The organism is Megasphaera sp. UBA4233, assembly GCF_002395615.1.
GTDB classification, from domain to species: Bacteria; Bacillota; Negativicutes; order Veillonellales; family Megasphaeraceae; genus Megasphaera; species Megasphaera hexanoica.
In genome coordinates, this window is sequence record NZ_DGXL01000023.1 from 1 (window position 1) to 57,671 (window position 57,671).

Below are 57,671 nucleotides of genomic sequence, written 5' to 3' on the forward strand. Positions count from 1 at the left end.
TTTCCTGGCGATGCGCCGCCAGCATGCCGAACATCCCATTGAAGAAGTAGGGGCCAAACTGCGCAAGATGATGTCCTGGCTCCACAACAACGACCAGAATGACTAATTAAAATCCGTTTATCGCAGGCCGTTCGTCGTTCATCGAAAGGCGGTGGATGGCTGCTTCGCTGAACGATACTAAGAGGTGATGATGATGAAAATGACAGGCGCACAGGCTGTGTTAGCCTGCTTGAAGAAAGAGGGTGTCCCCGTCGTATTCGGCTATCCCGGCGGAGCTATCCTTCCCCTGTATGATGCCATGTACCAGGACGGGTTCCGCCATATCCTGACCAGTCACGAACAAGGAGCTGTCCATGCTGCCGACGGCTATGCCCGGGTGACAGGCCGGCCCGGTGTCTGCATCGCTACGTCCGGGCCGGGTATCTGCAACATGGTCACGGGTATTGCGACGGCCAATATGGATTCCATTCCGATGGTCATCATCAGCGGACAGGTATCGGCCAGTCTCATTGGCCGCGATGCCTTTCAGGAGGCCGATATATCGGGCATTACGTCACCCATTACCAAACACAATTACCTCGTCAAGGACGGCCGGCAGATTCCCCGCGTCCTGAAAGAAGCTTTTTATATAGCTTCTACAGGCCGGCCGGGTCCGGTTCTGGTCGACATTACTAAAGATGCCCTGGAGGAAGAAATCGATTTCATCTATCCTGAACGGGTGTCGCTGCCAGGGTACCGGCTGGAACCGGCCGGACAGGCTTATGACATCGACCGGGCTGTCAGCGCTATCCAGCAGAGTAAACGGCCCCTGCTGCTCATCGGCGGCGGTGTCATTTTGTCGGGGACGACCGATGCGCTGCGGCAGTTCATCGGGGAAACGCAGATACCGGTCGTGACAACCCTCATGGGAAAGGGCGCTGTGCCGGACAGCTATGACCTTCATCTCGGCATGGGCGGCATGCATGGATCGTATGCATCCAACATGGCCATCACCGGATGCGACCTGCTTATCGCCATGGGTGTGCGCTTTGACGAACGGTTGACCAGCCGGGCTGATACCTTTGCTCCGGGAGCACAAATCATCCAGTTCGACATCGACGACGTGGAAATCGGCAAAATCATCGACGTCGATCTGGCCGTAAAAGGGGACCTGCGCTGGTCTTTGCCTCTTGTGGCAGAAAAGATCAGGGAGTCGTCCTTTGATTATCAGGCCGCCTATGCTCCCTGGCGGGATCACGTCCGGTCGATGAAACAGGCTCATCCCTTTGCCGTGGCGCCGAGACCGGACTATATTTCTCCCCAGGCTATCTTTGAAACCGTCCGGGCACTGACACGGCCGGAGGATACGATTGCCGTTACCGACGTGGGGCAGCATCAGATGTGGGCAGCCCAGTTTTTTGATACGGAGCAGCCCCGCCATTTCCTTTCGTCAGGCGGACTGGGTACGATGGGATACGGACTGCCGGCGGCCATGGGAGCCAAAGTCGCCTGTCCGGACAAGACGGTCCTCGTCTTTTCCGGCGATGGGAGCATCCTCATGAACTGCCAGGAACTGGCTACCTTGTCCCAGTATGGCATTGCCGTCAAAGTCATCGTGCTCCACAATGATACCCTGGGCATGATCGTCCAGCTCCAGGATTTCTTTTACGACAAGCATTATACACAGTGCACGCTGAACAGCCGCAAGAATCTGTCCATGCTGGCCGAATCGATGGGCGTCCGGGGCTATCACATCGAACGGGAAGATGACCTCTTTCCCGTGCTCCGGGAGGCCCTTGCCTATGAAGGGACGGCTCTCATCGACATTGCGATATCCAAAGAGGAACGGGTCTATCCGACCGTTCCCGGCGGCAAAGCGCTCTGTGACATGATACTGGGAGGTGAAGCAGGGTGAGGACACAGCATCTTGCTATACTATGCGATAATAAACCGGGCGTCCTGACCCATATTGCCGGACTGATCAGCCGCAAGGCCATCAATATCGAATCCCTGACGGCGGGGTACACGGAAGAACGGGATGTGACCCGCTTCAATATCGTCATCAGCATCGAAGACGATAAAGAATTGAAGCAGACCATGAGCCAGCTGGCAAAACTCATCGACATCATCAAAATCGTCAACCTCGATGAGGAACCCTTTATCAGCTATGAACTGGCGATGATCAAAGTGCGCTACGATTCTCCCAAGACGAGGGAAGAACTGTCGGGACTGGCCGATTTGTTTCACGCCAAAGTCGTCGATGTCAACCTGAATTCCCTCATTCTCCGCGTGACCGGCCGGGAAGATCACGTCGATGCCCTCATCAAGGTGCTTTCGCCGTACAATGTACTGGAAATTGTGCGCACCGGGACGATTTCCCTGTCCCGGGGGCTCGTGCCGGTCAAGGAGATGTAGGGCGCAGGATATCTTCATCGCGCAGACCGGTTGCATCGTATAGAGACAGACGGAGCTGCCACCTATGAGAGACTATTCATGGGTGGCAGCTCCGTTTATTTTTATCCTGTTTTTCCGTATCAGCGGTACATGTCGGGACGGCGCAGCTTGAGGAAGGGCCGTTCTTCCTTGGCCTTACGGGCCAGACTCAGGTCGAGATCGCAGGCGATGAGCCGTTCCTGGTCGTCCCCTTTTGCCAGCAGATTGCCCCAGGGATCGATGATGAGGGACTGGCCGGCAAAGTCCATGTCCCCTTCTTTGCCGACGCGGTTGCACATGGCGACGAAGGTCTGGTTCTGATAGGCCTGGACGCGCATTTCCCATTCAAACATTTCCAGCGGTTCGGCTTTCGTATTGGCTGTCGGCACGATGACCAGATCGGCGCCCTGGGCGGCACAGGAGCGGATGCTTTCCGGCAGATGGCGGTCAAAGCAGATGACGATGCCGATTTTGCCGAAATCCGTCGTAAAGACTTGGAACCCTTCTTCTGACGGCGTGTAATAATCACATTCATAGAACTGGGGCGCCTGGAAAATGTGGACCATCTTGGAAATGCCGGCGATGCGGCCCTGACGGTCGAGGAACAGGTTGGCATCATAGGGCTTTCCCTGTTGTTTCAAGTAGAAATTGGGCGAAATATACATGTCGTGTTCCCGGCATTTTTCCTGGATAGCCTGCACTTTCTGATCCGTATCTTCCATTAGATACCCGGTGGCATCCTGGTTTTCATACTGGGCAAAAAATGGAGAGAACTGTACTTCCGGAAAAAACAGCAGATTGCAGCCCGCCGCCTTATCGCAGAAATCCAGTGTTTTTGTGAAATTTTCTTCCATATCCTTCGACATGGACATCTGAGCCATTCCTAATCGCATGACCTTCATCCCCCTCTGATATACAATAACTGAATCTAATTCTAGTATACCATAGAACAGAAGGGAAACATATACTTTTTAAAGGGCAGGATGGTTTGCAGTTTGCAGAATATATAGTATATAATAGAAGAAAAAATAAAAGAAACATTTCAGGAGGATCAGTATTATGGCAGATAAAAAAATGTATGCATTGTTTAAGACCAACCGCGGGGAATTCACCGTAGAATTATTTCCCGACAAGGCCCCGATTACAGTCGCCAATTTCAAGAAGCTGGCCGACAGCAAGTTCTATGACGGCACCATATTCCATCGCATCATCGCCGATTTCATGATCCAGGGCGGCGATCCCCAGGGAACGGGATTTGGCGGTTCCGATGAAATGATTCCCGATGAATTCGGCCCGGGCCTCGACTTCAGCGAACCGGGTGTCCTGGCCATGGCCAATGCCGGCCCCAATACGGGCAGTTCCCAGTTCTTTGTGACCGTCGTTCCGACGCCGTGGCTCCAGAATCATCACTCCATTTTTGGCAAAGTAGTAGAAAACTACGATGTCGTAGAAGCCATCAGCAAGACGGCGACCGATTTCCGGGATAAACCCTTGGAAGACGTCGTCCTCGACACCATTGAAATCGTTGAAAAATAATCAGACAGACCGGGCCTATTATACCTATGTCGTACGCTGTGCTGACGGGTCGTACTATACAGGATGGACCTGTGACATCCAGCGCCGGGTCGCCGCCCACAACAGCCGGGGCGGGGCAAAATACACCCGCAGCCGCCGGCCGGTGACCCTCGTCTGGAGCCAGGCCTTTGCATCGCAGCATGCGGCCATGCACTGGGAATGGGAAATCAAACAATGGCCACGCGCGAAGAAAATAGACCTGATTCAGACGCAGCAGAGACTGCCGGAAGAAGAATAGGGGATGGATTCGTGTGAAACGATGGAAAAAATGGATAACCACACTGGTACTGGGGACGTCACTGGTGACGCTGCCCGTTGGGATGGCGGCAGCTGCGTCTGCCGTGGAAACGGTACTCTATGGCGCCGCCGCAGCGGCCCTCATCAAGCAGCAGCTCGTCAAGATGGATACGCAGATGCAGCCGCAGATGCTGGCCCAGACCCAGGCCAAGACCGGTGTGGCAGATAATTATGAATATGAGCAGCGGCTGGACCGGATTGCCGACAACCTCGTCCGGACGGGGATGATCAAACGCAATTACGATGTCTATGCCAATCCCAGCAAGGATCTGAACGCCTTTGAAACGGTGGGCGGCGTCATTTCTGTCAATCAGGGCATGATGGATACGCTCAACGATGATGAACTGGCTTTCACCTTGTGCCATGAAATGCAGCACGGCGAACGCCATCACGCCATCAACGGCGTCATGAAGAGCATCGGCGTTTCCGTTGCCGTAGACCTTGCCTTTGGCGGCCATGCGGAAATGCTCGACGTACTCCTCGGCGGCATTGTGATCAATTACATCGACAATGAAATGGTAACCATGAATCAGGAAAAAGAAGCCGATGCCTATGGCTTTGAGGTCATGAAGAATACGCCCTACAACGTCGGCGGTGCCCCGTCGTCGATGCAGTTTGTCTATGAAAAATACGGCGACCTCTATCAGGAAGGGTTCAAACGGGTCATCAGCCCCAATAACCACCCACAGATGACGAAGCGCATTGAAAAGCTGGGCCGCCGCATGACGCGCTGGTCGGGCAATCACGTCCAGGTAGGGGGAGACATGGTCTACGTCAATGCCCAGCCCGTGGTCAGTCCCGCTCCGTACGGTGACTATTCGCGGCGCCGCCGTGCTTTCCTCGTTGCCGGGAACCTGTCACGCGTGACCCACACCATCTATGGGGAAGCGCAGGATGACAAGAAAATCCGGACGACTCCCGTTGCCTCTGGCAAGGTCAAAGGCATGGACCTGACAGGCAACGACTGGCAGATCCTCCAGAATGGCAACGAAATTTCCGTCCAGGGACAGCACATCATGGATTGTGCTCCCGGCGATGACGGCGCGGCCATTGTCCATAACCTGAATCAGGCGCTGCGGGCCAAACCGGCCATGCTTTCCGACAAAGAAATCCAGAAACTGGACAAGAAATGGAAGAGCCAGTACGGTTACAAAGCGCCGGCTAAAAAGGATAAGGCCAGGACAGAGAAAACAGAAGGACATAGCTGATTTATCCGATAGGGGTGAATTTTTTCAGGGACGCCGTATCATTGCGGCGCCTCTTTTTCTCCCTGTCCGGCCGTATGTTGTAAGATAGATAGAAATGGTATATAATAAGTAATGATTAGCGATATCATTAAAAGGAGGCGGGATGATGCGCCATAAAAGTATGCTGATTTTACTATTACTCTTGTCGTTTACCCTGGGCTATGGCGTCCTGGCTACGACAGCCCGGCAGAATGCGCATCACGGGCTCATCGTGTCGCCGCCTCTGGAAAAAGCACAGAAAATATACGGTTCGTCCGGAGACCGGACCGATAGGGAAAAACCGGTTCTCCTGCGCCATTATTCGGAAGGAGCGCCGGCTCCGGTCCACCCCATCCTGCGCTGGACCCGTGTAGATGGAGCTGTCATGTACGATGTGCAGGTCCTTCGGCAGATGGAACCGGATGAAAAAACGGGAGACATCGCCTACGAACCGGTCATGCCGGAACAGCGGGCCTATACCAACGGCATCGAACTGGCCCTGCCGGATGATTTCCAGGACGACTGTTTCTACTATCGCGTCTATGGGCTGGATATGGAGGGACGCCGGGTCAGTGACTATTCATCAATTGAAAAAGTTCCCCTGGACCGGATGGCTCCCTTTGTAGAAAAGCCGGAGCTGTTGTCTGCGTATAATACGGGAAAGGGGTCAGTCCTGCTTTATCCCGTCTACGACTGGTTCCCCGTACCCGGAGCCAGCCAGTATGAAGTGGAAGTACTGGATTCAGCGCCGGAAAATCCCGGAGGCGTAGAACCGTCACAGCACCGCATCGACGTGTACCGGACCGATTCGGCTCAGAAATACGATCCCCGGCCGCACTATGGGAATCATCCCTTTTACTGGCGGGTCCGGGCCCTCGATGAGCAGGGGGGCCCCATCGGCGTCTGGTCCGATGCCCAGCCGTTTTTGACCGATCCGGATACGCCCTATACGGTGGCCGTCCTGGGCGACAGCATCAGCCACGGTGGTGGCAGCGTCTCCTATTCGCCGGCTGACTGGGATTTCAGCTATCTGTCGTACCTCGATTTTCCTGCAGTCAACCTGGCCCAGAGCGGCGATACGAGTACCATGACCAAAGACCGGTTCGACGCCGATGTCCTGCCATTCAGGCCGAAATATCTCCTGATCCTCATGGGATCGAACAGCCTGCGCAACGGCCTGGGGGCGGACGTCGTCATTTCCGATATGGAAGAGGTGCGAAAAAAATCCCTGGAACACGGTATCCGTCCGGTATTCCTGACCGTGCCGCCTGTCAATCCCGACAATATCAAACGGACTTTTGACGATGAAACGGCGCCGGACTGGCAGTGGCAGATCGGCCGCGTCAACCGTTATATCCGTTCCCAGGTCCATATCGACATTACGCCGGGCATGTACGATAGCCAGGGGATGCTCCGGACGGAACTGGCCTTCGACGGCCTCCACCTGGATCCGGCAGGAAAGAAGCTCATGGCACAGGCAATCAACGCGGCCTGGCCGGACATCGAAAATCTGCCGGACAGTGCCTGGGATGAATGACGGGAACGATTTGTGATGCTTCCCGTGCTTATGGTATAATACGGAATGTGAGCTGAAAGAGTGATTCTGACAGCAAACATGATATCTATATGTCGTTCTTCACTGTAAAGGTGTCTGCACAGCAAAGGCGGAGTACATGTATGACAAGGGACCTCTGTGCTTTCGGCATGGAGGTTTTTTTCAGGTAATGCCATGAAACGAATACTAACGAAGATATTGACAATCTGCGCTCTGCCCCTGCTTCTGATAGCCTGCTGGCAGCTGGGAAGCATGGGGCACTGGTGGGGCTCATATATCGTCCCGCCGCCGGAACGGGTCTGGTCCAGCTGGCTGCAGCTGGCCGCGTCGGGGCAGCTGGCCCGCCATATCGGGGCGAGCCTGATGCGGGTCATGACGGGCTTTGCCATCGCAGCGGCCCTGGCCCTTCCCAGCGGAATCTGGCTGGGCCTGCATCCGGCGGCCCGCCGTGTCTGCCATTCCCTCCTGGAATTTCTGCGGAACGTGCCGCCCCTGGCCCTGCTGCCCATGCTCATCCTCTGGTTCGGCATTGGCGAGGCCAGTAAAATCATCATCGTCGTCCTGGCGACCTTTTTCCCAATATTCCTCAATACCCTCGACGGCATGTCCCACCCCGATGAACAGCTGCTGGAAATGGGCCGCGTCTATGGCCTGTCTTCCCGGGCTGTTTTCTGGCATATCCGCCTGCCTCAGGCCTTGCCTGCCATGTACACGGGACTGCGCATCGGCCTGGGCTACAGCTGGCGCTCCCTCATCGGGGCGGAAATGATTGCCGCCACGGCAGGCCTGGGATATCTCATCCTCGACGGGGAAGAAATGGCCCGGCCTGATATCGTCGTGGCCGGCATCCTGACCCTGGGCGTCCTGGGAATCGCCGCTGATGCCCTCATGAGAGCCATAGGCCAGCGCTATCTCTGGACAGAAAGGAAGGAGCATCATGAGTGATATCCGCATGGAAGACCTGTCCCGCTTCTATACCCTGCCTGACGGCAAACGGGTAGCTGCCCTGAAAGGGTGCAGTCTGTCCATCCGGGACGGCTCGTTTACGGTCATCGTCGGAAAGAGCGGCTGCGGCAAGACGACACTCCTGCGCCTTCTGGCCGGACTGGAACGGCCGGACGAAGGGACCCTCGATTTTGGCGGCTCCCGCCCGCGGACCGGTGTCATGTTCCAGACGCCGCGCCTGCTCCCCTGGCTGACCGTAGAAGACAATGTGTGCATCTGGCGGCATGGCATGGGCGGATCGGCCGAGCTGGCCGGCCAGTATCTGAAGGCCTTCGGCCTCGATTCCTTCCGCAAAGCCTACCCGGATCAACTGTCCGGCGGCATGGCCCAGCGGGCTGCCCTGGTGCGTACCCTGTCGTGTCAGCCCCGGTTGCTCCTCATGGATGAACCCTTCGCGGCCCTGGACTATTTTACCCGGGAAAAACTGCAGGACGAGCTCATGGCCCAGTATGTGCGGCAGCCCATGACCATCGTATTCATCACTCATGACCTCGATGAAGCGGTGCGGCTGGGGCAGGACATCCTGGTCATGCACAAAGGCTGCTGTGGCGGACGCGTCACCAACGAAGAACCCTATCCCCGGCCATCTGTTGCCGGACGGATGGCACTGAAAACCGATATATTGCATATTCTTGAAGAAGAAAAGGAGACTCCCCTATGAAACGAAGCGTACAACTCGTACTGGCAGGCCTGGCTATTGTCGTAGCCATGGCAGGCCTTGCCGGCTGCGGCCAGGAAAAATCGGCCAATGCGGCAAAGAAACCGGAAACAATCAACATGACCTATGTCAAATCGCCCCTCAATATCCCGTCCATCATAGAAAAGAAAGATCAGGTATTTGAAAAAGCATTCAAGGACGACGGCATTACCATTACCTATTCCGACCTCGATGCCGGCCCGAAACAGACGGAAGCCCTGGCTGCCGGTAAAATCGACGTCTGCCATGCTCTGGGCGGAACCAGTGCCATCCTGGCCAGGGCCAACGGCATCGACCTGACGGTCGTCGGCGTCTACAGCCGGGCACCGGAAGCCTTTATGATCATGACCAAAGACCCGTCCATCCAGTCGGTCAAAGACCTGAAAGGCAAAAAAATTGCCGGCCCGAAGGGGACTATCCTGCACCAGCTCCTCCTGGCGGCCCTGGCTAAAGAAGGAATGAGCGCCGATGACGTCCAGTTCGTATCCATGGGCATCCCCCAGGCAGCGGCAGCCCTCAGCGGCGGCAGTGCCGATGCAGCCCTGCTGGCAGGTCCGGCGACACTGAAAATGAAAAACGACGGCGCCCGCATCCTGACGACGGGCAAAGGCCTCCTCGATGCCACCATCGTCATTGCCATGCGCAGCGACTTTATCAAACAGTACCCCGAAGTGGCAAAGAAATTCATGCGGACCCATGAAAAAGTCGTCAAAGACTACCTGGCAGATCCGCAGAAATACTACGGCACAGCTGCCGCGGAAACGGGCCTCACGGAAGACCAGGTACAGGCTATGGCTGGCTGGTACGATTTCAACCCGGCCATCACCGATGCTGACATAGAAGACCTTACGAAGACCCAGGACTTCCTCGTCGAAACAGGCATGCTGGAAAAAGACCGCAAGATAGACATCAAAGCTCTCTGCCAGTCTGTTCAGTAAAGAAATACATACTAAAAAGGGCTGTAATAAAATGTGATATGCTCCCCCTATGAGAGATAGTAAAAAAATAAAACTGTCATCATAGGGGGAGCATATCATTATGTAGCTTTTATACCAAGGTCCTTTTTCTTATCTCCAAAAATTCCCACAACATCTTGATACTATCCCCTCCCTTTCTTCATCGTGCAGTCATTTCATTTCTATGGTATAATGCATACATAGCATGCACGTTATGAACATAATTCAGAGGGATGCGCTGAGGTGGTGCATCTGTGATGGGAGTGTATCCATGGAAAAGAAAAAGATGGCGAAATTGGCTGGCGGCGTTGTCGTAGGGGCCGCAAAGGGCAGTGTGGGTATGGTACGGAATGTCCGCGGGCTGACCTACCGGCAGCGGGATTTTGATATGCTCATCGCCAGGCTGCGCGAACAATCTCTGGAGTATCAGGATATCCAGCATCTCATGGCGAAAAGCCAGTTGAAAGGGGAAACGAAGCGGGATATGATCCTCGATTCCATTGGACTGAGTCTGCCGAATTTCTGGCAGCGCCTGCTGGGCTGGAAGATTCCCGATGACCTGCAGCAGGCCTATGAGCTGGCCTATCCCGATAAGGCTGCCGATATGGATTTCCGCAGTGCCATAGAGAGCATGGATGAAAATCAGCTTGAAGGATTTGTAAACGGTCTGAAGGGAAAATTATTTGAAATACGCTATACGGACTATTTGAACGATGGCCACCTGCCGGCAGGATGCCATGCCGAAATGGCCCAGTCGGCGACACAGCCCGGCTGGGATATAGCGATTTATAATAGTGATGGCAGCATCAATGACGTACTGCAGCTCAAAGCGACGGAATCGGCCCAGTATATAGAGAATGCTTTTGAACGTTATCCTCACATCGATATTGTCTCTACGGATGAAGTCTACAGTCAGGTAACGATGGGAGATATGTCGGCCCACCTGATCGACAGCGGTATTTCCAATGAAGAGCTGTCCCAGTATGTGCTGGAACACGTCGATGCGGCAGAGGCCGTGCAGAGCGACAATCTGTTCCCGTCGGTCATCCCGTATATCCTCATTGCCTATTCCGTATCCCGGAAAGTGGAATTATCCGACTACCGGAAAGGAAATGAATTTGGCCGTCGGTCCGTTCTTTCCTACGTGTGCCATGCCCTTGGCGTAACGGCAGCGGTCTTTACCCATACGTGGTGGCTGGCTCCCGTCACGTCGGTATCATTGCGCCTGGCCAATCATTACGGAGAAAAGCGGTCCCTGGCGTACCAGTCGCTGAAACGGGCGGTCAACACGAATGAGACAGTACTCAAAAGGTACAGGGATTACAAAAAGCGGATATTGATAGAGTGGTAATTAGGACCCACGGCCGGGGACTTGTTTCCTGACGTGCCGCGGCGTCTGGCTTATTTACTATGCATCGCCGGCGGGACCATCATCTGCGTCGTCGTCGTCAGTCAGCGTAGCCCCGCTACGCCTCCCTCCATCCTCCTTGCATCTGACGGCCCCGCCGACGATGCCTGACGTAAAACGCCAGCCGTCGTGGCACTAGAGCTGATAATTTTAGTATAAAAAGCTGGTTTGACGAACTGGTTTCTTCATCAAACATCAAACTCCAAACTCCAAACTATCCCTTTCCGTCCCCGGTCATGGGTCCTTTGTTGCTAAGTTTATATAGAAAAGCCGGTTCGACGAACTGTGTAATATGGCGTCCCTGTGAGGGGAAGCTGTCAGCTTTGCTGACTGAAGGGTCCTTTTATCATCTGAGTTCCAGTATCTGAGTCCGAAAACTATTCCTTTCCCACTAACCACTAACCACCAGCTCTTCCCCCACATATGGAAAATGGGCTGTCCTTTGAAGTTTCTTTCCTGGGGCAGCCCATTTTCTGGGAGTAGAGTATATGAGGTGGTTTTTACTTTTGTTTGATGAAGTCCGGTGTGGTCAGGTAGCGGTCGCCGTTATCGGGCAGGAAGGCTACGACAGTCTTGCCGGCGTTTTCCGGGCGGTTGGCAATCTGAGTAGCTGCATAGAGGGCGGCACCGCCGGAGATACCGATAAGCAGGCCTTCTTCCTGGGAGAAGGCTTGTGCTGTATCATAAGCCTGGTCGGTCGTGACGGTAAAGACTTCGTTGTAAATCTTGGTGTCCAGTGTTTCCGGTACGAAGTTGGCGCCGATGCCCTGGAGTTTGTGCGGGCCGGCATGGCCTTCAGACAGGAGCGGGGAATCAGCCGGTTCGACGGCTACAATCTGGACGGATGGTTTCTTTTCTTTGAGGTACTGGCCTACGCCGGTAAGGGTACCGCCTGTGCCGACGCCGGCGATGAAGATATCGACCTGGCCGTCTGTGTCTTCATAGATTTCCGGGCCCGTCGTTTCTTTGTGGGCTTTCGGGTTTACCGGATTGGTAAACTGGCCGGGGATAAAGGAGTTGGGGATTTCTTTTGCCAGTTCGTTGGCTTTGTCGACCGTGCCCTGCATCCCTTTTTTGCCTTCCGTGAGGACAATTTCACCACCGTAGGCTGCAATGAGGTTGCGCCGTTCGACGGACATGGTTTCCGGCATGGTGAAGATGGCGCGGTAGCCTTTGGCGGCGGCGACGGCTGCCAGGCCGATGCCCGTGTTGCCACTGGTCGGTTCGATGATGACCGAACCTTCTTTGAGGATGCCTTTCTGTTCGGCATCTTCAATCATAGCTTTGGCGATACGGTCTTTGGCAGATCCGGCAGGGTTGAACATGTCCAGTTTGACCAGGACTTTTCCTTTGACGCCGGCTTTTTTATTGAAACGCTGTGGTTCTAAGAGCGGTGTATGACCTACTAATTCCAAAGAGCTTTTATAAATTTTTCCCATAATGACATCCCTCCATAAATTGGATAAAAATAGTATACATTGAGCGCGCGGCTGTATATGCGGATACCGTTTCCCCCGATGATGCAAAAATCCGCCGTCTCGTTCAGAGGCGGCGGACCGTGGTTCCACTCTGGTTGCAGTATAACTGCCACTCGGTACCGGTAACGGCGGCTGCCGGAACGGGATACTCATGGTTCCCCCGTTCTGCTCGCAAAGGCATTCGCTGCAATACGTGCCGGGCAGGCTTTCAGCCTATGGCCTGCGTTCTCTGACGACCGTTGTTACAGGTACTTGTTTTGCTCATCGCTATCTCAATGTTTACGATTATAGTACACTTTCCATTTTGATTTGTCAATAGGAAAAACAGAAAAAATACTAAAAAGGTAACTTTTTCTTTATGAACAGGTTTTTTGTGTATCCGTTCAACTGTATATATAAGTTACTATAGATGTGTGGTATAATAGGACTAATACCAAGGGAGGAAATATTATATGCTTGTCCAATTTTCCGTACGGGGCTGCCTGTCTTTTTCAGACACGGTGACACTGCGCCTCGTGCCTTCCGACCATGCGCGTATCAAAGGCACCCGGTATGAACCTTGTTTTCGTGCCCTGCCCGATTATAAAATCATGCGCTCTCTGCTGGTGTTCGGTCCCAGCGGCTCCGGCAAGACGAATCTGCTCATTGCCCTGCAGTTTTTGCTCGACAGCATCCTGACGGGGTGGACGCCAGCACTTTTGCCTTCGGGAAGCGGTCCCGTGTCCTTTTCCATCGTCCTGTACGATGAAGTCCATGACCATTCTTATGAATACAGTCTGTCCTATACGGCAGATGGCATCGGGGAGGAACGCCTTTCCATCGGCGGCACCTTGCAGTATGCCTACAACAGGGGAGTCCTCGAGTGGCACGGGCCGGGAAATGCGCCCCGTGTGAGCGGCGGTGAAGATATCCTGTCCCAGACGGCGCCTTTTTTGCCGGAAAGTGAAGGCCTGCGGCAGGCCACGGCGGCAATCCACATTGTGCGGGAGCGGGATATGACGGTCTGGCAGCAGATGCCCATGCGCCTGTCCGAAGTAGAACAGACGTACTGGCAGGCAGAAGAAGGAGCCATCCTGTCCCTGCTGCAGCTCATCGACTCGTCTATCTGCCGCATTTCCTATACGGACAGCGGAGGTCTGTGCGAAGTCATGCTGTGGCGCCGGGGTGAATCCCGTCCCTGCCGGCTTTCCGACGAAGCGGCGGGCGTGCGCAAGATGGCGGCTCTGGCAGCCGGCCTGGCACAGATGCGGCAGGGCAGTACGGTCATCATCGACGACCTGGATTCCTACTGGATGACGCCGGTCGTACAGCACCTCATCCGTGATTTCGTCCATCAGGAAGACAACCGGGGCCAGCTGCTGGGCGTGACCCATGACCTGCTGCTCCTGGATAATGACCTGTTCCATCCGGAACAGCTGTGGATAGCCCGGCGCGGCCTTCAGGGCAGAACGCAGATCTGGCCCATCAGCGCCTATCACCTGCGCTGTGAACGGCGCAGGCTGTATGATGCATACATTAAAGGAGAATTCAATACATACCCGTTTGAGGAGGCGGTACGATGAGTATACAGATGACCTATCTGGCTCACAGCGGGTTCGCTGTAGAGACAGCGACGAAAGTACTCGTATTTGATTATTATCAGGATGAACAGCGCGTCGTGCGCCGCTATGCCGACGGTGACAAGCCGTTGTGGTTTTTTGTCAGTCACTGGCACGGCGACCATTTCAACCGCCATATCATCGACTTTTCCCATAAAGCCCAGGCCTATATCGTCAACAAGGACGTGCCGTTCCGGCAGGCCCCGCAGGACAAACTGTATTCCATGGAAGTCTATGATACGCGCCGCATCGACGATGCCATCGTGACCCAGTTCGGCTCGACCGATGAAGGCGGTTCCTTCCTGGTCCGGACAGACGGGCTGAGCCTGTTTCATGCCGGTGACCTGAACTGGTGGCACTGGAATGGTGACACCGATGAGAATAATGAAAACGCCAGACGCCTGTTTGACGCTGAAATGAAGAAATTGGACGGCCTTACGGTCGATGTGGCCTTTTTCCCCGTCGATGCCCGCCTCGAAGGAGCCCGGGAATGGGGTGTACGGGAATTTTTAAAGCATGTGACAGTCAAGCTCTGTCTGGTCCCCATGCACTATTTCGGTACACCGTGGCAGCCGTCGGAGGCATTCCGCAAGGCTTATCCGGATCAGTCCCTGTGGATTCCTGTCCATAGCGGAGATACGAAACTGCTTTGGTGACACGGCATAACTATACGACCGGCACGAGCCGGAGGAGGAACGATAATGACCCAATTTGAGACAACGACAGGGCAGACGCGGAGTCATATAGCCAATTATATACTGATTATCGCGGCACTGCTCCTGCTTTTTTCCTATCCTTTCCGGGACCTGTTCTGGGGAGGACTCATCATGCACCTGTCCGGCGCGGCCCTCATCGGGGGACTGGCCGACTGGTATGCTGTGACGGCATTGTTCCGTCGGCCCCTGGGAATTTCCTTTAAAACGGCACTGATCCCCAGCAGCAAGGAACGGATTGCCGAAACGGCCCGGCACATGATCGAAAGTGAAATCCTGACCGTCCCCAACATGTATCATGTACTGAAGCATCATCCCGTCCTGGAAGCGGGCCTTTCGTACCTTCATACGGAAAAGGGATTCCAGTCGGCAGAACGCGTCCTGGGGCACGTCCTCAATACCTTTTTGTATACCCTGGACATGAAAAAAATCGTCGATGCCTTTTCCGATATGGGGGCCGACGCCATCGAAAAAATCCGCATAGCGCCTATCATGGGCAAAGCCCTCAAGACCAGCCTGGTCGGGGAAGCGGGAAATGATTTCCTCGATTTTCTCATCTGTACACTGGAATCGATGACCAGGAGTGAAACGGCCAAACGGTACATGGCCGATATTTACCGTGAATCCCTGCGCCAGTACGAACACCGCAATTTCGTCTATGCCCTCATCGTCAAGGCTGCCCTGGCCAGCGATATGTTCAGCCCCGAACGGGTAGCGGCCAATCTGCAGGAAAAATTCCTGGCCGTACTGCAGGAAGCAAAGAAACCCGATTCGGAAGAACGGAAGAAAGCCCTGCAGTTCATCTGGCAGCAGGCGGAACAGCTGGAAGTCAATCCGGTCTGGCAGGAACGGTTGGAAAGCTATAAAATGCGTCTGTTCCATCACGTCGTTTCCCGTCCGGACATGAAAGAAGCGTGGCAGCGCTACGTACAGGACCCGGACCGGCAGAACCGGATCTGCCGCGCCGCCGCGACCTACGCCATCGAACGTCTCGAAGGCTGGAAGAGCAGCGACCTGCAGGTAGAACAGATGAACCGTATGGTCCTGGCCCTGGCGGCAAAGGAACTGAAACGGCTCCAGAACTGGTTCGGCGCGACGGCAGAAAAAGAAATACTGGCCTACGACAGCCAGGAATTAGCCGACGCGCTGGAAAGCCGCGTATGGTACGATCTGCAGATGATCCGCGTCAACGGCTCACTGGTCGGCGCCGTCCTGGGCGCTTGTATCTTCCTTGCCATGTACGCATTGAAAGGAGGCTGGTAATATGACATACCGTCAGCGGGCAAATGCCATCCTGGCCTTATCTTTCCTCTGCTTTGTCCTCGTATTCTGGTGGTGGTACAGCCACGAAGTGGGCCTGTTGGGAGAGCTGCTGTTTTTCGTCATCCAGTCGGCCCTCATCGGCAGCATTGCCGACTGGTTCGCCGTGACGGCCCTCTTTGAACGGCCTCTGGGATTTCCCTATCATACGGAACTGGTCTACAGCCACCGCACGCAGATCATAGACGGCATGACCCATGTCGTGTCGGAAAAACTGCTGCAGCCGGGCATGTGGAAAGACAAATTATATACCGTCTCCTTTGTAGACAAATTTACGAACTGGCTGACCAGCAGCGGCGGCCGGGAAAAATTCCGGACCCTGTTGTTTGAAGTCGCCCAGCAGGCCTATGAATATGGCCGGCAGAGCAAGAATCAGCAGTATATCGCGGCCCATATCCGGACCTACCTCAAGCGGCAGCCCCTGCTGAGCTTTTTGCAGGACCGCATGATCACCATGCTGGAAGACCCGGACAGCCAGATGCTCACCGATATTATCGGCCTCATCAAGGACTGCGTGCGCAGCAAGGAATTTGAAACCGTCCTCATCCGGGCCCTCGACGAATGGATGGCCGAATCCCGGACGGCTCCGCACCTCATCATGACCCTGAATAAATTTACGGGCATGGTCGACACCAAAAAAGTAGCCAAAGACGTGCAGAATGGCATCATCGTCTGGCTGGAACGGTGGGAACACGCCGGCGGCAAAGAACGGCAGTGGCTGTGTCAGAAACTGGAACTGCAGATGTATGCTATGAATGGCCAGCTGACCTACACGGTACAGCGCTGGCAGGATCAGTTCGTCGATTCCCTGCCTGTAGAAATGTGGCTCACCTCGACGCAGCGCGCCAGCCAGGCCTATTTCACCACCGGCGTAGAAGGCAAGGACAAATTGCAGAATCTCCTGGAAGGGGAATTCATGCATTACCTCGACTACTGCAGCCAGTACCCGGAAATCAAGGACTGGATTGACGACCAGATCCGCCGGGGATGTGAAATCATCCTGGAACACGAACACTCCCTCATCGGCGTCGCCGTGCGGGAAGTGTTGTCCGGCTTTGACAAGAAGAAATTCAATGCCTTCCTGGAAAGCAAAGTCGGTGAAGACCTGGCCTGGATCCGTATCAACGGCGCCATCGTAGGCGGCACCCTGGGTCTCTTCGTCTTCGTCATCCTGAAAGTCATATACGAACCCTTCTTTGTACCCTTCATACGCAACTTGTTTATGTAATCGTAGGACCCACGGCTGGAATCTTGTTTCCTGACGTGCCGCGGCGTCTGGCTTATTTACTATGCCTCGCCGGCTGGACCATCATCTGCGGCGTCGTCGTCAGTCAGCGTAGCCCCGCTACGCCTCCCTCCATCCTCCTTGCATCTAACGGCCCCGCCGACGATGCCTGACGTAAAACGCCAGCCGTCGTGGCACTAGGGGTGGGAATTTTAGTATAAAAAGCCGGTTTGACGAACCGGCTTTTTTTGCTACCTGCTGCTTGCGGTCTGCTGCCTGCGGCCCTTCCTGTCATAAAAAACCAGAATATTTGTATAAAAGGCTGTTCAATTTTACAAAGAGTGGTATAATATGTAATGTAGCTTCATAAAAATTCGGATTTAAAGAAGGGCAGTCTTATGAATATTCAACAGCAGGTGTTTAAAAAGTTATTTGGGCGGTTGATGCCGCTTATTATGTTTTTATATTTTATTTCCTTTGTAGACCGGGCCAATATTGGCATTGCCTCTCTGACGATGAATCAGGATCTGGGCATCGGTACGGCGGCTTATGGCTTTGGTGCCGGGCTCTTTTTTATCGGTTATTTCCTCTTTGGCCTGCCGAGTAATGTTATCCTGGCACGGCTGGGGGCACGGCGCTGGATTGCCGCTATCCTCTTTGTGTGGGGCCTCATTTCGACGAGTACCATGTTCGTCCACAACGCCGTCGAATTATATATCGTACGCTTTGTCCTGGGCGCGGCAGAAGCGGGATTTTATCCCGGCATCATTTATTACCTCGATCACTGGTTCCCCCTCCAGGCAAAGACGCGGGCCTTCAGTTATTTTCACATGTCCCTGGCCATTTCCATGTGCATCGGCAATGTCCTGAGCGGCGTCATTCTCGGAATGGACGGTCTGGCAGGACTGGCCGGCTGGCAGTGGGTCTTCCTTTGTGAAGGGCTGCCGGCTGTTCTCTGTTCCTTTGTGGCCTACCGGGTCCTCCTCGATTCTCCGCGGGACGTATCGTGGCTGACGGATGAAGAAAAAGACTGGCTCGTTCAGAAACTGGCGGGCGAACGGGCGACGAAGCCCATGGGCAGTTCCACCTCCATGTGGAGCGTCTGCACGAAACCCCAGGTCTGGCATTTTGCTCTCATTTATACGACGCTCAATATCGGCTTTTACGGGATTTTATTCTGGCTGCCCCAGATCGTCAAGGGCATGGCTGGCACGAATAATATGATCACCAGCATCCTCAGCGCCATCCCCTGGATCACGGCCATCGTGGTCATGGGCTTTGTGGCAGGCTATGCCGACCGGTCCCACAAGAAAAAGAAATTCGTGGCCGTCCCCATTTTCCTCGGCGCCCTGGGCCTTCTGGCAGGGACGTATTTCCACAATTATCCCGTCCTGGCCCTGGCCTGCCTGTCCTTGTCAACGGCCTGCTGCGAATGCCCCGTAGGCCCATTCTGGACCTTCCCGTCGCGCATGTTCGATGGCGTCACCGGAGCGGCTGCCATTGCCATCATCAATGCCATCGGCAATCTGGGAGGATTTTTCGGGCCCTACCTGTTCGGCCTCGTATCGACGGGCAGCAACTTTACGACGGGCTTTGTCGTCCTGGCTTCGATGATGATTATTTCTTCCATCCTGGCCATACTTGTCAAGGAAAAGTAAATCAGCTATGATATAAAAGTCCGGACAGAACGGATAGCCTGTCCGGACTTTGTGTATACAGAAAGGGAGCATATAAGATGAAACCATATCAGAAAATTACCAAAGATATCATACAGAAATTAGTGGATATACTGGGAGAAAAAGGCGTTTCCACCGATCCGGACCGCCTCGTCCAGTATGAACGGGATGAAGGAGTGGAACGGGAATTTTTCCGTACGCCCGATGCCGTAGTCTACCCGACGACGGCTGAAGATGTAGCGGCGGTCTTGCAGCTGGCCAATACGGAAAATATCCCTGTCATTCCCCGGGGCGCCGGCACGGGGCTGGAATTCGGCGCCGTCGCCAATACCTATGGCGGCATCATACTCAGCACGGAAAAGATGAACCGTATCCTCGAAGTGAACGGGGAAAAAATGTACATGGTCGTCGAACCGGGCGTCCGCACGGCTGACGTACAGGCTGCTGCCAAGGCCCAGGGCCTTCTCTATGCAGGCGATCCATGCAGCGGTGATTCCTGCTTCATCGGCGGCAATGCCTCGACCAATGCCGGCGGCAACCGGGCCGTCCGCTACGGTACGACGCGGGACCAGATTTATAGCATTGAAGTCGTGACGCCCCTGGGGCAGATTACCCGTCTGGGCAGCCGCTTAAAAAAAGTATCGACAGGCTATCCTCTGGAAAAAATCGTCATCGGCTCCGAAGGTACGTTAGGCATTATCACAAAACTGGTCTTGAAACTGGTGCCCCTGCCCAAATACAGCGTCAACGTCCTGGCCATTTTCAAAACTATCGACGACGCCATGTCCATCGTCAACGCCCTGCCCAAAGCCGGCATCGAACCGACCTGCCTGGAATTTATGGACAATGATTCTGTACGGGTCACAGAAAAATTCCTCGGGGAAAAACAGCCTCATTCTGATATAGGAAATTACATGATTATCCAGGTAGACAGCAACGATGAAGACCGCATCGACGACCTGTGCGTCGCCCTCGATGAACTCTGTCACGACCACAGGGCCATCGATGTCTTCGTCGCCGACGCCGAACGGATCTGGAAAGTGCGCAAGAACTTCTCTGAAGCCTCGACGACAGACAGTCCCATCATGGTCATGGAAGATTTCGTTGTCCCGGCCGATGAACTGGCCAATCTCTTGAAAGAACTGGAAAAAATCAGTGCCGACCAAAAGACTCCGGTCCGTTCCGTAGCTCATGCCGGAGATGGCAACCTGCACCTGGACATCCTGAAAAAAGACATTCCCGACGACCAGTGGCCGGCCAAAGTAGAAGCCTTTGAAAAAGCAGCCTATGACGCCGTATACCGCCTCGGCGGCCGTATCTCCGGAGAACACGGCATCGGCGAAAAGAGAAAGAACCTCATGGCCCATTACACGGACCCGGTAGAGCTGGCCCTCATGAAAGCTGTAAAAAAAGCCTTCGATCCCAACGACATCCTCAACCCGGGAAAAATCTTTGATGTGGAGTGAGAAGATCCGTTGGTCGTTCATCGAAAGAGAAAAAGCTGGTGGTTAGTGGCCGGTGGTCAGTGATTAGTGGGAAGGGATAGTTTGAAGTTTGGAGTTTGACGAAGAAACCAGTTCGTCGAACCGACTTTTCTATATAAACTCAGCACTAAAGGACCCACGACCGGGGACGGTTTCCATCCTGAATCGCCTGGGATGGTGTCAGATGCAAGGCGGAAGAAGGAGTCATAGCGGCGCTATGGCGACTGATGACAACGAAGCAGATGACGCCATACCGGGTGAGACAGGGGAAATAAGTCTCCGGCCGTGGATCCTCGTCATACGCCGGTCCCGTCAAACGCCGGGATGAATCCTTCGCTGGCACTGGATTTTTCTTGTACGAATCCATCTTCGATGCCGCTGTCAAAGAGATATTGTTCGGCCTCGTCGTATTCTTCATCCGTGAGGGGTCTGTTGATTTCCGGGTATTCACTGGCCCTGCCGCAGGGGACGTACTGGCGCATGAGGCTGAACAGGACTTGTTCTGGTCCGAAGTGGTCCCGTACCCAATCGATGACGTGCTTTGTATTGTCTACGTGGCCGGGCAGGATGAGATGGCGGATGACGACGCCTTTCTGGAGCATGCCGTCGTCGTCCAGAACATAGGGGCCCGTCTGGTCGTACATGGCGAGGATGGCCCGGGCCGCTACGTCCGGATAGTTCCGGGCTCCGCTGTAGCACTCGGCCATGGCCGGGTCCATGTACTTCAGGTCGGGCAGGTAAATCTGGACTTTTCCCTCGAAGGCCCGGATCGTTTCTACCCGTTCATAGCCGCCGCAGTTGTAGACCACTGGTACGGGCAGCGGCTCTGACAGGCTTTCCAGGATGGCCCGCGTATAGGGCGTGGGGGTTACGAGATTGATATTGTGTGCCCCTTGGGCGATAAGTTCGTGGTAGATGGCCCGGAGCCGGGACACCGTGATGGGGATGCCTTTGCCATCCATGCTGATTTGGGAATTCTGGCAGAAACAGCAGCGCAGGTTGCAGCTGGAAAAAAAGACCGTGCCCGATCCGCGGCTGCCGCTGATGCACGGCTCTTCCCAAAAATGCAGGGCCGCCCGTGCCAGCACCGGCTGGAGTGGACTGTGGCAATAGCCGGGAAGGTCCGGGCAGATGCCGTCACTGGTAAGGGGCCGGACGACATGGCATTGACGGGGACAGTCCGTGCAGGGCTGTGTTGTATTCATGAAAATCACCTCGATCCTACTATATACCAAAAAAAGGACGACCGCAAATGCGATCGTCCTTTTCTATTACCAGACTAGATTAGGCCTGTTTGAAGTCTTTCGGGCAGGTCAGTTCGGCGAAGCGTTTTGCTTTCGGATCCGTAGCGACCAGTTCCTGGAGTTTCTTCAGTCCTTCTTCTTCTACCGACTTGGTAGTCGTGTAGCTGGCCGGAACCGTCTTGGACAGTTCGAAGCACTTTCTGAGAGAACTGATACTTACAATGATGACCAGAATCAGCATGATGGCAGATACGGCGAACAGGAGCATTTCGCCCTTCGGCAGATACAGACCAAACATGTTGAGGAAGTCAGCCCAGAAGATAACGACAGTCAGGAATGCCCACGGAAGACCCGTGACCCATACATAGCGGGCTTTACCCATGCTGCAGATAACAACAGAGGAAATAGCCAGGGTGATGATGGCGAGCAGCTGGTTGGATACGCCGAATATCGGCCAAATCGTGGACAAGTTGCCTTGTACGAGGATATAGCCCCATGCGCCGGAGATAGCAGCCGATGCGATGATGGCGCCCGGAGTCCAATGGGGATCGCCGAATTTGGTCCATACGCGGCCAACGAGTTCCTGCAGCATGTAACGGCCAACACGTGTGCCGGCATCGATGATTGTCATGATGAACAAGGCTTCGAACATGATGCAGAAATGATACCAGTAGCTCATGAGAGAATCAAGACCAGGGATGTTGGAGAAGATGAATGCCATGCCGACAGCCAGCGATACAGCACCGCCAGGACGATGGGCAACGTTTTCACCAACCATTGCGTTCAACTGCGGCAGATCGACGACCTGCATGCCGAGAGCATTGAAATGTTCAGCTGTGGAGTTGATAGCAAAGTAATCATTCGGAACGAGGGATGTAGCTGCGATGAGGGCCATCATAGCTACGAAGGATTCGGTCAGCATAGCGCCATAACCGACAGGAACGATGGAACGTTCATTCATCAGCATCTTCGGAGTTGTACCAGTAGAAATCATGCAATGGAAACCGGAAACAGCACCGCAGGCGATGGTGATGAAGATGTACGGAAGAACAGGGCCAGTGATGACCGGGCCGCCGCCAGCGCAGAACTGGGTGAGGGCCGGCATCTGGATGGTCGGGCCGACGACGATAACGCCGATAGCCAGGGCACCGATAGTACCAATCTTCATGTACGTGGAGAGGTAATCACGCGGAGCCAGGAGCAGCCAAACCGGAAGAGCTGCGGCAACGAAACCGTAGATGATCAGGGCGATATCAATTCCGTGGCGGCTGATGGTGAAAATCGGAGCCAGTGTCGGGGAAGCCTGTACAGCAGGACCAGCGACAACAGCCAGCAATGTCAGGACGACACCGATGACCGTACCTTCCTTGATTTTGCCAGGACGAAGGAACTGCATGTAAATACCAATGAACAGAGCGATAGGAATCGTCATGCCGATGGTGAACGTGCCCCAGGGGCTGTCATGAAGGGCGTTGGAAATAACAACGGCCATACCAGCCATAGCGAGGATATTCAGGAACAATACGGCAAAGGACGTAGCCAGACCTGTCTTATCACCAATCTGGGCTTTTGCGATTTCAGCGATGGATTTGCCATCGTAACGCATGGAGCAGAAGAGGATAACACAGTCATGGACAGCACCGGCGAGAACACCACCGATGAGGATCCACAAGGCACCGGGCAGATAGCCGAACTGGGCAGCAATGACCGGGCCTACGAGCGGGCCAGCACCAGCGATAGCAGCGAAGTGATGACCAAATACGACGTACTTATTCGTCGGTACATAGTCATGACCATCTTCGAAACGGAAGGCCGGTGTGACATTGTACTGGTTGACCGTCAGGACCTTGGCACCGATGAAAGCACCGTAGAAACGGTAAGCCAGTATGAACACTAATGCAGAAATAATAACAACAAACAAACCGTTCATACAAAAAAACCTCCTTCTTAAATTTTAGTAGCACCATCCTCTGCGGAAAGATAATGAATGAGAGGACCCGCAAAGGACATACCCTGTATCACGCCTTAACTATAAGTCTTTACGACAAAAAATTCAAGAGCCTTTCTTCCTTCAGTGGACAAAAGGACGAATAGGCAATCTTTAAATGATAAAGATTTATGCTATAACGGCACGACATGATTTACTTTTGCCGTGTTTTTACAACAATCTTTACATGTAATATGATATTCGGTACTGTTATTTATTACAAATCTGTATAGAAAAAGTGCCGTATGACGTTACACCTATACGTTGGAAATACAGAAAATAGCAAAATTATATAATGAAATATTTTATATATATTATAAAAAATAAAAGTATAACGTTTTATCTTATTAAAACATTTTGATAATGAGAACTTAGGATACACTGCCTCTGAAAAATTTAAAACAACGAATAGTCGTGAAAAAGGCTTTCTTTTTACGACCGCCATTCCTGTGATATACTATAGATACTACGCAAAGGAGGAAACGACATGGATGCGGAATTTCAGCAATTTATTTCAATGATAGAACCAGTGGACGGGGATTTTGCCCGTTCCTATGAAGAAAAACTGGCTGCCTCCGGTCAGGCTGATACGGTTTTGTGTCACCTGGCTGGACGGCTGGCGGCCATACGGGGCAGTGAACGCCATGACCTGTTGAAAAAGGCCGTCATCATTTTTGCGGCCGATCACGCCGTCGATGGCGGTAAAAACGAATCGCAGGGCAAAAACAGCAAGGCCGACGCCCTGGAAATCGCCAGCGGCCGCGGCCCCATCAACAAAGTCGCCCATAAAGTAGGGGCCGGCGTCCTGCTCCTCGACATGGGGCTTCAGGAAGACATACCCGAATCGCCAGGCGTCCAGGTCCTGAAAGTCATGGCCGGGAGCCACTACTATGGAAATGGCCCGGCCATGGCGGAAGACGAAATGCTCGATGCCCTGTACAGCGGCACCCAGATTGGCCAGAACCTGGCCGATGAAGGCTATACGGCCATCGGCATAGGCAGCCTGGGAGAACGGTCCATCCTGACGGCCTTTATCCTGACGGCGGCCTTTTACCGCTCCCAGATGCCGGACCTTGCCGGTTCACTGAAAGAAAAGAATCAAATGAAAATGCTCGGCGCGGTGCTGCGTACTCATGGACTGGACTGTACCCGGCCGCTCGAATTGCTGCAGAAAGCCGGCGCGCCCGATGTCGCCGCCATGGTGGGATGCATCTTGTCGGCCGCACACCGCCACGTCGCGCTGGTCTTTGACAACGCCGTCACCGGGGCGGCCGTCTTGATAGCACAGGCTCTGCAGCCAGCCGTCATGGGATACGTATTTCCTTCGGCGGCCTATGCCGAACCGGTACACCGGATGCAGATGGAATACCTGCACCTGAACCCCGTCGTCAGCGATCCCGGAAAAGACGACCAGGCCATGGGATCGGTTCTGGGCCTCTCCGTCCTCGACGCGGCCGTGGAATCGATGAAAGAAGACTAAAAAAGCCCGATGTCCCCTATGGGGATAGGCATGGAAAACATTCGTGAGTATACTACTATATATAGATATATAAAAAAAGAGGTGCTATACGTATATGAAAACATTGTATCTTGACTGCTTTTCCGGTATCAGTGGCAATATGTTCATCGGCATGCTGATTCAGGCAGGCGTTCCCTTTGAAGAATTTCAAAAAGCCATGGCCCAGCTGGGACTGGACGGCTATTCCCTGATCTGCCAGCCGGTCAACAAACTGGGGATCCAGTCTGTGTATTATAATGTCCTCCTCGACTCGGAACAGGACCATCACCACCATCATGACCATGAAGAAGGTCATCATCACGACCACGGCCACGAAGAAGGCCACGGCCACGGTCACCACGACCATCACAATCACGGCCAGACCGTGAAGACGGCAGCTTCCCTCATCGATGCCACGGGCCATCATCACCATCATCAGCACCGGGGACTGGCCGATATCACGGCCATCATCGAAGCCTCGCCGTTTACGGAAGAAATCAAACAAAAGAGCCTGGCCGTATTCCAGGCCTTGGCCGAAGCGGAAGCCAAAGTACACGGCGTACCCGTCAGCGATATCCATTTCCATGAAGTCGGCGCCATCGACTGCATCCTCGATATCGTAGGGACCATCTGGGCCCTCGACTACCTGCATATCGAACAAATCGGCACATCGGCCCTCCACGTGGGGAGCGGATTCGTCCGCTGTGCCCATGGCATCATGCCCGTACCGGCACCGGCAACGGCAGAACTCCTGGCAGGACTGCCCTATTACTCGACCGATATCGATGGCGAACTCGTCACCCCGACGGGAGCTGCCCTGGTCAAGACACTGGCCTCCTATGCCGGCCCGCGGCCGGAAGAACTGATCCATGAAACCACGGCTTACGGGGCAGGAACCAAAGACCTGGCCATCCCCAACGTCCTGCGCGGCTTCATCGGCGAATGCAAGGCCTTCTGAGAATGGCAGGAATCAAAAGCCAGAGCCAGACAGCATGGTCTCACCTATTCCTGTGATAGGAAGGCGATTGAACGGAATACCAAACGGAAAAACCTGTTGCACCCAGAGTGCGGCAGGTTTTTTTGCATCCTGCAGGGAACTTTGAGGTAGTGGTTTTACAAATAACATAACTTGCAGATTAAAATTTTCTCACTATTTTCTAATCTGCATTTTTTTGACATATGCTGGATTTTATGCTAGGCTCAAATCAGTTCGTTTGCAGGAAGTGCAAATGCATCATGCAAAAAATTTACATCTTGAAAGGAGAATCTCTGACATGGAACTGAATGACGTATTATCTTTTGACGAAGCTATTGAAATTATGGACGAGCCGGAATATCTGGAACTGGCACCGGGTGAATACGATTTCACCGTACGGGATGTGGCCTTTTCGACCTATGAAGGCAGCAGCAAGATTCCTTCGTGCCCCATGGTAGAGGCGAGACTATCCGTCGTGACCGATGAGGGAGAAACGGAAATCATCGACCGCTTCTACTATTGCCGGAAAATGCGGTACAAACTCTCCAGCTTCGCCCGGACACTGGGACTGGCCCGGGTCGGTGACAAAATCACCATCGAATGGAAGAAACTCATAGCAAAACAAGGGCGCGCCCGCATCTCCCTCCGGGAATACAACGGGAAAAAATACAATCAGATAGACCGCTACATCGTCCCGACAGACGAACCGGCCCCGTTCTGACAGGGAAGGGTCGTAGTTAGTAGTTCGTTCATCGTTCGTCGTAGGCCGTAGGTCAGTGGTTAGTGATCAGTGGTTAGTGATCAGTGGTTAGTGATCAGTGGTTAGTGGTCAGAAAAGGCAGGATCTCCCTGCATGGGTATAGCCTGTTGCTTAACGATTTGATATAAAAATCGCAGGCAGCAGTTAGCAGTCAGCGGTTATCAACTAGCAGCTGGTTTGACGGACTGGGGATCTTTGCCGTCCCCGTGAGGGGAAGGAGGGCCACGGAGTGGCGGAAGGGGCCTCATTTTCATCAAATCAGCATACAGGACCCACGACCTCCGGCCGTGGGTCCAAAAAGGAGGCGATCATATTTCTTATATATCAACTCATATACACGAATTACTGGATGCCATCGATCCGGCCAGTTGTACGTACAGTGAATGGTGCGAGGTCGGCATGGCCCTCAAGTATGAGCAGTTCCCCCTGTCTCTCTGGGAGAGCTGGAGCCGCCGCGATATGGCGCGCTTCCATGACGGGGAGTGTGCCTGCAAATGGGCCTCGTTCCGCAAGTCTTCCGGGGCCTGCGTGACCGGGGCGACGCTGGTCAAGATGGCCCGCGACCGGGGATATAGTGACCCCGATGAAGTCTGGACGCTGGATACGCCCATTTCCATCGTATCAGCCGACGAGGAACTTCCCCAGCGCATGGACACGGTTCCTGCCCTGTCTCGTGACGGCAGGGACAATCCCCTTACAGAGCCGCCGGATCCCTGGGACGGCCTCAAGGAGACGAAGACCTTTCTCTCCCGCCTGTTCCGGCCCGGTGAATTCGTCGGGTTTTCTATGCGTTCCTATCAGCATAAACACCGCTATATTCCCCGTGGCCGGGGCATTGATTTCCGCACGCAGGACGATATCCTGAAGGCCATCGATACCTATGGCGATGTGGAAAAAGCCCTCGGGTCTTATGACCCTCTTGCCGGTGCCTGGGTACGCATCAACCCTCTGGACGGCAAGGGTATCCGCAACGAGAACGTCAGCGAGTACCGCTATACACTGGTAGAATCGGATGAACTTTCCTTACAGCAGCAGCTCTCATGGATACGCAGCCTCAGATTGCCCACAGTTGCGCTTGTAAACAGCGCTGGAAAAAGCATCCATGCCGTTGTACGCATCGACGCCGGCAGCGACCCGGACCTCTACAGCCGGCGCGTAGACTACCTCTATCAGTATTGCCGCCGTCAGGGATTTATTGTAGACATGCAAAATAAAAACCCGTCGCGCCTCATGCGCCTGCCCGGCATCTGGCGAAGCGGACACAAGCAGTACCTCATCCCCTTTACGCCGGGCACCCGGACCTTCGACGAATGGTACGAATACGCCGAGAACAGCCGCGACAACCTGCCGCCGCTGCAGCGTCTCTCTGCTGTCTGGGACGACATGCCGCCCCTGCGGCCGGTCCTCATCGAAGGGCTCCTGCGGCGCGGACACAAGATGATGGTCGCCGGACCCAGCAAGGCGGGGAAATCCTTTGCCCTCATCGAACTGTGCATTTCCATTGCCGAAGGACGGCGCTGGATGGATACGTACCAGTGCGCCCAGGGGCAGGTCCTGTACATCAATTTCGAACTGGACGAACACTCCTGTTATCACCGCTTTGCCGACATCTACAAGGCCATGGCCATCACAAATCCCCGGACGGATCAGGTCGTCCTGTGGAACCTGCGCGGCTACTCGGAATCGCTGGAGACACTGCTCCCCAAACTCCTGCGCCGTATCCACCACGAAGACTTTGCGGCCATCGTCCTCGACCCGATTTACAAAATCACCGACGGCGACGAAAACAGCGCCCACGACATGGGCATCTTCTGCAACCAGCTGGACCGGCTATCGACGCAGAAACAGTGCGCCGTCATCTACTGCCATCACTACAGCAAAGGCAGCCAGACTGTCAAAAAAGCACAGGACCGGGCATCGGGCTCAGGAGTCTTTTCCCGTGACGCCGACGCCATCCTCGACATGCTCGACGTCAAAAGCCCCATCGGGGCCCCGCCGGCCTTTAGGATTGAAGCCATCCTGCGCGAATTCGCCTCGCCACCGCCCTTTTACATCACCTTCGACTATCCCATCCACCATATAGACACGACAGGAGAAATCGCCGCCTGGAACGAAGACCTCGACGATTTGGGCCGGGGACGGATGATGATCAATTCGGATAAAAAAACAAACAAAGAATTGCGACAAGACCTCATGAGAGAAATCTTTGATGAAATCCAGAAAGAAAAACAAGTAGTAAAAATAATAGACTTAGTAAACGCCATGCATCTGAGCCGTAACACAATCCGAAGATATATAGATGCCAGCGAACATATGGAGCGTGATGAAAATGGATTCGTTTATATAAATTATAAGAAAAAACGATGAAACCGGATAGAAAATGTTGCTGAAAAGGGGTCCAAAATAATGGGGCCTCACAGGCTTATATAGAGTTTGGACACCTGAACCCCTCAAAACAGGCAGCCAGTCCCGGACGGGAAGAGCGGGGAGTTTGAAGACTCCCCCGCTCAAACCCGGTCACGGGAACTGGCCCGCGCGGGAAGAGCTGCCGTTAGCGGCTGGTGGTTAGTGGGGAGAGATAGTTTGATGTTTAATGTTTGATGTTTGATGAAGCCGGTTTACGATGTAGGAAGCCGTCCCCGTGAGGGGAAGGAGGGCCACGGAGTGGCGGAAGGGTTCTTGCTTCAATCCAGAGTCCTATTATGAGTCCGATTGTCCGTTCGATGATAACGCCGGTTCGACGTAAAAAAGCCTCGGACTCAGAAATTGGGACTCAGATTTTAAAAGGCCCCTTCAGACGCCGTTGGCGCCAGCTTCCCTTACCGAAACCACGAAATTCCTATATTTCTGACAAGGTACTTCGATAGGGCACTGCGTTTCGGCATAAGCGAGGGCTCACGACTGGGGACGCTTTGCATCGGAATCATCGGCTATGGTGTCAGATACAAGGCGGAGGAAAGAGGCGTAGCGGGGCTACGTTGATAGACGACAACGCCGTAGATGATGCTATAGCCGGTGAGGCAGACAGAAGAAGTCCCCCGGCCGTGAGCCCCTACACACATTTGCGCGTCGCTACGCTCCTTCAAATGCGGTTCTCTGCCTAAGTCGGCCATTGGCCCCAGCTCCCGCTTCCCAGGGGAGCCATGCTACACGGTACTTCGAACCGACTTGTTTTTTACCCAAAATCAGCATACAGGCCACACGACAGGAAACGCTTTCCATCCGGCGTCGTCGGCGGGGCCGTCAGATACAAGGAGAAAAAACGATGATACAGTTTTTGGATGAACTTATATAGTCCTGATGGAGCCATATCTCGAACTATATGTAGTATTAGAAGAAAAAGATGCCTGAACGGCCGTCTTTTCTGGTAAAAACTCAATTTTTCTGGAAAAAACAACAAAAATCTTTTTTAAGGAAAAGAAAGAAAAATCTAAAAATATAACACCATAAGAGCACTGTCTTTACTAGGCAGTGCTCTTATGTATATACGACTGCATATAGTATCCGTTGATATAAATCCATCAAAAACAGCAATGGGAAAACCTAGATTAGACGAAAATTAAAATTTAGACCATTTTCATAAAAAAGCTTGACAAACGAAGAAAAAGAACTCGATACATGCGTCAGTAAAATCTGTGATTACTGTGAAAAATAAGGCAGAATGAAAGCTGTCGCATCCTTGCAGGTACATTGATTGGAATGCGTATTATGATAAAATGTTAGTTTTAGACATAAACCTCTCCCGTGTATGAAAGCGGAAGAGGTTCAATTCTCAAAAACTATATCAACTTATTTTCCCTGGCAATATCAGCAACGGCCTCGACGGAAAGTTTCATATACCGGGAAATCTGTTCAAAGGATAACCCGTCTTTGAGCATTTCGAGTGCGGCTTCCCGTTCTTTTCTTTCAGAATTCCGCTTTTCTTGTTCAACACCTTTTTCTATGCCCTTTTCTATGCCCTTTTCCATGGCTCTTTCATAGATTCCTTCGCCTAAGTTGAACATCGTGGTTAAATCCTCCTTCCCCCTGGCAGTAAGATCAATATCGTATTCGTCATTGTTTTAAAAGTATTGTAGCAAATATGCCCGGTTTGTACAATGTATGTTCTTTTTGTCCTTTCTCCTGATGAAATGCGAGTATGTGGAAAAAGTGTTTTGATTTGCCTCAGCGTTTGTATTATAATAAAAGGCGGAATAGTGTAAGACCATCTAGTACCTATTTAAGGAGTTGTTACGAATGAGATTTACAGAAGATTTAAAAGCCCGTGTTTCCAAGGCACAGAAGAAAATCGTCCTTCCGGAAACCAATAGCCGTCGTGTACTCAAAGCTGCTGAACGTGTACTGGCTGAAGGCTATGCCCGCATCGTCCTCGTCGGCAATCTGGATCAGATCAAAAAAGATGCTGCTAAATTCCAGATCGACCTCACCGGTGTCGAAGTCATCAACCCGGCTACGTACTACCGCATGGATGAATTGTGCCAGTATTTCGCAAAACGCCGCGAAAAGAAAGGCATGACTGTAGAAAAAGCTCATGAAATCATGATGAACAACAACACTTTCTTCGCTGCCGGCCTCGTTGCTCTTGGTGAAGCTGACGGTGTTGTTTCTGGTGCTGCTACGACGTCGGCTGACGTTATCCGTGCCGGCCTGCAGGTCATCGGACCCCGTAAAGGCAATAAGACTGTATCCAGTGCCTTCATCCTCCTGACCAACACTCCGCAGTATGGTGATAATGGTATCCTCGTACTCGGCGACTGCGGCGTTATTCCGTATCCGACGGCCGAACAGCTCGCTGATATCGCATGCATCTGCGTAGAACGTGCCCGCCGCACGGTACAGATGCTCAACCCGAAAGTGGCTCTCCTGTCCTATTCGACAAAGGGTTCCGGCTCCGGCGAAACGGTTGATACGGTCCGCCAGGCTGTAGAAATCCTGAAAGAACGCAACGTAGATTTCGACTTCGATGGCGAACTCCAGGCCGATGCTGCCCTCGTTCCGGAAGTCGGCGAACACAAAGCTCCTGGTTCCAAAGTTGCAGGCCATGCCAATGTCCTCATTTTCCCGAACCTCGATGCTGCTAACATCGGTTACAAGATGGTACAGCGTTTTGCTAATGCAACGGCTCTTGGACCTTTGGTACAGGGCCTGGCAAAACCGATCCTCGACTTGTCCCGTGGCTGCTCTACCGAAGATATTGCTGACGTCGTAGCTGTATGCTGCTCCGATGCTATTTCGGCAGATATCCTGGCAAAAGAATCGGCTAACGCCTAATCTGTGAAAATATAGTAAAAAAAGAGGTTGTCTTTAAGACAACCTCTTTTTTTGATGCGTCCGGCGTGGACGCTCTGGTTTTCTAACCGCTGTAAACTACAGACTGAAAACTATCCCCTTCCTATCCCTTATCCCAGGGGGGAAGACTGGCCGATGATCGTTTTGCCTTCCAGGAAGAGGACCGTCGGGCTGGGGACTTTCTTTTCGATGAGATCGACGGTCATGCGCAGGCATTCCTGGCCGATTTCGCCCATGGGGATGTCGATGCGCGACAGGGATGGTACGGTGTAGTCGTTGATTTCCGGCATGTTGATGCCGATGGTAAATACTTCTACGTCCTGGGGGATGGCAATCCCCGTTTCATAGCAGGCAAAGAGCATGCCATGGGCCAGTACGTCCGATTCGCAGAACATAGCTTTGGGCATGGTGCCTTCCGCTGCCAGGCGCTTGCAGATTTCAAAGGCGCTGGCCGACGACGTTTCACACAGGTAAATCCGGTCTTCGCCGATGGGGTGTCCTTCTTCTTTGTACGTGTCGAGGAAGCCCTGCATCCACTGGCGCATGATGGGGAACGTCGTGTCATGGGTCAGGACGCCTGCGTCGAACAGACCCTTTGCCAGGAAATGGCGGGCCACGTTCTGGCCGACTTTATAGTTGTCCATAGTGACGCTGCTGAATTTCGGCGATTCCCTGTTGAACAAGACGACCGGACAGGGCGGAACATAGGTCGTATTGAGAAATTCCATATCCGTATTGGACATGTTGGCGATGATGATGCCGTTGAAGAAATCGTTTTGTGTCGATTTCATCTGTTCTTCCAGGTGATCTACTTTATAGGGAATAACGGTCAGGCGGATGTTCTTTTTGAGATTCATGATTTCCTGCTGGATGCCCAGGGTGATGCGGGCCAGGTAGTTGATACGGAAGTCCGTGGCCCAGTAAAAAGCGACGGCGTAGCTGTCTTTCTGGGCGGCCCGTAACTTTTTGGCAGACTGGTTGGGCACGTAATTGAGTTGCTGTGCAATGGTGTAAATGCGGGATTGTGTTTCTTTGGAAATCTTTCGTTCTTTTCCCTTGCCGTTCAGTACGATCGAAACGGTAGCGATAGAAACGCCGGCTTCCTTAGCAATATCTTTGATAGTTGACAATACAAGCCCCTCCCTTTTAATCTACCTTCTATTTTGACATAAAAGAAGGGAATTTTCAAGATGTTTTACAGGCCTCGTCTGGGACGGGTGCGTTTTTTATATCGTTCTCCCGTATGGTATAATGAAATGAAAAGAAGGGAGGAATAGTATGACTGGTATTGATGCACATATTTCATCGGCCCACATGGTCCTTTCCCGGGATCTCAATCCCCACGATACGCTCTTCGCCGGGCAGGGCACGTCCTATATGATCGAGTGCGCCTTCCTGGCGGTACAGAGTTTTCTCCGTACGCCCCATATTGTCTGTCTGGGGCTGGACGGCCTGCGCTTCCTTCATCCCGTCCATAAGGGGGATACAATCCGCGTAGATAGTTCCATCGTCTATGCCGGGACGAGCGGCATCGGCGTGTATATTACTCTTTCGCTCCTGCCGGACGGACCGGTGGCGGCGTCGTGTTTCGTGTCGTTCGTCCACATCGACGAAGCGACGGGGCGGGCTGTACCCCACGGTGTGACGCTGGCGGAACTTCCACCGGAGATGGCCCGCCGGCAGAAGCAGTATCTGGCATATAAGGAGATGACGAGACGATGACATTCGGGGATGAAGTAGAGGAACGGCTGCGCAACCTGGCCAAGCCGCCGGGCAGTCTGGGCCTTCTGGAAGAGCAGGCGAAGAAGGCCTTCCTGGCCTGGGGCTGTTTCCCCGGCAGGTTTGCGCCAAAGCATATCGTTTTTGCTGCAGATAACGGCATCTGCCGTTCCGGGGCGGTAGCACAGCTGTCGGAAATCACCTATATGCAGAGCTGCCATATGGTGGAAGGTACGTCGGCCGTCACCTGTTTCTGCCGCTGCAACCAGATTCCCTGGGAAGTCGTCGATGTCGGCATCGACAGTCCCGACGCGGTCGGGCTGGATTATAAGATCGCCCGGGGGACGAAGGATTTTTCCAGGGAACCGGCCATGACGGAAGAAGAGCTGCGACAGGCGTTTGCGGCCGGCCGGGAACGGGTGCTGGCGGCGAAGCGCGACGGGTATAATTTCCTGTCTTTCGGGGAAATGGGCATCGGCAATACGACGACATCGGCAGCCGTCCTCATGGCCATCGCGCCCCGCGACGCGGCCAGTCTGGTCGGCTACGGGTCATCCCGGGGCAATTTCCGCCTCCTCCTGCACAAGCGGGACCTGATCCGCGATGCCCTCGCCCGCTACGGACCGCACATTTCCGGTGCCGCCGATGCCTTGCGCTATGTGGGGGGATTTGATCTGGCCGCTCTGGCGTCGGCCATGTGTACCTGCGCCCGGGAGCGGATCCCCTTTTATATCGACGGGTTCATTACGGCGGCGGCTCTGGCAGCGGCGGTGCAGCTCATGCCCCAGGTCTCCCGGTTTGCCCTGCCGTCGCACATGAGCCGGGAAGCGGGTATGTCCGTAGCTCTGCACGCCGCCGGCATCGACGATTACGACGTGCCGCTGTGGGCCAATCTCTCCCTGGGGGAAGGAACGGGGGCCGTCCTGGCCGTGACCCTCCTGCGGTCTATGCTCTATGCGGTGGACCACATGGCGACCCTCGACGGCATCAATGCCGATGCCGAAGAACGCCATGCCGAAAGGGCAGGGAAAGGAGAATCATATCATGGAACTTCACATTGACGAAGAGGTGCGGCAGGACGCCCGGGCCGTTTTTTCCCGGCTGGGGATTTCCGAAGAAGAGGCCGTTACCTTGTTTTATAAACGGACCATCGCCGAAGGGCGCCTGCCCTTTGGACGGGCGCAGAATGGAGCGGCCCGGGTAAAGAAGAAGCGCATGAACGAACGCTTTGCCGAGTGGGATGCCCGCTGAGACGTTGCAGGGTCCCCGTCTCTGTGCTACAATATTTTGTGCTGCCGGAAGAGACGACCGGCCTCTTCTGGGAGTGTTGTGTGCAGAAAAATGCAGTGCAAACAAAGGAAGTAGATAGTGTGTTCAATCGTGTAAAGCTTGGGGCCTTTGCTCTCGTCCTGGGAGCGGCCTGTATGATATCTTCTGTCGCGTCGGCCCAGATTTCCAACGACCGCATCGCCATCGGCGGCGTCGGCCCGGGGTGTACACCGGACTATGTCGAAAGCGTATATGGCGCGCCGACGAGCCAGGAATCGGGCAGTAACGGCGATCAGACGTATCTGGAGTACAATTACAATAACGGCTATATCATCGGCTTTGATGGCGCTGGCAGCCAGGCCGTGGCCGTCACCTGCACGACGGATAATCTGGCGACGCCTGATGGGGTCACGGTCGGGATGGAAGCCAGTGTCCTTTCCGACAAGTATGGGACAGCTGACCATATTTACAATTTCAATGATAAATCCCTCTACGTGTATGACGGCACCGATGGGGAACAGCTGGCCTTTGACGTGCAGGATTTCTTCATCGTCAGCATCAGCGCCCGGATTAATTAAAAAAGACGAAACTGCGTGTATACAGCTACCGGGCAGGGCTTTGCGTATGGTATAATAAAACAAAAGACTAATATGGGCAGGGGCAGCCCGTCAGGCTGTCCGGGCTGCCAGGAAAAGAGGAATGGAGATTGCGTAAGACCATAATGACAGCACTTTGTGCGCTGGCCCTGTCGGCAGGGAGCGCATGGGCGGCCGGCACAGACACGGCCCCGGCAGGAGAAACGGCATTGCGGACCGTCCCGACTCATTTTTCGCAGCGTACCGAAGAGAGCCTGAACGAACAGGCGCCATCCGGCGGGCGCGCTGACGGCAAGGCCGCTCCGGCGGCAGTGGTGACCGTGACACCTACGACGGGGGCAGCAGCGTCTCCGGCTTCGCCATCCCCCACGACTGCCGTATCGGTTACATCGACGGTGCCGGCAGAGGGACTGCAGGTGTCCCGGGAAAAGAAGATCATGCTCAATCTGGCCAGCCGTATCCTGACGCTCTATGAAGGGAAGACGCCTATCTGTATGTATCCCGTAGGGGTAGGCAAAGTCAGTACGCCGACGCCGACGGGGTATTATTCGGTCAGTGAAAAAATCCTGAATCCGACCTGGACCGACCCCGACTCGGGCGTGAGCATCGGCTCCGGCCCGGACTGCCCCCTGGGCTACCGCTGGCTCGGGCTTTTTGGCAATTATGGCATTCATGGGACGAACCGGCCCGATTCCATCGGCGGCTATGTCTCCAACGGCTGTGTGCGCATGCATGAAGAAGATGTAGAAGATCTCTATGACCGGGTCAGTGTCGGCACGGCTGTCGATATTTATTACGACCGCATCGTCATCGACCGCGACGCCGACCATACGATTTCCTATTATATTTATCCTGACGGATACGGCTGGCAGACTGTGTCTGTACAGGATGTCAAGAAGGCCCTGGCCGGCTATGGCGTCCAGGATTTTGCCGAACCGGCGGCTATTGCCAGCAAAATCGCCGCTTCCGACGGCAATCCGACCTACGTGGCCAAGGCCTATGATTTGTACGTCAATGGGAAGAAACAGCCCAAACGGGCCCTGGGAAAAGACGGAGTCATCTGGCTGCCGGCCTTCGCCCTCTCGACGGCGACCCATACGGAAGCCGAATGGAGCGGCGCGTCCCAGACACTGCGGACGAACCACGGCACGGGTACGGGTATTGTCCGCAGCGACGTGGTCTATCTCGATGCCGCGACGGCCCAGAACCTCTACGGCCTTACGGGCGGACTGGGAGCCGACCTCGTATACCGGATGCAGTCCCGGCCGGTGGTGACACGCTACGGCGATAGCAGCCAGAAGGGTGCGGCAAAGATGAAATAGGCCGTTTCCGGGCGGTTCTGGCGGCCTGCCATGAATGGTGACGCCGAATATTGACAACGAATCTATATCTGTGATATACTTTGAAAAGTTAGGTGTGCAGTTTCACCTAGCTTTTTTAAGTTACCACATTTTTTCTTGACTTAGCCTGCCGGGTATGGTACATTATATAAGCGGTCCTGCGCACGATGCAGGCTTTTACTATGATTTAAGAGAGGTGTAAGGAATGCGTACAGCTATCACATTGGCATGCACAGAATGCAAACAGCGTAACTATCGGACAAACAAAAACAAGAAGAACAATCCGGATCGTCTGGAACTCAAAAAATATTGCCCGTTCTGCAAAAAAGAAACATTACACAAAGAAACGAAATAAGTTTGAAATAAGATGTGCTTAGTCTTATTTGAATGTGAGAGGTTATATGGCAGCTACAGCATCAAAGAAAGCACAAAAGAATAAGAAAAAGGATGCGAACGGCAAATTCCTCCACGGCGTCAAAGTGGAGTTAAAGAAGGTCATCTGGCCGACGAAAAAAGAATTGATCAATTATACCGTCATGGTCATCGTAGCAACCATTGTCGTCATGGCTATCATCGCTGTTTCGGACGGTGTATTTGCCCAATTGTTCCGGTTACTCCGAATCGTTGTCGGATAGGAGGCCCGTGCATAGATGGAAACTGATAAGAAATGGTATGTCATCCATACGTATTCCGGTTATGAAAATAAAGTAATGCAGACGCTGGAACGGAAGGTCAAATCCATGGGACTGGAAAATGTGATTAACCGCATTCTCGTGCCGATGGAAGACGAAGTCGATATCAAGGACGGCAAGAAGCACGTGGTGAAACGCAAGATTTTCCCCGGCTATGTCCTGGTTGAAATGGAAGTCAACGACCGTTCCTGGTATGTCGTCCGCAATACACCTGGCGTAACGGGTTTTGTCGGTTCGGCCACCAAGCCGATTCCGCTGAATCCGGAGGAAGTAAAACGCATCCTCAAGTCTCAGGGCATCGACGAAAGCGAACCGAAGGTCCATATTTCTGTAGAAGTAGGGGAACAGGTCCGCATTACATCCGGTCCTTTTGAAAATTTCATTGCTACCATTACGGAAATCAATGATGAAAAAGGCACCCTCAAAGGCCTCATTGATATGTTTGGCCGTGAAACTTCAGTAGAAGTTGACTATTCTCAAATCGAGAAAAGTCTGGAATAAATACTTCTAATGCGGCATCTGCCGCGAGTGGGAGATTCTCATGAATCGTCTGACCACATCTTGTAACGTAAGGAGGTGTAACTCACCATGGCAAAAAAAGTAGCAAGAATGGTAAAACTCCAGTGTGAAGCTGGTAAAGCAACTCCGGCGCCTCCGATTGGCCCTGCATTAGGCCAGGCTGGTGTCAACATTATGGCATTCGTCAAGGAATTCAACGAACGTACAGCTAAACAGGCTGGCTTCATTATCCCTGTCGAAATCACTGTATATGAAGACCGTTCCTTCACGTTCATTACGAAAACTCCGCCGGCAGCTGTTCTCCTGAAGAAAGCCGCAGGTCTGGAAAAAGCTTCGGGCGAACCGAACAAGAAAAAAGTAGCTAAACTGGGCCGCGACAAAGTCCGCGAAATTGCAACGACTAAGATGCCGGACCTCAACGCCAACGACGTTGAAGCTGCTATGAAAATGATTGAAGGCACTGCCCGCAGCATGGGTATTGAAATCGTCGATTAATCGCCGGTTCAGTCCCGTGGAAGGGGTCAATCCCCGCTAAACCACAAAGGAGGAAAAAGTTAGATGGCAAAAGTAGGCAAGAAATATGCAGAAGCCGCCAAACTGTTTGATAAATACAAACAGTATGACGTGACGGAAGCAATCGACATCTTGAAAAAGATGGATACAGCCAAATTTGACGAAACGGTCGAACTGGCTGTCAACCTCAACGTAGATCCGAAATATGCCGATCAGCAGGTTCGTGGCGCTCTGGTTCTGCCCCATGGTATTGGCAAATCCAAGACTGTCCTCGTATTTGCTCAGGGCGACAAAGAAAAAGAAGCTCAGGCTGCCGGCGCTGACTATGTCGGTGCTGATGATCTCATCGAAAAGATCAAAGGTGGCTGGCTTGATTTTGACGTAGCTATCGCAACACCGAACATGATGGGTAAAGTCGGCCGTCTTGGTAAAATCCTCGGCCCGAAAGGCCTCATGCCTAACCCGAAAGTCGGCACGGTTACGATGGACGTAACAAAAGCTGTTAGCGAAAGTAAAGCAGGTAAGGTCGAATACCGCACGGATAAAGCCGGCAATATTCATTCCCCTATCGGCAAGAAATCTTTCGATGCAGATAAATTAGTGGAAAACCTGACAACTCTCGTTGATACTCTCATCAAAGTAAAACCGTCGGGTGCAAAAGGCCAGTATATCAAATCCATCACCGTAAGCTCCACGATGGGCCCTGGCATCCACATCAACCAGTACAGCATCAAAGGTGCTGTCAAAGAAGAAAAATAATATCTCTCTTAGCTGTAGACTGAAGGTATGTATAATGGACTAAGGTCCGCCATCTGAGGCTATGAAACTAGCAGGTATTTCAATTTGACTAGTTCGGTCTCATGTCAGTCGTACATGGGACCGTTTTTATTGCTAAGACGATATAAATCCCAGTTCAAGGAGGTGTATCGAACTCATGTCTATGTATGCAAAACATCAGGTTTCTCCGGCAAAAGCCGCTGTTGTAGAAGAAATGAAAGAAAAACTGCAGTCCTCCCAGGGTGCTGTTTTCGTTGGTTTCTCCGGCCTCAGCGTAGCTGATGTCACGAAACTCCGCCGTAAGTTCCGTGAAGGTGGCGTCGAATACAAAGTTGTCAAAAACACACTGACCCGTATCGCTGCCGATGAACTCGGTTTCAACGATCTGGATGCCGTTCTCGAAGGTCCGACTGCTATTGCTTATTCTTCTGAAGATACAGTAGCACCGGCTAAAATCCTGAAAGACTTCATCAAAGAAACAAAGACAGAAGCGCTGACGGTCAAAGCCGGCATCGCCGATGGTCAGGTTATTGATGCAGCTGCTGTCGAAGCTCTGGCAAGCCTGCCGAGCCGCGAAGAACTCCTCGCCAAATTGGTTGGCAGCATGCAGGCCCCTATCTCTGGCCTGGTCAACGTACTCCAGGGCAACATCCGCAATATGGTTTATGTGCTTGATGCTGTACGTGCTAAAAAAGCAGAACAGGAATCTGCTTAATTAGCTTACATATTACAAACGAATCTAAAAACTGATACTATGGAGGTATTTTAAAATGACTAAAGAAGAAATCATGGAAGCCATTGAAGGCATGACCGTTCTCGAACTTTCCGAACTCGTAAAAGCTATGGAAGATAAATTCGGCGTATCCGCTGCTGCTCCGGTTGCTGTTGCTGCTGCTCCTGCTGCTGGCGCTGCTCCTGCTGAAGAAAAATCCGAATTCGACGTAATCCTCACCTCTGCTGGTGAAAAGAAAATCGGCGTAATCAAAGTTGTCCGCGAAGTAACCGGCCTCGGCCTGAAAGACGCTAAAGCTCTCGTTGACGGCGCTCCGAAAGCTGTTAAAGAAGGCGTTGCCAAAGCTGACGCTGAAGCTCTCAAAGCTAAACTCGAAGAAGCTGGCGCAACTGTTGAACTCAAATAATTTCCTCTGTGAAATTACAAGCTCTGCAAATCGCATGAACATGCGGTTTGCAGAGCTTTTTTCATGGGGAGCAGCAAAGACAGGAATCCAACGCCACCAGCTGCTGACTGCTATCCCTTCATCAAACTTCAAACATCAAACTATCTTTCCCTTCCTGCAACCTGTTTCATGAATCTCCGTTTTGTAGTATAATTTAGAAATTATTCCTGTGTATATGGATAGAAAAATGGGACAGGGGAGAAGTGGAAAATGAGGTCTATCGGACAAATGATACGAGAGAATATGGTTCTGTTTCTGGCATGGACAGCGGCGCTGGTATCGATGATTGCCGTGCCGCCGACGGCAGCCTATGCCGGGTATATCAATATGCCCGTACTTGCTGTTTTGTTCTGTCTCATGATCGTCATCGGCGGCCTGCGGGAGAGCGGTGTCTTTGCGGCGGTACTGGCGCGCCTTTTCCTTCGGCTGGACACGATGCGCCAGCTGGCTGCCGTCCTCATTTTTGCCTGTTTCTTTGTCAGCATGTGGGTGACCAATGACGTGTCCCTCCTGACCTTTGTGCCGTTTTCCCTGATGGCCCTGCCCCGGATTTCCAGAGAGAAGCAGATGGCCCTGGTCATCGTCCTGCAGACGCTGGCGGCCAATCTGGGCAGTATGTGTACGCCTGTGGGAAATCCGCAGAATCTCTATCTCTATTTCTATTACGGCATGGATCTGGTAACCTTTCTGGAGCTTCTCCTGCCGTATACACTCGTATCTTTCGTGCTGCTGGCCCTGTCGGTCTTTCTGCTGCCGGGAACGCCCATTCCCGTGTCGGTGCGGCTGGCTGCCCGGCGCACCCGGAATATGCCCGTACTGGCGCCGCCACGGCAGCTCTGGCTTCTGGGAGGGATGTTCTTCCTTTCCCTGCTCACGGTGGCCCACGTCCTTGATTACCGCCTTACCCTGGCCATGGTCGCCGTTGTCACCTTCCTGACCCGGCCGCAGTATTTCCGCTACGTTGATTACCGGCTTTTGGGCACCTTTGTGGCTTTTTTCGTCCTCATCGGCAACATGAGCCAGCTGACGGCTTTCCGGGAGATACTGACGGGATATCTGGCCGGTCACGAGTTTCTCATCGCTCTTACCGCCAGTCAGATCATCAGCAATGTACCGGCTGCCGTCCTTCTGTCGGGCTTTACCGGCAATGCAGGGGCACTCCTGCTGGGGACCGATATAGGCGGTCTGGGAACGCTGGTGGCATCCATGGCCAGCCTCATTTCCTATGGCATGTTCGTCCGGGCCTGTCCCCGGTGGCAGGGATGGTATCTGAAATTGTTTACCCTGCTCAACCTGGCCTATCTGCTGGTACTGGTCCTGTTTGTCTGGTTCTGTCATCAGATGGGGCTATAACCAGGACGGCGTCAATAGGCGACAACGCTTATTACAGGGACGGAAATCCCCATTGTCCAGCGAACCGGTTTGTTTTACGGCCTGTGCCCCCTTCCCTGCAATACTGGGGGACCGCTTTGTTGTCGAAAAAATCATAATCTGATACAATGAGCGTAAAGGGAGGCAGCAGTAGGAATGGAAAAAGATTTATCACTTCATGGAGAATCTAAGAATGTAGAATATAAGGAAAGGGTTCCTGAAGACAGTCAGAAATATATGAAGTCTGTTGTTGCCTTTGCCAATGGTGATGGTGGACGGATCGTATTTGGGGTTGAAGATGGAACGATGCGGGTTGTTGGGATTCCTCAGGCTGATCTCTTTCAAATGATGGATGCCATTACCAATGCCGTTACGGACAGCTGCGAACCGATGATTATTCCAGATCTTTTTGTTCGGGAAATAGAAGGAAAATCGCTTATCATTTTAGAAATTGCCCCTGGAATGCAGAGGCCGTATTATCTTAAAAAGAAAGGACCGGTAAAGGGAACTTATATCCGGACGGCTGGAACAACGCGTCTAGCGGACCGGGCGATTCTACAGGAGTTACTTTTGGAAGGAGAAAATAAGTTTTTTGATCAACAGCCTATTCCTAATCTCAAAGTTACGAAATATGATGTAACGGCATTATGCCATTCTATGAGTGAAACGGCTAAAAAAAACGCATTATCCGATATCCAGCGTCAAGGAATCAAGGAGTTAACGATTAATCAACTCATTTCGTGGGGCATTTTGATTGAAAACAAAGGCCAGCTTATACCGACCTATGCCTATGCGATGTTGACACATCAGGCCGGATATCCTCCGGTGGTTCAATGTGCCGTGTTTAAGACAGACGATAGAGCTGTTTTTGTCGATAAGCGGGAAATTGATGCACCGATTCAGGAACAAGTGGAAAAAGCATATCAGTATGTACTTGAAAAGATTAATATGGGAGCCAGATTTCAGGGGGTCTATCGTCAGGATATTTATGAATTACCTCCGGACAGCATCCGGGAATTGATTGCCAATGCACTTGTTCATCGTAATTATTTGGAGCCGGAATCCGTTCAGATAGCCCTTTTTTCAGATCGATTAGAAGTTACTTCTCCAGGTAGTCTGATGCGCGGCGTAACACATGAAAAAATGAAAGAAGGGTTTTCAAAGATTCGCAACCGGGCTTTAGCAAATGCGTTTGCTTATATGAATTTAATTGAAAAATGGGGTAGTGGTTTTCCACGTATTTTCCGGGATTGCCGGGATTATGGTTTGCAGGAACCGGAAATCATTGATTTTGATGGCGATTTGCGCGTTAACTTGTACCGGATAACTGACCAAACAAGTGACCAAACTAAAAAAACTGACCAAACCCCGAAAACTGACCAAACGGGAACGAATATGCCTGTAAAACTAAATGAAAAGGAAAGAGTTATTTTGTCATATCTTCAAAAGAAACCGGATGGCACGCAACATGAAATTGCTGAAGCGACATCACTGTCTCTTAGTACGATAAAGTATTATATGAAAAAGCTCCAGGAAAAAGGCTGTCTTCAACGTATGGGGACGCACCGGAAAGGATACTGGGTCGTGAGATTCAACTGATACTATTCCGTCATGTCACCAGTCAGGGGACATGCATCCGCTTTTATCCATTCTGCTGACTAAACTAAAACAACTAACCAAATGACTGACCAAACTAAAACAACTAACTAAACTCAAAAAGAGAGAATCATATAGCGTTACAAGAAGTATCGGAACGGTCTGCGTCCATCAGAAAGGCCTATCTGCTGGTACTGGTCCTGTTTGTCTGGTTATACGATTCGTATTTGTATTGACGAAGATGACAGGATATGTTAAAATAAAGCGAATTTCATATGAACACTGCTTCTGTCACCGGACAGAAGAAATGAGGTGTCTGGGAGTTGTCGTAGGTACGGCATGGGTTGCATGCTATAAGACAATTCCTGGACACCTCTGTTTTTTTAGGAGGGAGTATCATGATTTACATACGTATGCAGCAGGGATTTTCACAGGACGCCCGGGTCATCCGGCAGGAGGTATTTGTAGAAGAACAGGGATTTTGTCATGAATTTGATGATACCGATTCCATAGCCTGGCATCTGGTATTATATGAAAATGAGCAGGCCGCTGGCTGCTGCCGCCTCTTTTCATCCGATGATCCCGATGTGTATATACTGGGCCGGCTGGCCGTGCGGAAGTCCTGCCGGGGCAGGCAGTACGGGGAGCGGCTCGTACGGGAAGCGGAAGCATGGCTGCGCGGCCGCCAGGTGAAACGGCTGGCCCTGTCGGCACAGGTACGGGTACGTCCGTTTTATGAAAAATTGGGATTTACCGCATCGGGTGACGAATATCTGGATGAATATTGTCCTCACATCCATATGGAAAAGGAGCTGATAGAATGAGTCTGATGTACTGGATTCCCCTTCTTATTGTCGTTGTGGGCAATATAGGCTATCACATGATAGCCAAGGCAACGCCGGTGACGGCTCCGCCTTTTCTGGCCCTCAGTATGACCTACCTGGTCAGTTTTCTCCTGTGTGCCGCTGCGTACGTGGTGACAGGACCTTCGCTGCGGCAGGATCTGCAGACTATAAACTGGGCGAGTGCTGCCTGGGGACTGACGCTGGTAGCCGTCGAATTTGGCTATATCCTGCTATACCGGGCTGGCTGGAAAATCAGTATAGCTTCTCTCCTGGCTAATGTCAGCGTGGCGCTCCTCTTGGCAGGCATAGGTGTCCTGCTGTATAAAGACATCCTGCTGCCCCGGCAGATCATCGGCATCATCCTGTGCCTGGCGGGCATCTTTTTCCTGCGTCCATGAAGCACGACGAACCGGCTATAACCTTGAACGGCTCTTCTCTGATAATGTCAAGATATACGTTTCAGGGGCGAAGATTGCTTTTATCTGGTATAATGGATGGGAAAGGTGGCATCATAGTGAAAGACACAAAGTATTCTTTATTCCGCAGCCATGCATGGTGTCCCTGGCTGGCATTGCTGTGTTCTATCGGCTGGCCCCTGGCTTATCCCCTGATTAAGGCTGGGTACGGCTATATCGGAATCGGGAATGACCTGGGCAGTAAAGTAGTCTTTGCAGGAATCCGCTTCTTTTTTTCCGGATTGATTCTGCTGATTGCTGGTAATGGCCGGTGTTTTCCAGGTCAACCGGCCGGAGCCGCTGCAGGTCGTATATCATAAAAAAGAAATGAGAAGATAGCATGAACCAGGTACAGGCAGAAAAAGTAATCAAGCCGCTCATGGCGGTCGTCATCGCCGGGATTTTTCTCGGGATTTATGTGATGATCCCGGCATTTTACAGCACGCTGTGGCAGCTTACGGTCAGTCGGGATATACAGGGCTTGTCGGCCTATATTGCCTCCTTTGGCAGTGCCGCCGTCCTGCTCATGATCCTGCTCATCATCCTGACCAATATGACCGGCCTGCCGTCTGTGCAGTTTGTGACCGTCAATGGCATCCTCTTCGGCATACTGCCGGGAATTGTCATCTCCTGGATTGGACAGGTGGCAGGCAATGTGCTGGCTTTTGTCATCATGCGCTACGTCTTCCGCCGCACGGCCCGCCGCCTCGTGGCGCGCAGCCGCTTCGTCGCCCGCCTCAACCGGCACATTACCGCCCGGACGGCCTTCTTCCTGCGGGCCATTCCCTATTCGCCCAATTTTGCCATTACGGCCCTGTGTGCCCTGAGCCGCATCGGCTTTACGGAGCACGGTATAGCGACCATAGCCGGAAAATTCCTGGCCATCTGCATCGAGGTCTGGATGGGATATGGCCTCATCCGCTTTGATTGGCATGACCTGCGGCTGGCCGCTGGAGGCGTACTAATCATGGCACTCTTGGCAGGTTATACGTGGCATACATGGAAACATAAAAACTAAATATTTAAACTATATCAGGAAATAAGTCAATGTGATTTAAAAACGTGAATCCATTGACTTATTTCTATATGTGTGATATTCTTTATATATAACAAATAATAATTTTCTAATTAAAATTATTATCGTAAAATATTTAACAGGATATCTCTGAAAAGAAAGGAAGTGTTTCTTATGTATACCCTACCGCACTCCTCTTATGATTTATATATTGATGGCAAATGGGTCCCTGCCAGTGATGGCGCCCGGTTTGCAGCGTACAACCCTGCCGACGGGACGAAGCTGGCCGAATGTGCCGAAGCGACGAAAGACGATGTCAACGCGGCCGTAGCAGCGGCTCATAAAGCATTCCCCGCCTGGAAAACCGTGTCGCCCCAGAAGCGGCAGGACCTGCTCCTTGCCATTGCCGATATCATCGAAAAAAATGCCGATATGCTGGCTATGGTAGAAACGCTGGATAACGGCAAGCCTATCAGGGAAACGAAGAACATCGATATTCCTCTGGCGGTCGATCATTTCCGTTATTTTGCCGGCGTCGTCCGCAGTGAAGACGGCCGGGCAGCGGTCATCGACGACCATACGCTGAGTCTCGTCGTCCATGAACCAATTGGTGTCGTCGGCCAGATCATCCCCTGGAATTTCCCCTTCCTCATGGCGGCGTGGAAACTGGCACCGGCCCTGGCAGCAGGCTGTACCATCGTCCTCAAGCCGTCGAGCTCGACGTCCCTGAGCGTCCTCGAACTGATGCATCTCATTGGCGATGTCCTGCCACCGGGCGTGGTCAACGTCATTACTGGCAAGGGTTCCCGGGCCGGTCAGTACATCCTCGATCATCCCGACATCCAGAAATTGGCCTTTACGGGATCGACGGAAATCGGCCGCGATGTTTATGATGCGGCTATGAAGAAACTGATTCCTGCCACGCTGGAACTGGGCGGCAAATCGGCCAATATTTTCTTTGACGACTGCGACTGGGATATGGCTATGGATGGAGCCCAGCTGGGCATCCTCTTCAATCAGGGACAGGTATGCTGCGCCGGATCGCGTATTTTCGTCCAAAAAGGCATTTACGATAAGTTCGTCTCCGAACTGGCTGACCGCTTCCGCCGCATCCGCGTTGGCCTGCCCTGGGAAGAAACGACCCAGATGGGATCGCAGATCGACGAACGGCAGGTAAAGAAAATCCTCGAATATATTGAAATCGGGAAGCAGGAAGGAGCGCGCCTCGTCTGCGGCGGTAAGAAAGTGTCGGCTCCGGGACTGGAAAAGGGCAGTTTCGTCGAACCGACCATCTTTGCCGATGTCAGAAACGACATGCGCATTGCCCAGGAAGAAATCTTCGGGCCCGTCGTCTGCATCATCCCCTTCACGGATGAAGCGGAGGTCATCGCCATGGCCAACGACAGCGTATACGGCCTGGGCGGAGCCGTCTGGACCCGCGACATCAACCGGGCCCTGCGGGTTGCCAAAGCGGTAGAAACGGGCCGTATGTGGATCAATACGTATAATGCATTGCCGGCAGGTACGCCTTTTGGCGGTTACAAGCTTTCCGGTATCGGCCGCGAAACGGACAAGACGACCATGCGGCACTATATGCAGACCAAAAACATCTATATCAACCTCGCGGAAACACCGTCGGGATTATATGAATGATAGGAAAGGAGTATCATGGGCATACGCAATACAATCGTAGCATTGCTGTTTGTCTGCCTGGCCTGTACGGCCGTATATGGTTTTATGACTGTAGACCGTCCGGGCGTGCAGGCTGCGGCACAGGCCAGCAGCAAACCGCATAAATCGAAATAACGGCACAGCCGGAGAACCGGGGTGGCAGCGGAAGAGATGGGAAAATCCTTCTGCAGCCGCCCCGGTTTTGTCTATGCCGGGAGGCGATATGGTATAATAACTATATATCAGAGAGGAGGCTTACCTGCATGGATTATACGACGCAATACGATTCTCCCCTGGGACCGGTCCTTTTGGCCAGTGACGGGACTCATCTCATCGGACTGTGGATCTGCGGGCAGAAGTATGACAGGGCCACCCTTTCCGGGGAAGCCTGCCGGAACGATGCCCTGCCTGTTTTTACTGAGGTCAGAGACTGGCTGGACCGGTACTTTGCCGGAAAACGGCCGGTTCCGTCGGAACTGCCGCTGAAGCCGCGGGGAAGCGTGTTCCGCCAGCGCGTATGGCATCTGCTGTGCCAGGTGCCGTACGGGCAGACGACGACCTATGGGGCCCTGGCGGAAAAGCTGGGGCAGCAGACGGGGAAAACAGAAAATCCCCATGCCGTAGGGGGAGCCGTCGGGCATAACCCTATTTCCCTGATTATACCCTGCCACCGTGTCGTTGGAAAGAGCGGCAGCCTGACGGGCTATGCCGGCGGCATCGATAAGAAAATCTGGCTCCTCCGCCACGAGGGAGCCGACCTGGCCCATCTTTTCCGGCCAGGTACAGGGAAGAAAAATCGTCTGGAGAAATAGGGAAATTTTTCACTTTTCCCCTATATTTCTGAAGTGGACTCGTTGTATAATAATACCAGTACAAGGGAGGGAATGACATTGGCAAGGCGCTGGATCATGCACGTAGATATGGATGCTTTTTATGCTTCTGTCGAACAGCGGGATAATCCGGCTCTGCGCGGCCATCCCGTCATCGTCGGGGGGCTGGGCGAACGGGGTGTCGTGGCGACGGCGTCCTATGAGGCCCGGCGGTTCGGCGTCCATTCGGCCATGAGCACCCGCCAGGCCCGGCGCCTTTGTCCGTCCGGCATATTCCTTCCCGTGCGCATGGCCCATTACCGGCGCATCTCCCATCAGATCCGCCTCATTTTATCGCACTATTCGCCCTTTATCGAACCGCTGGCGCTGGACGAAGCCTTCCTGGATGTTTCTGGCATGAATCTCCAGTACCCGGACATCGTCGATATCGGCCGGGCCGTCAAGGACGATATCCTGCGCATCACCGGCCTTGTGGCGTCGGCCGGCATCGCGCCCAATAAATTCCTGGCCAAGCTGGCGTCGGATCTGAAAAAGCCCGACGGCCTGATGTGGATTCCCTACGGCAAGGAGCAGGAAATCCTGGCCCCCCTTCCCGTTTCACGCCTCTGGGGCGTCGGCCGGATGACGGCAGGCCAGCTGGAAAAAGCCGGGTTCCATACCATCGGCGATATCATACAGGCCGGGCCCGATGCCCTGGTCCCCATTGCCGGGCGGCAGGCACACCGCTTGTATGAACTGGCCTGTGGCAGGGACAACCGTCAGCTGGAAGTGAGCCGCCGACCCCAGTCGGTCGGCAACGAGCATACGTATGAGCACGACCTGACGAGGGAAGAAGACATTGACGAACAGTTCCGTCTCCTGGCCAATGAAGTGGCCTGGCGGCTGCGTCAGAATCACCTCATGGGCCGTACGATTACGATTAAAGTGCGGTTTTCTTCCTTTGAGACGGTGACCCGGTCCCTGACGCTGGAGACAATCGGGACCTGTTCGGAGGAACAGTTGTATTTCGCCGCCAAACGGCTCTATCATAAAAAGGGAAAAAACGGCCCCATACGGCTCCTGGGACTGTCGGTCAGCCAGCTCCAGCCCTATCAGGTGCAGAGTGATTTATTTTCTGACGACGAAGAGACGCAGGCCAAAGTCACGGAAGCCATCGACAAACTGCAGCAGCGCTTTGGCCGCAAGGCGCTCATGAAAGGATTTCTCTGGGAAATGTCCCACGATAAATAGATACAGATAAGGAGATTTACGTATGGCAGTATTTACAGTAGCAGTTCATACGGGTGATAACAATAACGGTTATATCCAGTATGATGCGGAAACAAAAAAGCTTACAGTTCATCTGAATGATGCAGAAAAGGAAAAGGAAACCTATTCGTTCCTGACGACGGTCCGTTCGTGGCACCGCTATGTCACCCTGTCCCAGTACGAAACGATCACGGCGGCGGCGACGGACAGTCTGGATACGCTGAAGCTGGCCCTGGGCTATATATGGCTGGCTCTGGGCGTGCATATCGACTGGAGCCGCCCCGTCGAAGAACTGTAATGGAAAACGACATCAGACTCATCTGAAGAGACCGTACCTTCCGGTGGATATCCCCACAGAGGTACGGTCTTTTTGTGTGCATAGGCAAATAAAAGTTATCCACAAAGTATACACACGTATTGTGCATAACTTCTGTTATCCTGTGGATATAGCCGGAGAATGCCTGTTTACAGGCCCTGACGGCGGTGGATATATTTTTCCTTTTTTTAGCCAGATTGTGGATAACTCATGGGGAACATGTGTTCAAGATAAGGAAAAAAATCGCGATAAATGCGATAACTATGCGGATTTTACATATTTTACAATCTCTCCTGATTTCTGTGTACAACCTCTGTGGATTTGTGGATAACACCATATAGAAAAAGCGGGGCATTCCCCTAAAGACATGTGTACACATGCAGGGGAATACCTCGCCAGAAGAGAATAGCAAAGGGATTTATCCACAAATTTTGTCACAAACCCGGTCCGGCAGGAGCGATGCCGCTTCTTTGTCCACAATGACCGTTGCGTCGCGGTGCAGCTGGAGAATGCTGGCCGGTGCGCTGGGGCTGATGCTGCCGCAGACCGTATTGTAGATGGCTTCGGCTTTATTGCGGCCATTGGCCAGGAGTACGACTTTTTTGGCCAGCATGATGGTCTTGATGCCCATGCTGATGGCGTAGCGGGGGACTTCTTTTTCCGTCTGGAAGAAGCGGGAATTGGCCTGGATGGTTTCTTCATCGAGGCGGACTTTGTGGGTCGTCGCTTCGAATTTGATGTCCGGTTCGTTGAAGCCGATGTGGGCATTCTGACCGATGCCGAGAATCTGCAGGTCGATGCCGCCTTTCGCTTCGATGAGGGCATCGTAGCGCTTGCCTTCGGCTACGATATCTTTTGCCATACCGTCGGGAATGTAAATGTTTTCCGGCTTTATGTTGATGAAATCGAAGAAATTATGATGCATGAAGTAATGATAGCTCTGGGGATTGTCCGGCGCCATGCCGATGTATTCATCCAGGTTGAATGTCGTGACCTGGGAAAAATCGAGGCCGATCATTTCATGGACGGCAATCAGCTTTTTATACATCGACAGGGGCGTGCTGCCCGTGGCCAGGCCGAGGACGCTGTCCGGCTTGAGGTATATCTGGCCGGCCACGATTTTGGCGGCTTCTGTACTCATTTCATCATAAGAATTAGTAACGATAACACGCATCGTACGTGCCTCCTTTTAGAGTATGCTTAGTGTCCGAGACGCAGCAGATTGACAGCGTCCGCTGTCCGCTGCTTATTCTTCACGGATGTTTCGGGCCGTTCTTTGACGACCTGTGTATAGATTAAATCGATGATAAATACCTGGGTCAGCTTGGTGACGATAGAGCCCGTTTCCAGCATCGTTTCCCGCGTGCGGTAAGAAATGCACAAATCGGCGCAGTCCCGGAGCTCGGAACCGCTATTGGCCGTGATGGCAATCAGGCGGGCTCCGTTCTGCTTGGCCAGGCGGGCTGCCTGGACGATTTCCTTTGAGGCGCCGGAATGGCTGATGGCGATGACGACGTCGCCCGGCTGGATGAGGGCCATGTGCAGCATGATGAGATGGCTGTTGTCCAGGCCCAGAGCCTCGATGCCGATGCGCTGGAATTTGTACGCCGAATCGTCGGCAACGAATCCGGAATTTCCCAGGCCGATGAAATACACGCGGTGTCCGCCCGTCAGCAGGCGGACCGTCTGGGCGATGACCTCTTCATCGAGGGTCTCTACGGTCTGGCGGAGCGTATCCATGCCAATGGACATGAGCTTTTTGGCCGTCGTCATGATGGATTCGTCGGCGGCGATATTGTGGCTGATGATGGTTTTCTGCTGGCTGCGCCGGGACAATTCTTCTGCCAGGCTGAGCTTGAAATGCTGCAGGCTCTGAAAGCCCATCTTGCGCACGAAGCGGGTGATGGTCGATTCGCTGATGCCGCTTTTTTTGGCCAGACTGGCGATGGGCGTCGTGCAGAACAGGTCGCCGTGGAGGCGGATGTATTCCATGAGGGTGCGGTCGGATTTTGAGGGTTTGAAGCCGGGATGGTCCAGCTGTTCCAAGATATTCATAGGCGTTACTCCTGCGAAAGGGTCTGACGGAGATGATAGAGCGCTCCCAGCATGCCGGCCGTATTGCCCAGGCGGGCAAAGGCGATGTGGGTCGGTCCGTACATGGCGGGTGGCAGCTGTTGTGATACGTACTGTTCCAGGAGCGGGCGGAATACGCCTTCCTGGGCCATGATGCCGCCGCCCAGGATGACGACCTGGGGCTGCAGTACGGTAATGACATTGCCGATGGCGACGGCTATGTCACGGGATAAGGCGTCAATGGCACCGATGGCATCGGTGTCGCCGTCGGCGGCCATGGCAAATACGGCCCGGCCATCCAGTTCGTCCGGTCTGACGCCTTTGGCTGTGGCGACATCGCGGACCAGACGGGTGGCTGATGCCAGGTCGTGGAGCCGGCCGCCGGGCACACGCATATAGGCGATTTCTCCGGCACTGCAGCCGGCGCCGTGGAGAATATGGCCGTCATAGATGGCACAGCCGCCGATACTGGTGCCGATGGTCATCATAAAGGCCGACGTACAGCCCTTTCCGGCACCGAGCCAGAGTTCGCCCAGGGCGGCACAGTTGACATCGTTTTCTACGGCACAGGGAATATGGAATTCCTCTTCCAGCATTTCTTTCCATTCCGTTCCCGTATAATCGGGGATGGAATCGGCCAGGGCATAGAAAATCCGTCCTTTCTGGGGATCGACCATGCCGGCTGTAGAAAGGGCAATGCCCGACAGTGGTCCTCTTTCCTTGTACTGGCGGATCAGCCGGCGGACCGTGCGGACGATGCCCGGTCCGCCGCCTTCATGGGCGTGGGTAGGCGTGCTCTTCGTTTCTATCAGCTGGCCGTCGGCTGAAGCCAGTCCGTATTTGATGGCCGTGCCGCCAATGTCAATGCATATATACATGGGTTTCTCCTATTCTTTCATGATGAATCCTTCATAGATGCGGTTGCTGCGTACACCGGGTTTGATTTCCCCATTGAGGGAAATGATTTTATCTTTCAGGAGCACCAGCCCTTCACCGCAGGGAGCCGCAAAGGGAATCTCTCCGGCAGAGCGCCAGCTGTCGCTGCGGACGTTGTAGACGAGGATGTGGCGGTTCCAGTTGAAATCGGTGCTTTCCCTGCCAAAGTAGGCCGTTTTATAGGCAGTGAGTTCTGCGCCCGTAAGATGGGACAGATGGGCGACGGCATCGTCATAGATGGCTTTATTGAAGCCGCCGATGACCAGCATTTCGTCTTCATTCAGGCGGACGGCCCGGGCTCCCAGGAGGGAAATTCCCTGGCCGTCTATGGCGGCATCGGCCAGTTTGTGCCAGGTGCGGGTCTTCAGGTCATAGCCGTATCCGTCCGTATAGGCCGTATCGCTGCCACCGCTGAAGACGCACAGCGTCTGGCCCAGCAGCTGGGCAACGCTCTGTTCACGGGCCTTTCCGGGGAAATCGGCCAGCCGTTCCAGTGCTCCCGTTTTAAGGTCATAGGCGTAGAAATTGCGGCTCAGGCTGCCGTCTTGTTTTCCCAGTCCCAGGAAGAGGGTCTGGCCATTCCGGGCGGCAATGCCGTTCTGGAAGGTGAAGGGCAGGGTGCCGGCTGTCTGGTAGTGCAGTTTTCCCTGATCGTCGCAGGTAAGGCGTGTGATGGCTTTGGCAGCAGCCGTATCGGGGCTGCCGCCGATGTAATAGACGCCGTCAGCGGCTGTGACCGACGCGCCATAGGCTGCCGGGAAGGGCAGGACCTGATGGTCTGTTTCGATGAGGCCTTTGTCCGTCGCCTTCATGGCGTAGATATCAGGATAGGTCACTTTGGCACCACCCACTGCGGGACCGCCGTTGGGGAAATTGGCACCGCCGCCGGCGATGATATAGCCATGGCTGGTACCGGCTATCATGCCGGCAACGCCGATATTTTCTGTCTGGCCCACTGCCGGGGACAACGTACCGGCCGACTGCCAGCGGATATGCGGGGAGCCGGTCTGTTCCGGTGCGGCAAAGGAAAGGGATGTCGAGAGGGTCAGGGCCAGTACGGCCGTGGCAATAGCACTTTTTTTCATCATACGATACCTCCTTGGAGATGTCAAATCAGATACGGACTTTAAAAATTCCCTTTTTGAGCGGAGCCGGTTCACCGGCAGCAATGCCGGGTTTATGGGCATCTTCGGGATAACAGATGAGAAAATCGCCGGGACGCATGAGAACGCGGGCCCGGGCCGTACCGGTCACTTCCTGATAGTCGCTGTCTTTGTGATAGGCACCGCAGGTCATGGATTCGATGAAGCCGAGGTCGATGTATTCTTCTCCTTTGCTGAGGACGTGGATATCGAGGTAGTCTTTGTGGGCTTCCCAGCTGCGCGTTTCTTCCGGTCCCGTCGTATAGGCTGCGACATTGACGAACAGGGAATCGCCGTCGATGGGATGGCTGCCCGGCGTCAGAGAAGCAAATCCGCTGCTGCGGGCCAGGTCCAGACAGCGCTGTACCGGTACCGGTAAAAAGGCATACGTTTCTTTTTGGTGGATATTTCCATATATCATACGAGTGGCTCCTTTACGATTAATCGGCTGTCGTTCCTTCCGGTGCCGTATAGTCTTTGCCCGTCAGACGGCTGACGATGGTACCGACTACCAGAGAAAGGATGATGGTGATAGCCGTATAGGACCAGAACGAGACGGAAGGGACGAAGTATTTCAGATACATGACGACGGCAGTGGAACAGATAAAGCCGACGAACGCGCCTTTGGCGTTGGCGTGTTTGCTGAAGGCTCCCAGGACGAACATGCCGGCCAGTGAGCCCAGGGCCAGGCCGATGAAGCTGTTGAACCATTCGTAGGCCGAGTGGATATCGCTGACGGCCATGACCATGGCGACGATGATGGACAGGATGCCGATGCCCAGGGAGACGAGCTTGGCGATGCGCGTCTGCTTCCGGCTGTCCAGATCCGGGTTGAGGACGGACTGGATGTCGAGGACCCAACTGGTAGCGACGGAATTGATGCCCGTAGACAAAGTGGACTGGGAAGCGGCGTAAATAGCGGCCAGGAGGATGCCCGTAACGCCTGCCGGCAGTTCATACGTAATATAGCTGGCAAATACCAGATCCTGACGGCTGGTCATGAGCAGGTCCGGGTTCTGCTGATAGAAAACATAGAGGCTGGTGCCGACGAGGTAAAATACGGTGGCGGCGAAAATGGACAGGACGCCGTTGCCGAGAGTCATTTTGTTCAGCTGCTTGATATCCGTCGTCGTCGTGAACCGCTGTACGATATCCTGACTGGAGACGTACGAGGCAAAGGTGGCCAGGCCGCCGCCGATGAAGACGATGAAAACACTAGTCGAAATGATATCCGGGCTCATCCATACTTCATTCTGGAACATGAATTTGTGGCCTGTCGTCAGCGTATCCATGATGGTGCCGAATCCGCCGTGGATGTCGCCGATCATGACGACCAGCGTCAGGGCGATGCCGAAGATGAGGACCATGCCCTGGATGAAGTCGGTGTAGAGGACGGCTTTCAGTCCGCCAGAATAGGAATAAATGATGGCGATGACGCCCATGACGACGATCAGGATATTGACATCGATGCCGGTCAGTTCTGCCAGGGCGATGGACGGCAGGTACATGATGATGGACATGCGGCCAAGTTGGTAGATGATGAACATGGCAGCCCCCAGGATGCGGAGGTTTTTGCTTTCAAAGCGCTTCTGCAGATAATGGTAGGCCGTGTCGATTTCCAGACGGCTGTAGATGGGCAGGAAGTACTTGATGGTCAGCGGGATGGCGATGAGCATGCCCAGCTGGGCCCACCAGAGGATCCACGATCCTTTATAGGAATTGCCCGGCAGGGACAAGAAGGAAATCGGGCTGAGAAGGGTGGCGAAGATGGAGACGCAGGTGACCCACCAGGGGATAGTGCCGTCGCCCTTGAAGAATTCCTTGCCTTTCATTTCCTTCTTGGAGAAATAGAGGCCGGCCAGCAGGACGCCTAACAGGTATAAGACTAAAACAACGGTATCGATCCAGGTAAATCCTTCGTGCATAGGGGTGTCCTCCTTTAAACTAGGTCCCGGATACAGAAAAAGCGCCAGATGTTTCCGGCGCTTATCTGCAATGGAAACGGGAGTGAGTGGAATCAGAACATTAGAAATATTTCTTATAGATTTCTTTGGCCCGTGCTACCATTTCCGGGGTATATTTCTTCATGGGTTCACGGCAGTAGCCTGCATCGACGCCGGCTTCCTGGAGGAGCAGCTTGATCGTGCCATAGAGGCCGTTGTCGAGGATGTCCGTAATGAGGTCGTTGGTGACGTGCTGTACTTCCAGTGCTTCCGTGATTTTCTGTGCTTTTGCCAGTTCAAAGATCTGACGGCCGCGGCGTCCGTTGATGTTGTACGTAGAGCCGATGGCGCCATCGACGCCGAGGACCGTGGCCGGCAGGAGCATTTCGTCAAACCCGGCATAAATCAGTTTATCCGGGAAAGTCTTGCGTATGCGTTCCAGGAGATAGAAGTCAGCCTGGGTGAATTTGACGCCGACGATTTTCGGATTGGAGAAGAGTTCGCCGAACTGGCTCAGGCTCATATCAACGCCGGTCAGGAAGGGAATGGAATAGATGATCATACGGTTATCGACGGCACCGATGATGGTGTTGTAATAGTTCTTGATTTCATCGAAGGTAAATTTATAATAGAACGGCGTGACGGCGCTGATGGCATCGTAGCCTAAGTCGGTGACGAATTTTGCCAGTTCGACCGATTCCTTCAGGTTGACCGAGCCGACCTGGGCGATGAGGGTCAGGGAATCTTTGGCTTCATCTTTGGCGATTTCGAAAATGCGTTTCTTTTCGTCCGTAGACAGCATGAAGTTTTCTCCCGTGCTGCCGCCTACATACAGGCCGTCCATGTGGTTGACGTCGATGTTGTAGCGGATAATCTGGCGCAGGCCTTTTTCATTGATATTTCCCTGTTCATCAAAGGAAACGAGCAGTGCGGAAAACAGTCCTTTTAAATCTCTCTGTGACATAATGCATCCTCCTCGGTAGTGCGTGTAATATAGATTTATATATGATTTACTTTAAAATATCGACAAATTTTTTGGCAATCAGCTGGGGACGGGTAATAGCCGAGCCGACGATGGCACCGTAGGCGCCGCATTCATAGACCCGTCGGAGGTCTTCCGGCGTGTTGATGCGGCCTTCGGCAAAGACGGGGATGGAAAGCTGGCCGGCCATGCGGGCGACGAGGCCGTAGTCCGGACCTTCGAAGGACGGCGTATAGGGCGTATAGCCGGACATGGTGGTAGATACG

Annotated in this window: 59 protein-coding genes and 1 other annotated feature (1 of these 60 running past the window's edge); of the genes, 44 read left to right on the plus strand and 15 right to left on the minus strand. The window is 53.2% G+C overall.

Translation table 11 applies throughout. The features are described from left to right. Positions 1-193: 193 nt before the first annotated feature. Positions 194-1,894 (plus strand): biosynthetic-type acetolactate synthase large subunit, encoded by a 1,701-nt coding sequence (gene ilvB, locus B2U90_RS07845; protein WP_113856439.1) that lies wholly within the window; start codon positions 194-196, stop codon positions 1,892-1,894. Then, positions 1,891-2,394: an acetolactate synthase small subunit gene (gene ilvN, locus B2U90_RS07850; protein ID WP_059076454.1), complete on the plus strand. Its 504-nt coding sequence runs from the start codon at positions 1,891-1,893 to the stop codon at positions 2,392-2,394. Before ilvB ends, ilvN begins: the two co-directional genes overlap by 4 nt. A 119-nt stretch (positions 2,395-2,513) precedes the next feature. On the opposite strand, the gene B2U90_RS07855 is transcribed toward ilvN, so the two are convergent. Further along, positions 2,514-3,305 carry a carbon-nitrogen hydrolase family protein gene (locus tag B2U90_RS07855; protein WP_075581648.1) on the minus strand — a complete coding sequence of 264 codons (792 nt, stop codon included), beginning with the start codon at positions 3,303-3,305 and terminating at the stop codon, positions 2,514-2,516. Positions 3,306-3,471: 166 nt separating this feature from the next. On the opposite strand from B2U90_RS07855, the gene B2U90_RS07860 reads away from it, so the two are divergent. The 8 genes from B2U90_RS07860 to B2U90_RS07895 all read left to right on the plus strand — a co-directional run bounded on the left by B2U90_RS07860 (position 3,472) and on the right by B2U90_RS07895 (position 11,074). Beyond that, positions 3,472-3,948 (plus strand): peptidylprolyl isomerase, encoded by a 477-nt coding sequence (locus B2U90_RS07860; RefSeq protein WP_059076456.1) that lies wholly within the window; start codon positions 3,472-3,474, stop codon positions 3,946-3,948. Continuing rightward, on the plus strand, positions 3,929-4,225 hold the full coding sequence (locus B2U90_RS07865) for a GIY-YIG nuclease family protein (RefSeq protein WP_257536580.1): 297 nt from the start codon (positions 3,929-3,931) through the stop codon (positions 4,223-4,225). Before B2U90_RS07860 ends, B2U90_RS07865 begins: the two co-directional genes overlap by 20 nt. Positions 4,226-4,238: 13 nt before the next feature. Further along, entirely contained in the window at positions 4,239-5,492 is a 1,254-nt protein-coding gene (locus tag B2U90_RS07870; protein WP_075581647.1) for a M48 family metallopeptidase, read from the plus strand. A 142-nt stretch (positions 5,493-5,634) separates the two neighbouring features. Further along, entirely contained in the window at positions 5,635-7,047 is a 1,413-nt protein-coding gene (locus tag B2U90_RS07875; protein ID WP_292017530.1) for an SGNH/GDSL hydrolase family protein, read from the plus strand. Between the two features lie 192 nt (positions 7,048-7,239). Further along, positions 7,240-8,010, plus strand: coding sequence for an ABC transporter permease (locus B2U90_RS07880; protein WP_292017531.1), 771 nt, complete (start codon positions 7,240-7,242; stop codon positions 8,008-8,010). Further along, positions 8,003-8,731 carry an ABC transporter ATP-binding protein gene (locus tag B2U90_RS07885; RefSeq protein ID WP_113856437.1) on the plus strand — a complete coding sequence of 243 codons (729 nt, stop codon included), beginning with the start codon at positions 8,003-8,005 and terminating at the stop codon, positions 8,729-8,731. Before B2U90_RS07880 ends, B2U90_RS07885 begins: the two co-directional genes overlap by 8 nt. Next, complete coding sequence (locus tag B2U90_RS07890; protein ID WP_292017532.1) at positions 8,728-9,705, plus strand: ABC transporter substrate-binding protein; 978 nt, start codon at positions 8,728-8,730, stop codon at positions 9,703-9,705. Before B2U90_RS07885 ends, B2U90_RS07890 begins: the two co-directional genes overlap by 4 nt. Before the next feature lie 289 nt (positions 9,706-9,994). Beyond that, a complete protein-coding gene (locus tag B2U90_RS07895) occupies positions 9,995-11,074 on the plus strand; it encodes a hypothetical protein (RefSeq protein WP_292017533.1) in 1,080 nt (359 codons plus the stop codon). A gap of 557 nt (positions 11,075-11,631) precedes the next feature. On the opposite strand, the gene cysK is transcribed toward B2U90_RS07895, so the two are convergent. Then, entirely contained in the window at positions 11,632-12,570 is a 939-nt protein-coding gene (cysK, locus tag B2U90_RS07900; protein WP_059076462.1) for a cysteine synthase A, read from the minus strand. A gap of 102 nt (positions 12,571-12,672) precedes the next feature. Then, positions 12,673-12,883 (minus strand) — a binding site (T-box leader). A 178-nt stretch (positions 12,884-13,061) separates the two neighbouring features. On the opposite strand from cysK, the gene B2U90_RS07905 reads away from it, so the two are divergent. The 6 genes from B2U90_RS07905 (at position 13,062) to B2U90_RS07930 (ending at position 20,607) form a co-directional block, all read left to right on the plus strand. Continuing rightward, complete coding sequence (locus B2U90_RS07905; RefSeq protein ID WP_292017534.1) at positions 13,062-14,171, plus strand: AAA family ATPase; 1,110 nt, start codon at positions 13,062-13,064, stop codon at positions 14,169-14,171. Beyond that, positions 14,168-14,863, plus strand: coding sequence for an MBL fold metallo-hydrolase (locus B2U90_RS07910; RefSeq protein ID WP_059076464.1), 696 nt, complete (start codon positions 14,168-14,170; stop codon positions 14,861-14,863). The genes B2U90_RS07905 and B2U90_RS07910 overlap by 4 nt, the downstream gene beginning before the upstream one ends. 45 nt (positions 14,864-14,908) lie before the next feature. Next, positions 14,909-16,183, plus strand: coding sequence for a DUF445 domain-containing protein (locus B2U90_RS07915; RefSeq protein ID WP_292017535.1), 1,275 nt, complete (start codon positions 14,909-14,911; stop codon positions 16,181-16,183). A 1-nt stretch (position 16,184) separates the two neighbouring features. Next, entirely contained in the window at positions 16,185-17,468 is a 1,284-nt protein-coding gene (locus B2U90_RS07920; RefSeq protein WP_292017536.1) for a DUF445 domain-containing protein, read from the plus strand. A gap of 395 nt (positions 17,469-17,863) precedes the next feature. Continuing rightward, positions 17,864-19,123: an MFS transporter gene (locus tag B2U90_RS07925; protein ID WP_059076467.1), complete on the plus strand. Its 1,260-nt coding sequence runs from the start codon at positions 17,864-17,866 to the stop codon at positions 19,121-19,123. A gap of 77 nt (positions 19,124-19,200) precedes the next feature. After that, on the plus strand, positions 19,201-20,607 hold the full coding sequence (locus tag B2U90_RS07930; protein WP_292017537.1) for an FAD-binding oxidoreductase: 1,407 nt from the start codon (positions 19,201-19,203) through the stop codon (positions 20,605-20,607). Positions 20,608-20,752: 145 nt separating this feature from the next. On the opposite strand, the gene B2U90_RS07935 is transcribed toward B2U90_RS07930, so the two are convergent. From B2U90_RS07935 to B2U90_RS07945, 3 genes are all read right to left on the minus strand, one after another. After that, positions 20,753-20,941 (minus strand): hypothetical protein, encoded by a 189-nt coding sequence (locus tag B2U90_RS07935; RefSeq protein ID WP_292017538.1) that lies wholly within the window; start codon positions 20,939-20,941, stop codon positions 20,753-20,755. Further along, positions 20,922-21,830, minus strand: coding sequence for a radical SAM protein (locus B2U90_RS07940; protein WP_113856427.1), 909 nt, complete (start codon positions 21,828-21,830; stop codon positions 20,922-20,924). The genes B2U90_RS07935 and B2U90_RS07940 overlap by 20 nt, the downstream gene beginning before the upstream one ends. Positions 21,831-21,909: 79 nt before the next feature. Beyond that, positions 21,910-23,799: a carbon starvation CstA family protein gene (locus tag B2U90_RS07945; protein ID WP_059076470.1), complete on the minus strand. Its 1,890-nt coding sequence runs from the start codon at positions 23,797-23,799 to the stop codon at positions 21,910-21,912. Positions 23,800-24,343: 544 nt separating this feature from the next. On the opposite strand from B2U90_RS07945, the gene B2U90_RS07950 reads away from it, so the two are divergent. The 4 genes from B2U90_RS07950 to B2U90_RS07965 all read left to right on the plus strand — a co-directional run bounded on the left by B2U90_RS07950 (position 24,344) and on the right by B2U90_RS07965 (position 29,457). Further along, the gene (locus B2U90_RS07950) at positions 24,344-25,336 is read left to right on the plus strand and encodes a nicotinate-nucleotide--dimethylbenzimidazole phosphoribosyltransferase (RefSeq protein ID WP_292017539.1); all 993 of its coding nucleotides are present in this window, start codon (positions 24,344-24,346) and stop codon (positions 25,334-25,336) included. 94 nt (positions 25,337-25,430) lie between these two features. Further along, on the plus strand, positions 25,431-26,312 hold the full coding sequence (locus B2U90_RS07955) for a LarC family nickel insertion protein (RefSeq protein WP_292017540.1): 882 nt from the start codon (positions 25,431-25,433) through the stop codon (positions 26,310-26,312). 316 nt (positions 26,313-26,628) lie between these two features. Then, positions 26,629-27,051: a hypothetical protein gene (locus B2U90_RS07960; RefSeq protein ID WP_059076473.1), complete on the plus strand. Its 423-nt coding sequence runs from the start codon at positions 26,629-26,631 to the stop codon at positions 27,049-27,051. 384 nt (positions 27,052-27,435) lie between these two features. Continuing rightward, the gene (locus tag B2U90_RS07965) at positions 27,436-29,457 is read left to right on the plus strand and encodes an AAA family ATPase (RefSeq protein ID WP_292017557.1); all 2,022 of its coding nucleotides are present in this window, start codon (positions 27,436-27,438) and stop codon (positions 29,455-29,457) included. 1,412 nt (positions 29,458-30,869) lie between these two features. On the opposite strand, the gene B2U90_RS07970 is transcribed toward B2U90_RS07965, so the two are convergent. Beyond that, positions 30,870-31,094 (minus strand): hypothetical protein, encoded by a 225-nt coding sequence (locus tag B2U90_RS07970; protein WP_257536578.1) that lies wholly within the window; start codon positions 31,092-31,094, stop codon positions 30,870-30,872. A gap of 232 nt (positions 31,095-31,326) precedes the next feature. Between B2U90_RS07970 and pta the strand changes: the two genes are divergently transcribed. Continuing rightward, positions 31,327-32,361 (plus strand): phosphate acetyltransferase, encoded by a 1,035-nt coding sequence (pta, locus tag B2U90_RS07975; RefSeq protein ID WP_113856423.1) that lies wholly within the window; start codon positions 31,327-31,329, stop codon positions 32,359-32,361. 128 nt (positions 32,362-32,489) lie between these two features. Here pta and B2U90_RS07980 read toward each other — a convergent pair whose 3' ends face one another. Next, positions 32,490-33,509: a LacI family DNA-binding transcriptional regulator gene (locus B2U90_RS07980; protein WP_113856422.1), complete on the minus strand. Its 1,020-nt coding sequence runs from the start codon at positions 33,507-33,509 to the stop codon at positions 32,490-32,492. 148 nt (positions 33,510-33,657) lie between these two features. On the opposite strand from B2U90_RS07980, the gene B2U90_RS07985 reads away from it, so the two are divergent. From B2U90_RS07985 to B2U90_RS08095, 23 genes are all read left to right on the plus strand, one after another. Beyond that, complete coding sequence (locus B2U90_RS07985) at positions 33,658-34,101, plus strand: acyl-CoA thioesterase (RefSeq protein ID WP_075581638.1); 444 nt, start codon at positions 33,658-33,660, stop codon at positions 34,099-34,101. After that, positions 34,098-35,159, plus strand: coding sequence for a nicotinate-nucleotide--dimethylbenzimidazole phosphoribosyltransferase (locus B2U90_RS07990; protein ID WP_113856420.1), 1,062 nt, complete (start codon positions 34,098-34,100; stop codon positions 35,157-35,159). Before B2U90_RS07985 ends, B2U90_RS07990 begins: the two co-directional genes overlap by 4 nt. Beyond that, on the plus strand, positions 35,143-35,349 hold the full coding sequence (locus tag B2U90_RS07995) for a type II toxin-antitoxin system RelB/DinJ family antitoxin (RefSeq protein ID WP_292017541.1): 207 nt from the start codon (positions 35,143-35,145) through the stop codon (positions 35,347-35,349). The genes B2U90_RS07990 and B2U90_RS07995 overlap by 17 nt, the downstream gene beginning before the upstream one ends. A 119-nt stretch (positions 35,350-35,468) precedes the next feature. Then, positions 35,469-35,945, plus strand: a complete 477-nt coding sequence (locus B2U90_RS08000) for a hypothetical protein (RefSeq protein ID WP_059076479.1) — start codon at positions 35,469-35,471, stop codon at positions 35,943-35,945. 128 nt (positions 35,946-36,073) lie between these two features. Continuing rightward, positions 36,074-37,285: a L,D-transpeptidase gene (locus B2U90_RS08005; RefSeq protein WP_292017542.1), complete on the plus strand. Its 1,212-nt coding sequence runs from the start codon at positions 36,074-36,076 to the stop codon at positions 37,283-37,285. Positions 37,286-37,508: 223 nt separating this feature from the next. Beyond that, complete coding sequence (gene rpmG, locus B2U90_RS08010) at positions 37,509-37,658, plus strand: 50S ribosomal protein L33 (RefSeq protein ID WP_014015374.1); 150 nt, start codon at positions 37,509-37,511, stop codon at positions 37,656-37,658. 46 nt (positions 37,659-37,704) lie between these two features. After that, positions 37,705-37,938: a preprotein translocase subunit SecE gene (secE, locus tag B2U90_RS08015; protein WP_059076481.1), complete on the plus strand. Its 234-nt coding sequence runs from the start codon at positions 37,705-37,707 to the stop codon at positions 37,936-37,938. 15 nt (positions 37,939-37,953) lie between these two features. Then, on the plus strand, positions 37,954-38,496 hold the full coding sequence (nusG, locus tag B2U90_RS08020; protein ID WP_059076482.1) for a transcription termination/antitermination protein NusG: 543 nt from the start codon (positions 37,954-37,956) through the stop codon (positions 38,494-38,496). A gap of 87 nt (positions 38,497-38,583) precedes the next feature. Next, the gene (rplK, locus tag B2U90_RS08025) at positions 38,584-39,009 is read left to right on the plus strand and encodes a 50S ribosomal protein L11 (RefSeq protein ID WP_059076483.1); all 426 of its coding nucleotides are present in this window, start codon (positions 38,584-38,586) and stop codon (positions 39,007-39,009) included. 63 nt (positions 39,010-39,072) lie between these two features. Continuing rightward, the gene (rplA, locus tag B2U90_RS08030) at positions 39,073-39,786 is read left to right on the plus strand and encodes a 50S ribosomal protein L1 (RefSeq protein ID WP_059076484.1); all 714 of its coding nucleotides are present in this window, start codon (positions 39,073-39,075) and stop codon (positions 39,784-39,786) included. A 175-nt stretch (positions 39,787-39,961) separates the two neighbouring features. Next, entirely contained in the window at positions 39,962-40,519 is a 558-nt protein-coding gene (gene rplJ, locus B2U90_RS08035) for a 50S ribosomal protein L10 (protein WP_075581635.1), read from the plus strand. 55 nt (positions 40,520-40,574) lie between these two features. Further along, positions 40,575-40,943, plus strand: coding sequence for a 50S ribosomal protein L7/L12 (rplL, locus tag B2U90_RS08040; RefSeq protein ID WP_075581634.1), 369 nt, complete (start codon positions 40,575-40,577; stop codon positions 40,941-40,943). A 267-nt stretch (positions 40,944-41,210) separates the two neighbouring features. Continuing rightward, on the plus strand, positions 41,211-42,335 hold the full coding sequence (locus B2U90_RS08045; protein ID WP_292017543.1) for an SLC13 family permease: 1,125 nt from the start codon (positions 41,211-41,213) through the stop codon (positions 42,333-42,335). Positions 42,336-42,509: 174 nt separating this feature from the next. Then, positions 42,510-43,952: an ATP-binding protein gene (locus B2U90_RS08050; protein ID WP_292017544.1), complete on the plus strand. Its 1,443-nt coding sequence runs from the start codon at positions 42,510-42,512 to the stop codon at positions 43,950-43,952. A 395-nt stretch (positions 43,953-44,347) separates the two neighbouring features. After that, positions 44,348-44,773 carry a GNAT family N-acetyltransferase gene (locus B2U90_RS08055; RefSeq protein WP_292017545.1) on the plus strand — a complete coding sequence of 142 codons (426 nt, stop codon included), beginning with the start codon at positions 44,348-44,350 and terminating at the stop codon, positions 44,771-44,773. Beyond that, a complete protein-coding gene (locus B2U90_RS08060; RefSeq protein ID WP_059076488.1) occupies positions 44,770-45,192 on the plus strand; it encodes a hypothetical protein in 423 nt (140 codons plus the stop codon). The genes B2U90_RS08055 and B2U90_RS08060 overlap by 4 nt, the downstream gene beginning before the upstream one ends. 116 nt (positions 45,193-45,308) lie before the next feature. Further along, positions 45,309-45,569 (plus strand): hypothetical protein, encoded by a 261-nt coding sequence (locus tag B2U90_RS08065; protein ID WP_292017546.1) that lies wholly within the window; start codon positions 45,309-45,311, stop codon positions 45,567-45,569. A 20-nt stretch (positions 45,570-45,589) separates the two neighbouring features. Then, positions 45,590-46,267, plus strand: a complete 678-nt coding sequence (locus B2U90_RS08070) for a TVP38/TMEM64 family protein (RefSeq protein WP_075581632.1) — start codon at positions 45,590-45,592, stop codon at positions 46,265-46,267. A 171-nt stretch (positions 46,268-46,438) separates the two neighbouring features. Next, entirely contained in the window at positions 46,439-47,917 is a 1,479-nt protein-coding gene (locus B2U90_RS08075) for an aldehyde dehydrogenase family protein (RefSeq protein WP_292017547.1), read from the plus strand. Positions 47,918-47,932: 15 nt separating this feature from the next. Beyond that, the gene (locus B2U90_RS08080; protein WP_154662686.1) at positions 47,933-48,070 is read left to right on the plus strand and encodes a hypothetical protein; all 138 of its coding nucleotides are present in this window, start codon (positions 47,933-47,935) and stop codon (positions 48,068-48,070) included. Positions 48,071-48,198: 128 nt separating this feature from the next. After that, a complete protein-coding gene (locus B2U90_RS08085) occupies positions 48,199-48,747 on the plus strand; it encodes a methylated-DNA--[protein]-cysteine S-methyltransferase (RefSeq protein ID WP_075581630.1) in 549 nt (182 codons plus the stop codon). 78 nt (positions 48,748-48,825) lie between these two features. Continuing rightward, positions 48,826-49,995: a DNA polymerase IV gene (locus B2U90_RS08090; protein WP_292017548.1), complete on the plus strand. Its 1,170-nt coding sequence runs from the start codon at positions 48,826-48,828 to the stop codon at positions 49,993-49,995. A gap of 22 nt (positions 49,996-50,017) precedes the next feature. Then, on the plus strand, positions 50,018-50,311 hold the full coding sequence (locus B2U90_RS08095) for a hypothetical protein (RefSeq protein ID WP_113856415.1): 294 nt from the start codon (positions 50,018-50,020) through the stop codon (positions 50,309-50,311). Positions 50,312-50,747: 436 nt separating this feature from the next. On the opposite strand, the gene nagB is transcribed toward B2U90_RS08095, so the two are convergent. The 8 genes from nagB to B2U90_RS08135 all read right to left on the minus strand — a co-directional run. Continuing rightward, positions 50,748-51,503 (minus strand): glucosamine-6-phosphate deaminase, encoded by a 756-nt coding sequence (nagB, locus tag B2U90_RS08100; protein ID WP_170087102.1) that lies wholly within the window; start codon positions 51,501-51,503, stop codon positions 50,748-50,750. A 26-nt stretch (positions 51,504-51,529) separates the two neighbouring features. After that, on the minus strand, positions 51,530-52,384 hold the full coding sequence (locus B2U90_RS08105) for a MurR/RpiR family transcriptional regulator (protein ID WP_059076496.1): 855 nt from the start codon (positions 52,382-52,384) through the stop codon (positions 51,530-51,532). Positions 52,385-52,389: 5 nt separating this feature from the next. Further along, positions 52,390-53,280: an ROK family protein gene (locus B2U90_RS08110; protein WP_170087103.1), complete on the minus strand. Its 891-nt coding sequence runs from the start codon at positions 53,278-53,280 to the stop codon at positions 52,390-52,392. Positions 53,281-53,289: 9 nt separating this feature from the next. After that, the gene (locus B2U90_RS08115; RefSeq protein ID WP_292017549.1) at positions 53,290-54,426 is read right to left on the minus strand and encodes a cyclically-permuted mutarotase family protein; all 1,137 of its coding nucleotides are present in this window, start codon (positions 54,424-54,426) and stop codon (positions 53,290-53,292) included. Positions 54,427-54,451: 25 nt separating this feature from the next. Further along, the gene (locus tag B2U90_RS08120) at positions 54,452-54,901 is read right to left on the minus strand and encodes a YhcH/YjgK/YiaL family protein (RefSeq protein WP_170087104.1); all 450 of its coding nucleotides are present in this window, start codon (positions 54,899-54,901) and stop codon (positions 54,452-54,454) included. A gap of 19 nt (positions 54,902-54,920) precedes the next feature. Beyond that, a complete protein-coding gene (locus tag B2U90_RS08125; protein ID WP_170087105.1) occupies positions 54,921-56,405 on the minus strand; it encodes a sodium:solute symporter in 1,485 nt (494 codons plus the stop codon). 100 nt (positions 56,406-56,505) lie between these two features. Beyond that, positions 56,506-57,387, minus strand: a complete 882-nt coding sequence (locus B2U90_RS08130) for an N-acetylneuraminate lyase (RefSeq protein WP_059076500.1) — start codon at positions 57,385-57,387, stop codon at positions 56,506-56,508. A gap of 46 nt (positions 57,388-57,433) precedes the next feature. Further along, on the minus strand, positions 57,434-57,671 hold the end of the coding sequence (locus tag B2U90_RS08135) for an N-acetylmannosamine-6-phosphate 2-epimerase (RefSeq protein WP_292017550.1). 428 nt of this gene lie beyond the right edge of the window; 238 of the gene's 666 nt are visible here — the last part of the coding sequence; the start codon falls outside the window, past its right edge — the gene reads right to left on this strand; it ends in the stop codon at positions 57,434-57,436.

Excerpts from the sequence above, each read along its gene's own strand:
- B2U90_RS08075 (WP_292017547.1), top strand. The coding sequence starts at position 46,439 with ATGTATACCCTACCGCACTCCTCTTATGATTTATATATTGATGGCAAA.
- B2U90_RS07910 (WP_059076464.1), top strand. The coding sequence starts at position 14,168 with ATGAGTATACAGATGACCTATCTGGCTCACAGCGGGTTCGCTGTAGAG.
- B2U90_RS07895 (WP_292017533.1), top strand. The coding sequence starts at position 9,995 with ATGGAAAAGAAAAAGATGGCGAAATTGGCTGGCGGCGTTGTCGTAGGG.
- B2U90_RS07985 (WP_075581638.1), top strand. The coding sequence starts at position 33,658 with ATGACTGGTATTGATGCACATATTTCATCGGCCCACATGGTCCTTTCC.
- B2U90_RS07920 (WP_292017536.1), top strand. The coding sequence starts at position 16,185 with ATGACATACCGTCAGCGGGCAAATGCCATCCTGGCCTTATCTTTCCTC.
- B2U90_RS07950 (WP_292017539.1), top strand. The coding sequence starts at position 24,344 with ATGGATGCGGAATTTCAGCAATTTATTTCAATGATAGAACCAGTGGAC.
- B2U90_RS08070 (WP_075581632.1), top strand. The coding sequence starts at position 45,590 with ATGAACCAGGTACAGGCAGAAAAAGTAATCAAGCCGCTCATGGCGGTC.
- B2U90_RS08110 (WP_170087103.1), bottom strand. The coding sequence starts at position 53,280 with ATGTATATATGCATTGACATTGGCGGCACGGCCATCAAATACGGACTG.
- B2U90_RS07990 (WP_113856420.1), top strand. The coding sequence starts at position 34,098 with ATGACATTCGGGGATGAAGTAGAGGAACGGCTGCGCAACCTGGCCAAG.
- B2U90_RS07955 (WP_292017540.1), top strand. The coding sequence starts at position 25,431 with ATGAAAACATTGTATCTTGACTGCTTTTCCGGTATCAGTGGCAATATG.
- B2U90_RS08115 (WP_292017549.1), bottom strand. The coding sequence starts at position 54,426 with ATGATGAAAAAAAGTGCTATTGCCACGGCCGTACTGGCCCTGACCCTC.
- B2U90_RS07890 (WP_292017532.1), top strand. The coding sequence starts at position 8,728 with ATGAAACGAAGCGTACAACTCGTACTGGCAGGCCTGGCTATTGTCGTA.
- B2U90_RS08130 (WP_059076500.1), bottom strand. The coding sequence starts at position 57,387 with ATGTCACAGAGAGATTTAAAAGGACTGTTTTCCGCACTGCTCGTTTCC.
- B2U90_RS08120 (WP_170087104.1), bottom strand. The coding sequence starts at position 54,901 with ATGATATATGGAAATATCCACCAAAAAGAAACGTATGCCTTTTTACCG.
- rplA (WP_059076484.1), top strand. The coding sequence starts at position 39,073 with ATGGCAAAAGTAGGCAAGAAATATGCAGAAGCCGCCAAACTGTTTGAT.
- nagB (WP_170087102.1), bottom strand. The coding sequence starts at position 51,503 with ATGCGTGTTATCGTTACTAATTCTTATGATGAAATGAGTACAGAAGCC.
- B2U90_RS07915 (WP_292017535.1), top strand. The coding sequence starts at position 14,909 with ATGACCCAATTTGAGACAACGACAGGGCAGACGCGGAGTCATATAGCC.
- rplL (WP_075581634.1), top strand. The coding sequence starts at position 40,575 with ATGACTAAAGAAGAAATCATGGAAGCCATTGAAGGCATGACCGTTCTC.
- B2U90_RS07855 (WP_075581648.1), bottom strand. The coding sequence starts at position 3,305 with ATGCGATTAGGAATGGCTCAGATGTCCATGTCGAAGGATATGGAAGAA.
- cysK (WP_059076462.1), bottom strand. The coding sequence starts at position 12,570 with ATGGGAAAAATTTATAAAAGCTCTTTGGAATTAGTAGGTCATACACCG.
- secE (WP_059076481.1), top strand. The coding sequence starts at position 37,705 with ATGGCAGCTACAGCATCAAAGAAAGCACAAAAGAATAAGAAAAAGGAT.
- B2U90_RS07925 (WP_059076467.1), top strand. The coding sequence starts at position 17,864 with ATGAATATTCAACAGCAGGTGTTTAAAAAGTTATTTGGGCGGTTGATG.
- B2U90_RS07905 (WP_292017534.1), top strand. The coding sequence starts at position 13,062 with ATGCTTGTCCAATTTTCCGTACGGGGCTGCCTGTCTTTTTCAGACACG.
- rpmG (WP_014015374.1), top strand. The coding sequence starts at position 37,509 with ATGCGTACAGCTATCACATTGGCATGCACAGAATGCAAACAGCGTAAC.
- B2U90_RS08095 (WP_113856415.1), top strand. The coding sequence starts at position 50,018 with ATGGCAGTATTTACAGTAGCAGTTCATACGGGTGATAACAATAACGGT.
- B2U90_RS08055 (WP_292017545.1), top strand. The coding sequence starts at position 44,348 with ATGATTTACATACGTATGCAGCAGGGATTTTCACAGGACGCCCGGGTC.
- B2U90_RS08085 (WP_075581630.1), top strand. The coding sequence starts at position 48,199 with ATGGATTATACGACGCAATACGATTCTCCCCTGGGACCGGTCCTTTTG.
- B2U90_RS08060 (WP_059076488.1), top strand. The coding sequence starts at position 44,770 with ATGAGTCTGATGTACTGGATTCCCCTTCTTATTGTCGTTGTGGGCAAT.
- nusG (WP_059076482.1), top strand. The coding sequence starts at position 37,954 with ATGGAAACTGATAAGAAATGGTATGTCATCCATACGTATTCCGGTTAT.
- B2U90_RS08125 (WP_170087105.1), bottom strand. The coding sequence starts at position 56,405 with ATGCACGAAGGATTTACCTGGATCGATACCGTTGTTTTAGTCTTATAC.
- B2U90_RS08080 (WP_154662686.1), top strand. The coding sequence starts at position 47,933 with ATGGGCATACGCAATACAATCGTAGCATTGCTGTTTGTCTGCCTGGCC.
- B2U90_RS07880 (WP_292017531.1), top strand. The coding sequence starts at position 7,240 with ATGAAACGAATACTAACGAAGATATTGACAATCTGCGCTCTGCCCCTG.
- rplJ (WP_075581635.1), top strand. The coding sequence starts at position 39,962 with ATGTCTATGTATGCAAAACATCAGGTTTCTCCGGCAAAAGCCGCTGTT.
- B2U90_RS07995 (WP_292017541.1), top strand. The coding sequence starts at position 35,143 with ATGGAACTTCACATTGACGAAGAGGTGCGGCAGGACGCCCGGGCCGTT.
- B2U90_RS07945 (WP_059076470.1), bottom strand. The coding sequence starts at position 23,799 with ATGAACGGTTTGTTTGTTGTTATTATTTCTGCATTAGTGTTCATACTG.
- B2U90_RS07940 (WP_113856427.1), bottom strand. The coding sequence starts at position 21,830 with ATGAATACAACACAGCCCTGCACGGACTGTCCCCGTCAATGCCATGTC.
- B2U90_RS08105 (WP_059076496.1), bottom strand. The coding sequence starts at position 52,384 with ATGAATATCTTGGAACAGCTGGACCATCCCGGCTTCAAACCCTCAAAA.
- pta (WP_113856423.1), top strand. The coding sequence starts at position 31,327 with ATGAGATTTACAGAAGATTTAAAAGCCCGTGTTTCCAAGGCACAGAAG.
- ilvB (WP_113856439.1), top strand. The coding sequence starts at position 194 with ATGAAAATGACAGGCGCACAGGCTGTGTTAGCCTGCTTGAAGAAAGAG.
- B2U90_RS08045 (WP_292017543.1), top strand. The coding sequence starts at position 41,211 with ATGATACGAGAGAATATGGTTCTGTTTCTGGCATGGACAGCGGCGCTG.
- rplK (WP_059076483.1), top strand. The coding sequence starts at position 38,584 with ATGGCAAAAAAAGTAGCAAGAATGGTAAAACTCCAGTGTGAAGCTGGT.
- B2U90_RS08050 (WP_292017544.1), top strand. The coding sequence starts at position 42,510 with ATGGAAAAAGATTTATCACTTCATGGAGAATCTAAGAATGTAGAATAT.
- B2U90_RS07930 (WP_292017537.1), top strand. The coding sequence starts at position 19,201 with ATGAAACCATATCAGAAAATTACCAAAGATATCATACAGAAATTAGTG.
- B2U90_RS07885 (WP_113856437.1), top strand. The coding sequence starts at position 8,003 with ATGAGTGATATCCGCATGGAAGACCTGTCCCGCTTCTATACCCTGCCT.
- B2U90_RS07860 (WP_059076456.1), top strand. The coding sequence starts at position 3,472 with ATGGCAGATAAAAAAATGTATGCATTGTTTAAGACCAACCGCGGGGAA.
- B2U90_RS07960 (WP_059076473.1), top strand. The coding sequence starts at position 26,629 with ATGGAACTGAATGACGTATTATCTTTTGACGAAGCTATTGAAATTATG.
- B2U90_RS07970 (WP_257536578.1), bottom strand. The coding sequence starts at position 31,094 with ATGTTCAACTTAGGCGAAGGAATCTATGAAAGAGCCATGGAAAAGGGC.
- B2U90_RS07875 (WP_292017530.1), top strand. The coding sequence starts at position 5,635 with ATGATGCGCCATAAAAGTATGCTGATTTTACTATTACTCTTGTCGTTT.